At 67.5% G+C, this 55,732-nt stretch carries 52 protein-coding genes (2 of these 52 cut by a window edge); 36 read left to right on the forward strand and 16 right to left on the reverse strand.

The genetic code is table 11. From position 1 onward, the window contains the following. Positions 1–555, forward strand: partial view of a class I SAM-dependent methyltransferase gene (locus tag LGR64_RS23990; RefSeq protein ID WP_198820519.1) — the 3' portion only. 459 nt of this gene lie to the left of the window's left edge; the window shows 555 of its 1,014 coding nt (coding positions 460–1,014); its start codon lies off the left edge, out of view; it ends in the stop codon at positions 553–555. Positions 556–582: 27 nt separating this feature from the next. Here LGR64_RS23990 and LGR64_RS23995 read toward each other — a convergent pair whose 3' ends face one another. Continuing rightward, positions 583–1,479, reverse strand: a complete 897-nt coding sequence (locus tag LGR64_RS23995; protein ID WP_034398130.1) for a hypothetical protein — start codon at positions 1,477–1,479, stop codon at positions 583–585. A gap of 145 nt (positions 1,480–1,624) precedes the next feature. Here LGR64_RS23995 and LGR64_RS24000 point away from each other — a divergent pair, with 145 nt between their 5' ends. Both LGR64_RS24000 and trxC read left to right on the forward strand, forming a co-directional pair. Beyond that, the gene (locus LGR64_RS24000; protein WP_012203183.1) at positions 1,625–1,819 is read left to right on the forward strand and encodes a DUF2905 domain-containing protein; all 195 of its coding nucleotides are present in this window, start codon (positions 1,625–1,627) and stop codon (positions 1,817–1,819) included. Positions 1,820–1,893: 74 nt separating this feature from the next. Beyond that, positions 1,894–2,328, forward strand: coding sequence for a thioredoxin TrxC (gene trxC, locus LGR64_RS24005; RefSeq protein ID WP_012203184.1), 435 nt, complete (start codon positions 1,894–1,896; stop codon positions 2,326–2,328). A 41-nt stretch (positions 2,329–2,369) separates the two neighbouring features. On the opposite strand, the gene LGR64_RS24010 is transcribed toward trxC, so the two are convergent. Beyond that, the gene (locus LGR64_RS24010) at positions 2,370–3,053 is read right to left on the reverse strand and encodes a response regulator transcription factor (RefSeq protein ID WP_013804275.1); all 684 of its coding nucleotides are present in this window, start codon (positions 3,051–3,053) and stop codon (positions 2,370–2,372) included. A 68-nt stretch (positions 3,054–3,121) separates the two neighbouring features. Here LGR64_RS24010 and LGR64_RS24015 point away from each other — a divergent pair, with 68 nt between their 5' ends. Beyond that, positions 3,122–5,080 carry a sensor histidine kinase gene (locus tag LGR64_RS24015; RefSeq protein WP_230357169.1) on the forward strand — a complete coding sequence of 653 codons (1,959 nt, stop codon included), beginning with the start codon at positions 3,122–3,124 and terminating at the stop codon, positions 5,078–5,080. A 529-nt stretch (positions 5,081–5,609) separates the two neighbouring features. Further along, the gene (locus LGR64_RS28645; protein ID WP_161787014.1) at positions 5,610–6,494 is read left to right on the forward strand and encodes an IPTL-CTERM sorting domain-containing protein; all 885 of its coding nucleotides are present in this window, start codon (positions 5,610–5,612) and stop codon (positions 6,492–6,494) included. A 10-nt stretch (positions 6,495–6,504) separates the two neighbouring features. Here LGR64_RS28645 and LGR64_RS24025 read toward each other — a convergent pair whose 3' ends face one another. Next, the gene (locus LGR64_RS24025; RefSeq protein WP_230357171.1) at positions 6,505–7,755 is read right to left on the reverse strand and encodes a multifunctional CCA addition/repair protein; all 1,251 of its coding nucleotides are present in this window, start codon (positions 7,753–7,755) and stop codon (positions 6,505–6,507) included. A gap of 94 nt (positions 7,756–7,849) precedes the next feature. Here LGR64_RS24025 and LGR64_RS24030 point away from each other — a divergent pair, with 94 nt between their 5' ends. Beyond that, positions 7,850–9,391: a M20/M25/M40 family metallo-hydrolase gene (locus tag LGR64_RS24030; RefSeq protein WP_230357173.1), complete on the forward strand. Its 1,542-nt coding sequence runs from the start codon at positions 7,850–7,852 to the stop codon at positions 9,389–9,391. A 32-nt stretch (positions 9,392–9,423) separates the two neighbouring features. On the opposite strand, the gene LGR64_RS24035 is transcribed toward LGR64_RS24030, so the two are convergent. Then, the gene (locus LGR64_RS24035; protein WP_012203189.1) at positions 9,424–10,113 is read right to left on the reverse strand and encodes a glutathione S-transferase family protein; all 690 of its coding nucleotides are present in this window, start codon (positions 10,111–10,113) and stop codon (positions 9,424–9,426) included. A gap of 97 nt (positions 10,114–10,210) precedes the next feature. Between LGR64_RS24035 and queC the strand changes: the two genes are divergently transcribed. Continuing rightward, positions 10,211–10,960 (forward strand): 7-cyano-7-deazaguanine synthase QueC, encoded by a 750-nt coding sequence (queC, locus tag LGR64_RS24040; protein ID WP_230357175.1) that lies wholly within the window; start codon positions 10,211–10,213, stop codon positions 10,958–10,960. A gap of 158 nt (positions 10,961–11,118) precedes the next feature. On the opposite strand, the gene LGR64_RS24045 is transcribed toward queC, so the two are convergent. Further along, positions 11,119–11,691 (reverse strand): 5-formyltetrahydrofolate cyclo-ligase, encoded by a 573-nt coding sequence (locus tag LGR64_RS24045; protein ID WP_012203191.1) that lies wholly within the window; start codon positions 11,689–11,691, stop codon positions 11,119–11,121. Between the two features lie 15 nt (positions 11,692–11,706). Here LGR64_RS24045 and LGR64_RS24050 point away from each other — a divergent pair, with 15 nt between their 5' ends. Next, the gene (locus tag LGR64_RS24050; RefSeq protein WP_088166003.1) at positions 11,707–13,686 is read left to right on the forward strand and encodes a lytic transglycosylase domain-containing protein; all 1,980 of its coding nucleotides are present in this window, start codon (positions 11,707–11,709) and stop codon (positions 13,684–13,686) included. Between the two features lie 108 nt (positions 13,687–13,794). Next, positions 13,795–14,358 (forward strand): DUF4124 domain-containing protein, encoded by a 564-nt coding sequence (locus tag LGR64_RS24055; protein ID WP_141830438.1) that lies wholly within the window; start codon positions 13,795–13,797, stop codon positions 14,356–14,358. 14 nt (positions 14,359–14,372) lie between these two features. Here LGR64_RS24055 and LGR64_RS24060 read toward each other — a convergent pair whose 3' ends face one another. The 4 genes from LGR64_RS24060 to LGR64_RS24075 all read right to left on the reverse strand — a co-directional run bounded on the left by LGR64_RS24060 (position 14,373) and on the right by LGR64_RS24075 (position 20,427). Next, entirely contained in the window at positions 14,373–15,053 is a 681-nt protein-coding gene (locus tag LGR64_RS24060) for a Fe2+-dependent dioxygenase (RefSeq protein WP_034390215.1), read from the reverse strand. A gap of 79 nt (positions 15,054–15,132) precedes the next feature. After that, entirely contained in the window at positions 15,133–17,433 is a 2,301-nt protein-coding gene (locus LGR64_RS24065; RefSeq protein WP_141830436.1) for a catecholate siderophore receptor Fiu, read from the reverse strand. A 236-nt stretch (positions 17,434–17,669) separates the two neighbouring features. After that, positions 17,670–18,641 (reverse strand): MBL fold metallo-hydrolase, encoded by a 972-nt coding sequence (locus LGR64_RS24070; RefSeq protein WP_230357177.1) that lies wholly within the window; start codon positions 18,639–18,641, stop codon positions 17,670–17,672. An 85-nt stretch (positions 18,642–18,726) separates the two neighbouring features. Then, complete coding sequence (locus LGR64_RS24075; protein WP_034390222.1) at positions 18,727–20,427, reverse strand: AMP-binding protein; 1,701 nt, start codon at positions 20,425–20,427, stop codon at positions 18,727–18,729. 170 nt (positions 20,428–20,597) lie between these two features. Here LGR64_RS24075 and LGR64_RS24080 point away from each other — a divergent pair, with 170 nt between their 5' ends. After that, a complete protein-coding gene (locus LGR64_RS24080; protein ID WP_141830432.1) occupies positions 20,598–21,596 on the forward strand; it encodes an esterase/lipase family protein in 999 nt (332 codons plus the stop codon). Here LGR64_RS24080 and phhA read toward each other — a convergent pair. Beyond that, positions 21,545–22,441: a phenylalanine 4-monooxygenase gene (gene phhA / locus LGR64_RS24085; RefSeq protein ID WP_141830430.1), complete on the reverse strand. Its 897-nt coding sequence runs from the start codon at positions 22,439–22,441 to the stop codon at positions 21,545–21,547. The two genes, LGR64_RS24080 and phhA, sit on opposite strands and share 52 nt — an antisense overlap. Before the next feature lie 64 nt (positions 22,442–22,505). Continuing rightward, a complete protein-coding gene (locus tag LGR64_RS24090; RefSeq protein ID WP_081816118.1) occupies positions 22,506–23,588 on the reverse strand; it encodes a Bug family tripartite tricarboxylate transporter substrate binding protein in 1,083 nt (360 codons plus the stop codon). Positions 23,589–23,963: 375 nt separating this feature from the next. On the opposite strand from LGR64_RS24090, the gene LGR64_RS24095 reads away from it, so the two are divergent. The 10 genes from LGR64_RS24095 to rfbC all read left to right on the forward strand — a co-directional run bounded on the left by LGR64_RS24095 (position 23,964) and on the right by rfbC (position 33,545). Then, positions 23,964–24,446 (forward strand): Lrp/AsnC family transcriptional regulator, encoded by a 483-nt coding sequence (locus tag LGR64_RS24095; RefSeq protein WP_012203199.1) that lies wholly within the window; start codon positions 23,964–23,966, stop codon positions 24,444–24,446. A 137-nt stretch (positions 24,447–24,583) separates the two neighbouring features. Continuing rightward, the gene (locus LGR64_RS24100; protein ID WP_141830428.1) at positions 24,584–25,309 is read left to right on the forward strand and encodes a GNAT family N-acetyltransferase; all 726 of its coding nucleotides are present in this window, start codon (positions 24,584–24,586) and stop codon (positions 25,307–25,309) included. A 106-nt stretch (positions 25,310–25,415) separates the two neighbouring features. Next, positions 25,416–26,297: an HlyC/CorC family transporter gene (locus LGR64_RS24105; protein ID WP_013804259.1), complete on the forward strand. Its 882-nt coding sequence runs from the start codon at positions 25,416–25,418 to the stop codon at positions 26,295–26,297. A 74-nt stretch (positions 26,298–26,371) separates the two neighbouring features. Next, a complete protein-coding gene (gene lnt, locus LGR64_RS24110) occupies positions 26,372–28,012 on the forward strand; it encodes an apolipoprotein N-acyltransferase (RefSeq protein ID WP_141830426.1) in 1,641 nt (546 codons plus the stop codon). 178 nt (positions 28,013–28,190) lie between these two features. Next, complete coding sequence (gene fabA, locus LGR64_RS24115; RefSeq protein ID WP_012203203.1) at positions 28,191–28,715, forward strand: bifunctional 3-hydroxydecanoyl-ACP dehydratase/trans-2-decenoyl-ACP isomerase; 525 nt, start codon at positions 28,191–28,193, stop codon at positions 28,713–28,715. Beyond that, the gene (fabB, locus tag LGR64_RS24120; RefSeq protein ID WP_141830424.1) at positions 28,712–29,935 is read left to right on the forward strand and encodes a beta-ketoacyl-ACP synthase I; all 1,224 of its coding nucleotides are present in this window, start codon (positions 28,712–28,714) and stop codon (positions 29,933–29,935) included. Before fabA ends, fabB begins: the two co-directional genes overlap by 4 nt. Before the next feature lie 163 nt (positions 29,936–30,098). Further along, on the forward strand, positions 30,099–31,169 hold the full coding sequence (rfbB, locus tag LGR64_RS24125; protein WP_141830422.1) for a dTDP-glucose 4,6-dehydratase: 1,071 nt from the start codon (positions 30,099–30,101) through the stop codon (positions 31,167–31,169). Beyond that, positions 31,166–32,068 (forward strand): dTDP-4-dehydrorhamnose reductase, encoded by a 903-nt coding sequence (gene rfbD / locus LGR64_RS24130; protein WP_141830420.1) that lies wholly within the window; start codon positions 31,166–31,168, stop codon positions 32,066–32,068. Before rfbB ends, rfbD begins: the two co-directional genes overlap by 4 nt. 41 nt (positions 32,069–32,109) lie before the next feature. Beyond that, positions 32,110–33,000 carry a glucose-1-phosphate thymidylyltransferase RfbA gene (gene rfbA / locus LGR64_RS24135; protein ID WP_096914981.1) on the forward strand — a complete coding sequence of 297 codons (891 nt, stop codon included), beginning with the start codon at positions 32,110–32,112 and terminating at the stop codon, positions 32,998–33,000. Continuing rightward, complete coding sequence (rfbC, locus tag LGR64_RS24140; protein WP_096914984.1) at positions 32,997–33,545, forward strand: dTDP-4-dehydrorhamnose 3,5-epimerase; 549 nt, start codon at positions 32,997–32,999, stop codon at positions 33,543–33,545. Before rfbA ends, rfbC begins: the two co-directional genes overlap by 4 nt. A 6-nt stretch (positions 33,546–33,551) precedes the next feature. On the opposite strand, the gene LGR64_RS24145 is transcribed toward rfbC, so the two are convergent. Continuing rightward, positions 33,552–34,433, reverse strand: coding sequence for a LysR substrate-binding domain-containing protein (locus LGR64_RS24145; protein WP_096914986.1), 882 nt, complete (start codon positions 34,431–34,433; stop codon positions 33,552–33,554). A gap of 210 nt (positions 34,434–34,643) precedes the next feature. Here LGR64_RS24145 and LGR64_RS24150 point away from each other — a divergent pair, with 210 nt between their 5' ends. The 6 genes from LGR64_RS24150 to LGR64_RS24175 all read left to right on the forward strand — a co-directional run bounded on the left by LGR64_RS24150 (position 34,644) and on the right by LGR64_RS24175 (position 42,097). Next, entirely contained in the window at positions 34,644–36,095 is a 1,452-nt protein-coding gene (locus LGR64_RS24150) for an NCS1 family nucleobase:cation symporter-1 (protein WP_065345363.1), read from the forward strand. A gap of 10 nt (positions 36,096–36,105) precedes the next feature. Continuing rightward, positions 36,106–36,855 carry a GntR family transcriptional regulator gene (locus tag LGR64_RS24155; protein ID WP_141830418.1) on the forward strand — a complete coding sequence of 250 codons (750 nt, stop codon included), beginning with the start codon at positions 36,106–36,108 and terminating at the stop codon, positions 36,853–36,855. Positions 36,856–37,017: 162 nt separating this feature from the next. Beyond that, positions 37,018–38,061: a putative 2-aminoethylphosphonate ABC transporter substrate-binding protein gene (locus tag LGR64_RS24160; protein WP_230357180.1), complete on the forward strand. Its 1,044-nt coding sequence runs from the start codon at positions 37,018–37,020 to the stop codon at positions 38,059–38,061. 14 nt (positions 38,062–38,075) lie between these two features. Then, positions 38,076–39,149, forward strand: coding sequence for an ABC transporter ATP-binding protein (locus LGR64_RS24165; RefSeq protein WP_230357182.1), 1,074 nt, complete (start codon positions 38,076–38,078; stop codon positions 39,147–39,149). Next, the gene (locus LGR64_RS24170) at positions 39,146–40,948 is read left to right on the forward strand and encodes a putative 2-aminoethylphosphonate ABC transporter permease subunit (protein ID WP_230357184.1); all 1,803 of its coding nucleotides are present in this window, start codon (positions 39,146–39,148) and stop codon (positions 40,946–40,948) included. The genes LGR64_RS24165 and LGR64_RS24170 overlap by 4 nt, the downstream gene beginning before the upstream one ends. A gap of 33 nt (positions 40,949–40,981) precedes the next feature. Then, on the forward strand, positions 40,982–42,097 hold the full coding sequence (locus LGR64_RS24175; protein ID WP_230357186.1) for a TIGR03364 family FAD-dependent oxidoreductase: 1,116 nt from the start codon (positions 40,982–40,984) through the stop codon (positions 42,095–42,097). A gap of 12 nt (positions 42,098–42,109) precedes the next feature. On the opposite strand, the gene LGR64_RS24180 is transcribed toward LGR64_RS24175, so the two are convergent. Then, complete coding sequence (locus LGR64_RS24180; RefSeq protein WP_013804246.1) at positions 42,110–43,285, reverse strand: zinc ribbon domain-containing protein; 1,176 nt, start codon at positions 43,283–43,285, stop codon at positions 42,110–42,112. A gap of 73 nt (positions 43,286–43,358) precedes the next feature. Further along, the gene (locus tag LGR64_RS24185; protein WP_096916848.1) at positions 43,359–44,474 is read right to left on the reverse strand and encodes an SPFH and helix-turn-helix domain-containing protein; all 1,116 of its coding nucleotides are present in this window, start codon (positions 44,472–44,474) and stop codon (positions 43,359–43,361) included. A gap of 358 nt (positions 44,475–44,832) precedes the next feature. On the opposite strand from LGR64_RS24185, the gene glyQ reads away from it, so the two are divergent. The 6 genes from glyQ (at position 44,833) to LGR64_RS24215 (ending at position 50,928) form a co-directional block, all read left to right on the forward strand. Continuing rightward, complete coding sequence (gene glyQ, locus LGR64_RS24190; RefSeq protein WP_012203218.1) at positions 44,833–45,771, forward strand: glycine--tRNA ligase subunit alpha; 939 nt, start codon at positions 44,833–44,835, stop codon at positions 45,769–45,771. Between the two features lie 34 nt (positions 45,772–45,805). Continuing rightward, positions 45,806–47,920 (forward strand): glycine--tRNA ligase subunit beta, encoded by a 2,115-nt coding sequence (glyS, locus tag LGR64_RS24195; protein WP_141830406.1) that lies wholly within the window; start codon positions 45,806–45,808, stop codon positions 47,918–47,920. Between the two features lie 55 nt (positions 47,921–47,975). Further along, positions 47,976–48,545: a D-glycero-alpha-D-manno-heptose-1,7-bisphosphate 7-phosphatase gene (locus LGR64_RS24200; RefSeq protein ID WP_013804243.1), complete on the forward strand. Its 570-nt coding sequence runs from the start codon at positions 47,976–47,978 to the stop codon at positions 48,543–48,545. A gap of 150 nt (positions 48,546–48,695) precedes the next feature. Beyond that, positions 48,696–49,436, forward strand: coding sequence for a lysophospholipid acyltransferase family protein (locus tag LGR64_RS24205; RefSeq protein ID WP_013804242.1), 741 nt, complete (start codon positions 48,696–48,698; stop codon positions 49,434–49,436). A gap of 16 nt (positions 49,437–49,452) precedes the next feature. Then, positions 49,453–50,397 (forward strand): M48 family metallopeptidase, encoded by a 945-nt coding sequence (locus tag LGR64_RS24210; protein ID WP_141830404.1) that lies wholly within the window; start codon positions 49,453–49,455, stop codon positions 50,395–50,397. Between the two features lie 90 nt (positions 50,398–50,487). Further along, on the forward strand, positions 50,488–50,928 hold the full coding sequence (locus LGR64_RS24215; protein ID WP_141830402.1) for a rhodanese-like domain-containing protein: 441 nt from the start codon (positions 50,488–50,490) through the stop codon (positions 50,926–50,928). A 22-nt stretch (positions 50,929–50,950) separates the two neighbouring features. On the opposite strand, the gene LGR64_RS24220 is transcribed toward LGR64_RS24215, so the two are convergent. Next, complete coding sequence (locus tag LGR64_RS24220; RefSeq protein ID WP_141830400.1) at positions 50,951–51,886, reverse strand: LysR family transcriptional regulator; 936 nt, start codon at positions 51,884–51,886, stop codon at positions 50,951–50,953. A gap of 105 nt (positions 51,887–51,991) precedes the next feature. On the opposite strand from LGR64_RS24220, the gene LGR64_RS24225 reads away from it, so the two are divergent. Together LGR64_RS24225 and LGR64_RS24230 are read left to right on the forward strand one after the other, a co-directional pair. Continuing rightward, a complete protein-coding gene (locus tag LGR64_RS24225) occupies positions 51,992–52,966 on the forward strand; it encodes a Bug family tripartite tricarboxylate transporter substrate binding protein (protein WP_012203225.1) in 975 nt (324 codons plus the stop codon). A 1-nt stretch (position 52,967) separates the two neighbouring features. Next, entirely contained in the window at positions 52,968–53,726 is a 759-nt protein-coding gene (locus tag LGR64_RS24230) for a maleate cis-trans isomerase family protein (protein WP_012203226.1), read from the forward strand. A 60-nt stretch (positions 53,727–53,786) separates the two neighbouring features. Here the strand turns inward: LGR64_RS24230 and lysM are convergent, their stop codons facing one another. Next, positions 53,787–54,257 carry a peptidoglycan-binding protein LysM gene (lysM, locus tag LGR64_RS24235; RefSeq protein WP_013804236.1) on the reverse strand — a complete coding sequence of 157 codons (471 nt, stop codon included), beginning with the start codon at positions 54,255–54,257 and terminating at the stop codon, positions 53,787–53,789. A 185-nt stretch (positions 54,258–54,442) separates the two neighbouring features. Between lysM and LGR64_RS24240 the strand changes: the two genes are divergently transcribed. Together LGR64_RS24240 and gspE are read left to right on the forward strand one after the other, a co-directional pair. Next, complete coding sequence (locus LGR64_RS24240) at positions 54,443–55,255, forward strand: type III pantothenate kinase (RefSeq protein ID WP_034390266.1); 813 nt, start codon at positions 54,443–54,445, stop codon at positions 55,253–55,255. Between the two features lie 171 nt (positions 55,256–55,426). Continuing rightward, positions 55,427–55,732: the beginning of a type II secretion system ATPase GspE gene (gene gspE, locus LGR64_RS24245; RefSeq protein ID WP_230357261.1), read on the forward strand. It continues 1,401 nt past the right edge of the window; 306 of the gene's 1,707 nt are visible here — the first part of the coding sequence; it begins with the start codon at positions 55,427–55,429; the stop codon falls past the right edge of the window.

Here is a 55,732-nt window from a genome sequence, read left to right on the forward strand (position 1 = left end):
CTGCAGCCGGACGGCAGCCTGGGCTGGGAAGACCGGCCCACGCAGCTGCGCCCGCCCATGGAGATCGAGGGCGAGCACGACTACCTGACCGAGATCCATCTGCAGGGCGAGGCCTTCATCCGCACGCTGGGCGAGCGCATGGCGCGGGGCGCTGCCTTCTTCATCGACTACGGCTTCGGCGAGTCCGAGTACTTCCACCCGCAGCGCCACATGGGCACCCTGGTCTGCCACCGCCTGCACAAGGTGGACGACGACCCGCTGGCCGAGGTCGGCCTCAAGGACATCACGGCCCACGTGAACTTCACGGGCACGGCCGTGGCCGCGCAGGAGGCCGGCTTCGAGGTGCTGGGCTATACCTCGCAGGCCCATTTCCTCATCAACTGCGGCCTGGGACCCAAGCTCGACGCCCTGGCCCAGGGCCCGCGCGCCATGGCCACCAAGCTGATGATGGAGCACGAGATGGGTGAGCTGTTCAAGGTCATCGGCCTGGCCAAGGGCGTGGAGCCCTGGGACGCCATGGGCTTTGTGCGCGGCGACCGCACGCACCGCCTGTAGCCGCCGGCCAGAGCTCCGCCCCGGGCCTCAGCGCTGGACGCTGCGGCCGTTGCTCACCTCGTAGGCCGTCTGGTCCTTGAGGTTGATGCGGTAGATCTCGCGCGTGACGTTGCCCGAGAAACCCAGCTCCACGATGGACAGGTTCTCGAACGTGGTCGTGAAGCCGCCGGGCAGGATGCGGTTCAGGCGCGCGGCGGTCTCGCCCATGGCGCGCTCGATCTCGGGCGTGAAGGTGGCTTCGCTGTAGACCAGGGTGTTGTGCGGGTTGTGGCTGCGCACCTCCTTGCCGGCCTGCACCTGGTTGATGCCGCTGACGCCCACGCTTTGCACCATGGCCTTGGCCGAATCGTTCATGCGGGCATAGACGGGCCCCGTCACGCGCGGCAGCGGGCCGTCGCGCAGCGGTGCCATGGCGGCGGTGGCGCGGGTGTTGAAGTCCATCATGGCTTCGTAGGCCGGGCCGGACTTGACGATGCCCAGGTCCAGCCACCACGGCTTGCCGGCGCCCTTGGCGGCCTCGGTGGTGTAGAAATTCTTCAAGTGCACGTCCTGCAGCACGGGCGGCAATGCCGGCAGGGCGGCCAGCATCTTGCGCGGCGTGGTCGGGTCGGCGCTGTGGATATGCACCACGGTGACATGGGGCAGGTTGAAGGTGTTGGCCTCGGCCACCAGCTTCAGGCGCAGCAACTGCTCGTGCACCACGGGCGTGACCTGGCTGTCCATGATGGCCGTGGCATCGGCCGGCAGTCGGTAGACCAGGCCATAGGTGGCCTGGTGGGCGCGGAAATCGCTGCGCTGCAGGGCGCTGTTGTCGATGGCGCCCGACGCTGCGGCTGCCGTGGTGGGGGCCGGAGCGCTGGCGCAGGCCGCCAGCAGGGCGGCAGGCAGGATGGCGAGAAGAAGGCGCCTGGATGTGTGTTGCATGGTGGGGTTGTCTTGTTGCGGCATGGAGCCATGGAAGAAGGGGGCTTGTCGCGAATGGTCCCGAAGCCTCCCGCCACGGGACTTTCCCAATGTAGGACGCTCATGTGTCCCGCCCATGACGCGCCGCCGCCGTACACTCGGCGCCATGATCCGCTGGCTCCTCGTCATCTTCCTGGCCCTGCTGCTGTTCAATGGCCTGCACGCCTGGCTGGAGCGCATAGGCCTGGGCCGCCTGCCGGGCGACTTCCGTTTTCGCCTGTTCGGCCGCGTGATTTTTCTGCCCATTGCCAGCACCGTGTTGCTCAGCGTGATTGCCGCCCTGATCGCCAAGCTGGTCTGAGCATGGCTTGAAGCACGGGCGCGCCGCCCGTATATGCAGGCATTGCCCCATGACTTCCGAACAAGAGGCCGCCCATGTCCGACAAGCTGCATTTCGTCTGCCCCCATTGCCACACCACCAACCGCATTGCGGCCGACCAGCTCGGCAGCGCGCCTGACTGCGGCAGCTGCCACCAGCCGCTGGTCACCGGCCAGCCCGTGGCGCTGGATGCGCAAAGCTTTGCCAGGCATGTGGGGCGCAGCCAGGCGCCGGTGGTGGTCGACTTCTGGGCGCCCTGGTGCGGCCCCTGCCGCATGATGGCGCCGGCCTTCGAGCAGGCGGCGCAGGCGCTGGCGCCCGGGGTGCAGCTGGCCAAGCTCGATACCGAAGCCCATCCCCAGGCTGCCGCGCCCTGGAACATCCGCAGCATCCCGACCATGGTGGTGTTCAAGGAAGGGCGCGAGATCGCCCGTGTCTCCGGCGCCCTGCCAGCCGGCGAGATCGTGCGGTGGGTGCGTTCGGTCGTCTGATTTCTCTGCAGGCCCAAGGTCGGGTGCCTTCAGGCCCGTCCTCAGGCCTGCACTTCGCCCGCCTGGTAGAAGCAATAGCCGCTGTTGCGCAGCGTCTTGACGGGTAGTTGCTGGCCGCTGGCCTCCTCCACCTTGCGGCGCAACCGGCGCATCTGGGTGTCCAGGCGGCGCTGGTCGTAGACCAGGTAGTCGCCGCCCAGGGCTTGCACGATCTTTCGGCGGCTCACCTCGGTGCCTGCCTGACCCATGAGGCACTGCAGCACCAGCAGGTCCTGCTGTGAGAGCGCGACCGGCGGGGCCGATGGGGGCAGCAGGCGGCTCGGACCCAGCTGCAACAGCCAGCGCGCCTGGCGCTGCTGCAGGCCCAGGCGGCGCACCAGCGCGGCCAGCGTGGCCTCCAGCTCGTCCAGATCACAGCCTTTGCCCAGATAGTGGTCGGCTCCGTTTTCCAGGCCGTCGATTCGGTTGGCGCTGGTGTTGTGCGCGCTGAACACGATGATGCCCAGTTGCTGGCCCTGCTGGCGCAGGCGCTGGATCAGGGCCAGGCCGCTGCCATCGGGCAGGCCGATGTCGATGATGGCCAGGCGGTGGCGCCGGGCGTCGAAGTGGCGGTCGAACTCCTGCAGGCTGGCAACGCATTGCGGCGCGTAGCCCAGGCCCTCCAGGAATTCACCCAGTTCATGGCGCAGCACGGGCTCGTCTTCGAGCAGGATCACATCAAGCATGGGGGGAAGGGGCGGAGCGGCGAGGCCGGGAGGCTGGTGTACGCTGGCGGCCCTGTAGTGGACCTCCGATGCGATATTACCGTGCAACCCTCCTGCTGCTGGCCTGGCTGCTGTGTCCGCTGCTGACCCAGGCCCAGGCGCTCCTGCTGAACCCCGATGTGCCGATGCTGGAGACCGCCGGTCAGTGGCAGCGGCTCGATGACGCCGCTGGCCTGCTCGACTCCGGGCAGGCCGACGCCGCCCCCGGATGGCAGCCGCTGCCCGGGCACCTGAACGCCAGCTTCACGCAGGCGGCGGTCTGGCTGCGCATGCCGCTGCAGGTGGAGCAGCCCGGCAGCTGGATGCTGCTGCTGGGCAATGCCCTGCTGGACGAGGTGGAGGTTCACGTGCGCAGATCCGGTGGCCCCTGGCAGTTGCTGGGGCGCAGCGGCGAAGAAGTGCCGCGCCACGCCTGGCCGGTGGACTACCGCAGTCCGGCATTCCAGTTCGAGCCCCCTGCTGCCGGGTCTTACGAGTTGCTGGTGCGCCTGCGCGCGCGCAACGCGCTCGTCACCCGCATCGATCTGTGGCAGCGACTGGCGTTCGACAACCACACGCGGCGTGAGGCCCTGTCGTTCGGCCTGTATTTCGGGTTGTACCTGCTGTTGATCGGCGTGCAGCTGGTGTTCTGGCTGGGCACGCGGGCACCCTTGAGCGGCCTGTTCCTGGCCTATCTCAGCGTCTGCGTGCTCAATGAGGTGGTGTCGCTGGGACTGGTGCAGCAGTTGACGGGCCTGCCCGGGTTCTGGAGCGACCGCCTGCTGGGATGCGGCATTGCCGCCGCCCTGGCGATCTCCATGCAACTGGCCTGCAGGCAGCTGGACCTGGCGTCGCTGTACCCGCGGCTGGTGCGCCAGATCGTGCCGCTGCTGTGGCTGTTCAGCCTGTGCTGCATGCTGCTGGTGGTGTCGGGGCACTACTCGGCGGGCATGATCCCGGTGCAGACCATGACCCTGCCGCTGGCCCTGGGCTTTCTCGCGTTCGCCCTTTGGCTGTGGCGGCGCGGCCATGCCCCGGCACGGTTCTTCATGCTGGCGTTCGGCATCTTCTATGCCGGCGTGCTGATCTCTTTTCTGCGCAACCTGGGCTGGCTGCCCATGAACGCGCTGACCGCGCTGGTGTCCACGCATGCGTCCGCGCTGGGCACCATGGCGCACATGCTGCTGCTCAGCGGCTGGATCATCGGCGGATACGAGCACAGGCGCCGCGTTCGAGAGCGGGAGCAGGTGCTGCTGGAGGCCGAGCTTGTGCAGCGCCAGTTGCGCGAGAGTGAACTCAGCGAGGCACTGGTGCTGGAGCGCAGGGTCCGCCAGGAGCAGCGCGACTTTGTCGCCATGGTCTCGCACGAACTGCGCACACCGCTGGCCATCATCCTGACCAGTGCGCAGCAACTGGCGCGCAATCTGGCGGCACCGCCCGACAAGACGCTGGCACGCAGCCGCAACATCCGCGAAGCCGCACAGCGCCTGCTGGCTCTGGTGGACGACTGCCTGGCCGACGACCGCATGGCCGACCCCCAGCCCCATGCCGAGCCACGCCTGCAGCCCTGCGACCTGCATGCGCTGGTAGATGGCTTGTGCCTGGACTTTGCGCCCGGCCGCATCGTCTGCCACCTGGGCGGGGGCACGCAGCAACTGATCACCGATGCCGGCCTGCTGCGCATCGCGCTGCGCAATCTGCTGGCCAATGCAGACCGCCACACGCCCGAGGGCGAATCGGTCCGCCTGGACGTGACCAAGCAGGCTGAGGGTCTGGAGATCCAGGTCTCGAATCCCGCAGAGCGGATCGCGCAAGAGGACCAGGGCCAGCTGTTCGAACGCTACTACCGGGGGAAAAACGCCAGGCAGCGGCCGGGCGCAGGCCTCGGTCTGTATCTGGTACGGCGCATCGCCGAACGGCTGGGAGGCAGCGTGACGCTGGTGTCCTGCGGCGGGGAGGTGCCCGTGTGCCTGCGGATGGCATTGCCTGCGCAGGCATTCGGCGAGTAAGGATCGATGCTCAGATTCGCTCAGATTCGTCTGGGCGATGCTTGCTAAATTCAATGGCAATTGTTTCCAATAGTTTCCAATTGAATCAGGCATGAAAAATACCCCACGGAATCTGGCGGCACTGCTAGCGCTTGCCGCAGCGCATTGCTTGCCCGCCTCGGCGATTGCTGCCACGACCACCACCGCGAACGTCAACGGAGCATTGAGCTTCAACGTGGCGTCCAACCCATTGGGCGGGCTGGCCAACTGCAACATTATTGTCGGCTCGCACAACTATGGCACGGCAAGTTTTACCACCGGAAATGCTGCAACCTATTCCTTCACGGGCACGGCTCAGGTGGGAACCAGCGACTCGTTTCTGGCCTTGTACAAAAACAGCTTCAATCCTGCCAACCCCACAGCGAACTTGGTGGGCTGCGATGACGACAGCGCTGGTGGAAGGCTGCCTCAATTTGTTGCCAATCTGGATGCAACGACCACCTATGTCATGGTCGCGACCACGTTCCCTGCGCAAGCCTTTACTGGCAGCGTGACTTTCTCCGCAGGCGTGGTGCCCAATATCACCCTGGCACCGTTGAGCGTGTCCATCGTTGCAACAGGCCAGTCCATGGTGGCGACCAGCGACAGCCCCATGCCCATCAGCTATGTCAGCAGCAACCCGTCCGTGGCCACCATTGATCCCGCCACGGGTGCCGTGACCTTGCTTGCCGGAGGGTCCACGCTGATTACGGCATCGCAGTCCGCCCAGGCCGACCCACTGCCCTTTGCCGCAGGGAAGAAAACGGCCATGCTGACGGTGACACTGCTGCCGAACAACATGGCCCTGGCCCCGCAGAGCGCCCCCGTGGGCGCGACCGGCAAGTCCATGGTGGCGACCAGCGACAGTCCCGCGCCCATCAGCTATGCCAGCAGCAATCCTGCCGTGGCGACCATCGATCCTGCCACGGGCGCTTTGACGCTGCTTTCCGCCGGCACCACGACCATCACGGCCTCGCAGGCCGCACAGGCCGGCTTTGCCGCAGCGACGAAAACGGCGTTACTGACGGTGACGCGCCTGCCAGCCAACATCACCCTGGCCCCGGCAAGCGCCGCTGTGGGCGCGACCGGCAAGACCATGGTGGCAACCAGTGACAGTCCCGCCCCCATCAGCTATGCCAGCAGCAATCCGGCCGTGGCGACCATAGACCCCGCGACGGGAGCGTTGACGCTGCTTTCCGCCGGAACCACGACCATCACAGCGTCGCAGGCTGCCCAGGCCGGCTTTGACGCAGGCACACAAACGGCCTTGCTGACGGTCACGGCTGCACCTGTGCCCGTGCCCCAGCCGGTGCCCACGCTTTCCGAGTGGGCCATGATGTTGATGGCCTCGCTGCTGGCCATGGCCGGTGTGCGCAAGCTGCGTCGCCGCGCCTGATGCCGGCTCTTCAAGCCCTGGCCAGCCAATCGGCCACGGCCTGGGCGCGGGCTGCCTGCACGGCCTCGCCTATGGCCTTGCCCTGTTTGCCGCGCGCAGCGGCCTGGGCCGCGATGTCCGAGGTGGAGATGGACAGCGCGGCAGCCAGCGCATCGCGCAGGCGGGCGCTCTGGGGATAGGGCCGGTCCTCGAAACCCAGACGCCCCCGCGCGTCGCATTCACAGGCCGCAAGGGCCTGCTCGAAGCGCGCGGGCTTGCGGATGGCGTCGCAGCGCTCCAGCAGGCGCACGATGGCGGCGCCGTTGAGCTCGCCGCTGCGGTGGATGTTGCCGTGCTCGCGCGCCACCACGTCGCCCAGTTCGCGGCAGTCGGTGGGTACGCGCAGCCGCTCGCCCACCTTTTCGGCCAGGCGGGCGCTGCGGTGCTCGTGTCCTATGTGGCGCGGCAGCACATCGGCCGGGGTCGTGCCCTTGCCCAGGTCGTGCACCAGGCAGGCGTAGCGCACGGGCAGCGGGGTGTCCAGCTGCGCGGCCATGTCCAGCACCATCATGGCGTGCACGCCGGTATCGACCTCGGGGTGGTATTCGGCGCGCTGGGGAACGCCCCACAGGCGCTCCAGCTCGGGCAGCAGCACGGCCAGCGCACCGCATTCGCGCAGCAGCTCGAACATGCGCGAGGGCCGGCGCTCCATCAGGCCCCGGCTGATCTCCTGCCAGACGCGTTCGGGCACCAGGGCATCCACCTCGCCAGCGGCCACCATCTCTTGCATCAGGGCCATGGTTTCCGGTGCCACCGTGAATTCGTGGAACCGTGCCGCAAAGCGCGCCACGCGCAGGATGCGCACCGGGTCTTCGCGAAAGGCATCGGTCACATGGCGCAGCACCCGGGCCTGCAGGTCGGCCTGGCCGCCGTAGGGGTCGTCGATGGCGCCTTTGCCATCCCAATCCGCGGGGGCGGCCATGGCGTTGATGGTCAGGTCGCGCCGGGCCAGGTCCTGCTCCAGCGTGACGTCGGGCGCCGCCTGCACGACGAAGCCGCGGTAGCCCGGCCCGCTCTTGCGCTCGGTGCGCGCCAGGGCGTACTCCTCGTGGGTTTCGGGATGCAGGAAGACGGGGAAGTCCCGTCCCACGGGCATGAAGCCGCGCTCGGCCATCTGCTCGGGCGTGGCGCCGACCACGACCCAGTCGCGGTCATGCACGGCCCGCCCCAGAAGGCGGTCGCGCACCGCGCCGCCCACCATGTACACCTGAAATTCGCTCATCCCGCAATGGTACGGCCTGGGCGGTGACATGATGGCGGGCTGCGCCGGGCGCCGAGGGGCGCCGCATGCCGATTTTCCATTTGGAGACAAAACCATGGCTTGGTCCTTTAGACCGCGTGTTCCCGCCCTGATCCTGGGCCTGGCGGCTGCCGGCCTGCTGTCCGCAGCCAGCGCCGCACCGCTGGCCGACACCACCCGCCAGGCGGCCCGTGCCAGCCTGCATGAATGGGTCGAGGTGCTGGCCCTGCCCAACGATGCCAATGTGCCGGCCGACATCCAGAAGAACGTGGCCTGGTTTGCCAAGGCCTTCGAGCGGCGGGGCTTCGAGGTGCGGCAACTGCCCAATGGCGACAAGCCCATGCTCATGGCCACGCTGCCGTCGGCTGGGCCCGGGCGCAAGACCGTGCTTTTCTACGCCCACCTGGACGGCCAGGCCGTCAAGCCCGAGGAGTGGCAGCAGGCCAGCCCCTGGCAGGCCACGCTCAAGCAGCGCCAGCCGGATGGCCGCTGGGCCGCGCTGCCGCTGGAGCAGCTGTACGGCGAGCAGCCCGATCCGCAGTGGCGCGTGTTTGCGCGCTCGTCATCGGACGACAAGGCGCCCATCGTCATGCTGCTGGCGGCGCTGGATGCGCTCAAGGCCCAGGGCAAGCAGCCGGGCGTGGACATCAAGGTGCTGCTGGATTCCGAAGAGGAAAAGGGCTCTCCCACGCTGGGCCGCGTGATCGGCGAGAACCTGGGCGCGCTGAAGTCCGACGCCATGGTGGTGCTCGACGGCCCCATGCACGCCAGCAACCGGCCCACCCTGGTGTTCGGCAACCGGGGCATTGCCCAGGCCACGCTCACTGTCTATGGCGCCAGCCAGGAGCTGCACAGCGGCCACTACGGCAACTACGCGGCCAATCCGGCCCAGACCCTGGCGCGCCTGCTGGCCAGCATGAAGGGCGATGACGGCAAGGTGCTGATCCAGGGCTACTACGACGGCATCGAGTTCGATGCGCAGGCACGCGAGGTGATGCAGGCCGTGCCCGACGACGAGGCCGCCCTGCGCAAGCGCCTGGGCATTGCGAAGGCCGAGACCGTGGGACGCAACTACCAGGAGTCCATGCAGTACCCCTCGCTGAACGTGCGCGGCCTGCAAAGCGCCGAGGTGGGCAGCAAGGCGCGTACCGTGGTGCCCTCCGTGGCCGTGGCCGAGATCGACATGCGCACCGTGCCCGAGACGCCTCCCGAGCGGCTGGAGAAGCTGTTGCGCACCCATATCGAGGCGCAGGGCTTCCATCTGGTCGATGGCCCGCCCACGGCCGAGCAGCGTGCCAGCCACCCCAGGCTCGCCACCCTCAAGCTGGGCGGTGTATCAGCCTCCGGCTCTGCCGTTCGCACACCGCTGGACGCCCCTGTCGGCCAGTGGCTGCGCAAGGGCATGAACAAGGCCTGGGACAGCGACCCGGTGCAGATCCGCATGATGGGCGGCACCGTGCCCACGGGCGCGGCCGTGCAGGCGCTGAAGATTCCCTTCGTCATCGTGCCCCTGGTCAATGCCGACAACAACCAGCACAGCTTTGACGAGAACATGCGCCTGGGCAACTACTTCGATGGCGTGCACAGCCTGGTGCATCTGCTGGCCGAGCCGTTCTGACAGGCGGCAGACTGGCAGCAGACAGGAGGCACTCAGCCTGCTGCAGCCGTGCGGTACGGTTCCTCGAATGGCCGGAAATCATGCTCGGCCAGTGCGCCCTGCACCCAGTCCTGCACGCCCGGCAGGGCGCGCACGCGGCGCACATAGGCGTCGATGGCCGGTGCCACGGGCAGCTCATAGGTCGCCAGGCGCATGCACACGGGGGCGAAGAAGGCATCGACGATGCTGAACTGGTCGTACAGCATGGGGCCGCTGGCCGTGGACAGCAGCGGTTGCCACAGCTCGGACAGGTGCTGCACATCGTCGCGCAGTGCGACGTTCTCTGCCCATAGCCGCGCGCCGACCTCGGGCAGCTGGGCCTCGATGTTCATCGGGCACAGCGAGCGCAGGGCGCCGAAGCCGCTGTGCATCTCGGCGCAGAGGCTGCGCGCGCGGGCGCGGTTCAGCGCCAGCGTGGGCCACAGGTGCTTTTCAGGGAATTTCTCGGCCAGGTACTCGCAGATGGCCAGGCTGTCCCAGATGGCCATGCCTTCATCCATGAGCACAGGCACGCGGCCCGAGGGCGAGAGCGCGCGGGCGCGCTGCTTGAAGGCGGACTGCTCCTCGAAGCTGTCAAAGCGCAGCATGACCTCTTCGAAAGCAATGCCGGCCTGGCGCATCAGCACCCAGGGGCGCATGGACCAGGACGAATAATTCTTGTTGCCGATATAGAGCGTGAGCATGGCCGCAACCTCCGCGATAGGCCCTACAGCTTAGCAAGCATGGCAGGAAAACCCATGTAGGAGCCGGGCGCTGCCTGGGCGCGCTCTAATGCGTGCCATGCAAAACGATAGCTCTTCTCCCCAGGCGCCAGCGGCGCGCCACACGGCTGCGCTGGTCCTGTTTTCCGGCGGCCAGGATTCGACCACCTGCCTGGCGCAGGCGCTGTCGCTGTACGAGCGCGTCGAGACCCTGGGTTTTGACTATGGCCAGCGCCACAGCGTGGAAATGCAGGTGCGCCAGCAGGTGCGCGAGCGGCTGTCCAGGGACTTTCCCCAATGGGCTCCGCGCCTGGGCGATGACCATGTCCTCTCGCTGGACGTGCTGCAACAGATCGGCGGCTCCTCCCTGACCGAGGACGTGGCCTTCGCCATGCAGGCCGACGGCCTGCCCAACACCTTCGTGCCCGGCCGCAACCTGCTGTTCCTGACCCTGGCCGGCGCGCTGGCCTACCGGCGCGGCCTGTCGGTGATCGTCACCGGCGTCTGCGAGACCGACTACTCCGGCTACCCCGACTGCCGAGACGACACCATGAAGGCCATGCAGCTCGCCCTGAACCTGGGCCTGGAGCGGCGCCTGCGCATCGAAACGCCCCTGATGTGGATAGACAAGGCCCAGACCTGGCAAATGGCCCACGACCTGGGCGGCGACACCCTGGTGGACCTCATCCAGCGCGACACCCACACCTGCTACCAGGGCACGCGCGAGACGCTGCACGACTGGGGCTACGGCTGCGGCACCTGCCCCGCCTGCGACCTGCGCTCGCGCGGCTGGAAGCAGTGGCAGGTACAGCGCGCACAGGCCAGCTAGGCGCCGGCAAAGAGCCATCTGGCGCAGCGCGCAAAACCGGCGCGGCCCAAGGCGAGGGACACCGAGCAAGGGCCGCCCCGCAGCGAGGGTGTCGTCCCCCTCCCTTGCGAAGCAAGTAGAGAGGGGGAAGGCGTGCAGCGCCTCAGGGGGTGCTTTTTCTACACCGGCCAGACGACCCCATGGTCATTCAGGATGGCATCCAGCGGCAGGTCATGCGGCTCGGGCTCGAACTCGTCCACATAGCCGCAGCCGTAGCCCAGGCCCACGGTGAAGGGCTTGGGCTGCAGTTCGGCCAGGGTGCGGTCGTAGAACCCCCCGCCATAGCCCAGGCGGTAGCCGCCGGCCGCGTAGCCCACGCAGGGCACGAACAGCAGGGTGGGGGTCAGGGTCTCGGTGTCCTTGGGCTTGGGAATGCCGTAGGCATCCTCTTCCATGGGACAGCCCGGGTACCAGGCGTGAAAGCTGAGTGTCTTACGCTGCTTGTCAATCACCGGCAGTCCGATTCGGCGCCTTTGTGGGGTACCCTGTAGCTCGCCATCTTCCTTCCAGCGGTGAAGCGCGGGCAGCGGATCGAACTCTCCCTTGATCGGCCAATAGGCGCCGATCACGGTGTCGGGCCGCTGTATCAGCCAAAAGCGCATGACCTGTTGCAGTGCGTCGGCGCGCTGCAGTCGGTCGGGAAGATTGAGGCGCTGGTCTATCAAGCTGCGGCGCAGGGCTGCTTTGTCCATCAGATAATTTCCTCCATGCACTGGCTGAAGATTTTGACACCGCTTTTGGCGGCTTCCCTCTGGACCACCGCAGCCACGCCTGCGCTGGCGCAAAACCGTGGCGACGATGTCTTGCTGGAAATGCAGCAGGCCTTCCGCAAAGGCGACAAGGCCAAGCTCACGCAGCTGCTGCCTTCTGCGCGTGGCCATGTGCTCGAACCTTGGGCCGCGTACTGGGAACTCAAGGCCCGGCTGGATGAAGCCAGTGCCGATGAGATTCTGGGGTTTTTCAAGCGCTGGCCCGGCACCTACCAGGAAGACCGGCTGCGCAACGACTGGCTGCTGCTGCTGGGGCAGCGCCGCGACTGGGGCATGTTCGACCAGGTGCATGGTGCATTTCGCATGCGCGATGACCGCTCCGTCAGCTGCTACGCCCTGCTGATCGACAGCATCAAGGGCCAGCCTGCTGCCAACCTGGGCCAGCAGGTGCGCGACCTGTGGTGGGCCCAGCGCGACGCCGACGACGGCTGCACCTACGCCGCCGGCGAGCTGTACGCGGCCAAGCAGATCAGCGAACCCGAAGTCTGGCGCAAGGCGCGCCAGGCGGCCGAGGCCAATCGCCAGAAGGCCACGCGCGATGCGGTGGCCATCGTCGCTCCCGAGGCCTTGCCCCAGGTGGCGCAGGTCTTTGCCTCGCCCGCCAAGTACCTGGCCGGACAGACGCGCGTGCGCGGTGCCGTGCCCAAGGAGCTGGCGCTGCTGGCGTTGATCCGCATGGCCTCCAGCGACCCGGCGGCGGCGGCCACCCAGCTCGAAGGCGGCTGGGGTGCCCGGCTGACGGCCGAGGAGAACAACTGGGCCTGGGGCGTGATCGGCAAGCAGGCAGCACTCAAGCTGCAGCCCGAGGCGGCGACCTATTTCGGCAAGGTGCGCAAGGACGGCGACCTCAGCGATGAACTGCTGGGCTGGAAGGTGCGTTCCGCGCTGCGCGCCGGCGACTGGCGCACGGTGCGCCGCGCCATCGACGCCATGGGTGCCGAGCGTACCGATCCCACCTGGACCTACTGGAAGGCGCGTGCCCTGCTGTCAGGCCGCCCCAGCGAGCAGGAGCGCTCCGAGGCGCGCCAACTGCTGGAGGACATGGCCGGCCCCGGCAGTTTCTACGAGCAGCTGGCGCTGGAGGATATCGGCCAGCGCGTGGCGGCGCCACCTCCGCCTGCGCCGCCCACGGCACAGGAGAAGGCCGCCGCCCGCGCCAACCCCAGCCTGGTGCGCGGCCTCTACGCCATCCAGAACGGCCTGCGCAGCGAAGGCGTGCGCGAATGGAACTACGCCACCAACCTGCACCAGGCCGGCGGCATGAGCGACCGCGAACTGCTGGCCGCCGCCGATCTGGCCTGCCAGCAGCAGGTCTGGGACCGCTGCATCAACACCAGCGAGCGCACCCGCAGCTTTGCCGACTGGAACCAGCGCTTTCCCATGCCTTTCCACGACACGGTGCTGGCGCGCTCGCGCTCCATCGGCCTGGACCCGGCCTACGTCTATGGCCTGATCCGCCAGGAAAGCCGCTTCATCATGGACGCCCGCTCGGGCGTGGGCGCCTCGGGCCTGATGCAGGTCATGCCGGCCACGGCCCGCTGGACGGCGCGCAAGATCGGCATGACGGACTTTTCCCCGTCCATGATCAATGACCGCGAGGTGAACATCACCATCGGCACCGCCTATCTGAAGCTAGCGCTGGACGATTTCGACGGTTCCATGGCGCTGGCTGCGGCCGGCTACAACGCCGGTCCCGGCCGCCCGCGCAACTGGCGCAACGGCCCGGTGCTCGACGCCGCCATCTGGGCCGAGAACGTTCCCTTCACCGAGACGCGCGACTACGTGAAGAAGGTGCTGTCCAACACCACCAACTACGCGGCGCTCATCACGGGCCAGCCCCAGTCGCTCAAGAGCCGCCTGGGCACCATCGGCCCCCGCGATGCAGCCACGCCCGACCCCAGCAAGGACCTGCCCTGAGCCGCACTTGACATTCCTGCGGGGTGCAGCGTCGCCTGGCGTTGCTACACTTGGTTACCGACAGGCGGGCCGCATGCCGCGGCCCCGGATACCGCAGGGGTTTCAACAATGACAACAACATGGAGCCGCGCGGCCTGGGCCGCGCTGGGTCTTGCATGGGCGTGTACGGCGGCAGCGCAGCCGGTCTACAAATGGGTGGACGCGGAGGGGCGCACGCATTACGGATCGCAGCTGCCCACCGACCAGGCTGATGCCGGCCAGATCAAGGTGTCGCCCAATGGCAGCTCGGGCGCAGGCTCGGGCCGGTTTGGCGAAGAGCGCAATCCCGACGGCACGAAGAAGCTGCCCAAGCAGGTGCGCGAGCTGGCGGACGGCGTGGCCAAGGGCCTGAGCAAGGTCGACTCCAAGGAGGTGCCGCTGAACTGCGCCGCCGCCGTGGACAACATCCGCAGCCAGGTGGACACCATGGTCGAGAACGGGCAGAAGAACGTCAAGGGCGGCTACATCACCCAGGCGCAGTTCGATGCAACTGCGGGCAAGTTCCGCGAGGCGCGCACCCATGCCACGGTGGCCGACTGCCAGGCCGCCACGGGCCGCTCCAAGGCCATGTACCAGTGCATGTCCAGCAGCTACAACCACCTGATCGGTTGTGCCGAGAAGCACAAGCCCTGAAGCGATCCGATCCCTCAGGTCTGCGCCCACATGCGCAGCAGGTTGTGATAGTGGCCCGCGAGGCTGAGGGTTTCATCGGTCTCGCCCAGTTTTTCGCGCAGGCGCTGGATGGTCTGGTCCATCTCGAACAGCATGGCCCGGCGTGTGTCGTCACGCACCATGCTTTGCGCCCAGAAGAAGGCGCATACGCGCTCGCCCCGGGTGACGGGCTCCACGCGGTGCAGGCTGGTGGAGGGATAGAGGATCAGGTCGCCGGCCGGCAGCTTGACCTCGTGCGTGCCGTAGGTGTCCACCACGACCAGCTCGCCGCCGTCGTAGTCCTCGGGATCGCAGAGGAAGAGGGTGCAGGACACATCGGTGCGCATCCACTGCTGCGCGCCTGGCAGGCGCCGCGCCGCACCGTCCACGTGCAGGCCATAGGTTTCACTGTCCGCATAGCGGTTGAACAGCGGCGACATGGTGCGCGCGGGCAAGGCGGCACTGAAGTACAGCGCATTGGCCGCCAGCGCCTGCTCGATGATGCGGCCCTGCTCCAGTGCCACGGGCAAGTCTTCGGGCAACTGGCGGTTGCGCTTGACCCGGGCGCCCTGGCTGCCTGCCGTGGCACGGCCATCCACCCAGTCGGCGGCATCGATGGCCGAGCGGATGGCGGCAACCTGCTCGCGCGTGAGCACATGGGGAATGTGCAGCATCATGGTGTATGTCCTTGCATCGGGAAGCCCCGGCGGGGAGAGGGGCTGACGGGGGCGATGGCCGGGTGCCCGGCCCTTGCATTCAGAACTTCAGCGTCGCGACCAGTCTGGCCGAGCGTGCCGTACCCGGGATGTAGCGCGCGCCGCCGTTGTTGAGGCTGGCCACGTATTTCTTGTCGGCCAGGTTGTAGATATTGAGCTGAAGGCGCAGGTTCTTGCTGACCTCGTAGGCCATGAAGGCGTCATACACCCAGTAGGCCTGGGCGCTGGGCATATTGGTGGTGGCCTGCACGGCGGAGTTGCTGACCAGGCGTGCCATCCTGTCCATGTAGCGGGCTCCTCCGCCCAGGGTCAGTCCGTTGCCGAAGCGGTAGGTGCTCCAGCTGGTGAAGCTCAGCCTGGGCGACCAGTTCAGGTGCGCGCCGGTCTGGGAGGACGTGCCCTGCGCTATGTTGGTGTTCATGCGCGCCAGGCCGGCCGTGATGTTCCAGGCCGGTGTCATCTGGCCGACGGCGCCCAGCTCAATGCCCTTGACCTGCTTCTTGCCGTACTGGGTGACCACGCCGGTGACGCTGTCCCGGGTGCCCAGGTCATTGCGCACCGTGGTCTGGAACAGCGCGGCCGTCAGCAGCAGTCGCCTGTCCAGGATGTCCCACTTGGTGCCCATTTCCAGGTTGGTGGCCTTGGAGGGGTCCATGGCGGAGTGGTTGATGTTGCCCTCGGTGGCGCTGAGCGCGAAGTTGCTGCCGCCCGGCGGCTGCTGCGACGTCGAAATGCCGGCGTAGATGCTGCCGTACTCCACGGGCTTGAAGACCAGTCCCAGCTTGGCACTGAGCAGGCTGCCGCTGCTGCCCAACTGGGTGGTGGTCTGCGCACCCGTGCTGGCATTGGGCGCCGTGGTGTTGTCATTGGCGCTGCGGTAGCGGTCCCAGCGCAGGCCACCGTTGAGCTGCCACTGCGGGCTGAACTCGATGCTGTCGAAGGCGTACAGCGCAAGGGTCTTGGTATCGCCTTCGTTGAGCTGGCCGGTATAGCGGATGTCCTGGCCCGTGATCGCATCGCTGACGCTGGGATCGTATAGATTGGCGGGCGCCATGGCGCCTGCGCCCGTGCGCCCCCGGGAGGTCTGCTTCTCGTAGATCAGCTCCAGGCCCGCGCTCAGCGCATGCTGCAGCCCGCCGCTCCTGAAGTTCGATGAAAGGCTGGTCTGGTTGGTGAACAACTGGTTGGATTGCCAGCGCAACTGGCGCGAGCGTGAGGCGGTCCAGGTGGCGGGGTCCGGGCGACCCACGGCGCTCGCGCCGCTTCCGTCGCTGACGATGCCCGAGGTGCCCGTGAGCAGCTGGTCGATCTTGCTGCGCCCCACGCGCGTGATGTTGCGCACCGTGGTGCCGGCCGACAGGTCGTGCTCGAAGCGCACGGTTGCCTGGTTCAGCTCGGTCTTGCTGAAGTCGCCCAGGCTGCCGTAGAAGTTGGACGGGTCCACGGGGCGGACGTCCCCGAGGCCCAGTGCGGACAGTGCGCCGTTGTAGAAGCCCGGCAGTCCCACGGTGGGCACGCCGCCATCGGGCCGGTTGTCGTATTGCAGCAGTTGCATGTCGGCAAGCAAGCGTGTGGGCGTGCCCAGACCCAGGGCCAGCGATGGCGCCATGCCCATGCCCTGGTTGCGCACGAAGTCGCGGCCTGCGACACCACTGCTCTGGACCATGGCGTTCAGACGCAGGGCGGCGGTGTCGCCGAGCTGCCGGTTCAGGTCTGCAGTGGTGCGGTTGGTGTCGGCGGTGCCGGTGCCAAGGCGTATCTGCGACAGATCGCCCAGCATCGGCAGCTTGGTGCGCATGTTGATGCTGCCGGAAGGCGCGCCGCGCCCGTACTCGGAACCCGAGGCGCCCTTGACGATCTCGATGTCCTCGATGTTGAAGGTGTCGCGCACCGAACTGCCCAGGTTGCGCACGCCGTCGATGAAGATGCTGCCCGTGGTGTCGAAGCCGCGCATGAAGATGTTGTCCTTGCTGTTGGAGTTGCCGCCTTCTCCCAGCAACAGGGTCACGCCGGGCGTGTTGCGCAAGGCTTCCTGCAAGGTGGTCGCTTCCTGTTCCTCCATGACTTCACGGCGTATCACCGACAGGGTCTGGGGCGTGTCCACCAGTGGGCGGGTGAACTTTGGGGATGCTGCCTTTTGCGCCTTGTAGCCGCCGTCATGGCGGTCGCGGACCTGGACTTCCCTGAGTGTCAGGTCCAGCGGAGCTGGCATGGTGGGCTGCGCCTGGATCTGCATCGGCAGGCTCAGTGCCATCAGCGTGGCGGCGATGCCCACGGCATGCGGCCGTGTCGCAGCCGCGCAGTGCTTGCGGCCGGTGATGTGATTGGTGTGGTGAGCCATGCCCGCCTCCCTCGCTGTGCAAGATTGAATGCTGGCTGGCGGGGGGGCGGCTGGACGCGGAGCGTCGCTTGGCAGACCTGGAGCTTGCTCCTGATCAGCGTGGGCGAGAAGCCTGCAGGGGTGGCCGTGGATGGCCGGATGCCTTTGCTGATACACAAATGCTAGTCATTGTGATTTGCAAAAACTATAGGAAAGGTCTTAATTTTCTTTTTGTCTATTGGGCGGTTGGGCGACATTCAGGCATTGAGGATCCATTCCTCCTCACGCCGCGCCGCGCCGGAATGCACGAGTGCGTCCACCAGCGCACGGCCCCAATCGTCAGGGGGCTGGTCAGAGAAATACCGCGCATGCAGCATGCCGAAGTAGGGCGTGGCGGCCAGCCAGGCCAGCAGATCGGTGGTGCGTATGCGCTGCCAGTCCAGCAGCCGGTACTTGAGCAGCACCTTGGCCGCGTAGAGCGCGTGGCGCTCGGGGGCGCGCACAAAGCCGTCCAGGCGGCGGCGCGCCGTGTCCAGCGCGGCGGCCACGCCCGTGAAAACGCTGCCGTGGCCGGGGACGATGGTGAGCGGTGCCACGCCTTCGATCACGTCGAGCGTGGCGGCCACCTCGTCGAAGGCGCTCAGGCCCTCGATCTCGGGGAAGACCACGCCGAAGCCGTTTTCCCAGAGCGCGTCGGCCGAGATCAGGGTGCGGCTGGCGGGCTCGAACAGGATGATGGAGTGCGGATCGTGCCCGGGCGCGGCATGGATCTGCCAGTCGCGCCCCGACAGCCGCACGCTGGTGCCGGGCTGCAGCACGCCGGTCAGCGCAAATTGCGGGCATTCCTGGCCGGTGGGCGTGTAGCTCAGTGCAGCGGGGTTCCAGTCGCGCACGAAGGCGGCCTGGCCCGGTGCGGCGTAGGTTCTGGCCTGCGGCCAGTGCGCCTGCAAGGCAGCATTGCCGCCGCAGTGATCGCTGTGCAGATGGGTGTTGAGGATGCGTGCCAGCGGTTGGCCGGCCAGCGTCTGCTCGACCAGCAGCACGGTCTGCCCGGCATGGCTGACGTAGCCGGTATCGACCACGGCAGCGCCGTCGTCCTGCGGGTCGTCTACAGGGGCATCGGAATCGGCGGCGAAGACGATGTTGTTGGCCGACAGCCAGCCGCGCTCCAGCACGGTCATGCCGGGGGGCAGCGCGGCGCTGTCGCTGGTTGGGGCGGAGGTTGTCATGAGGAGGTGGGCGGTTTTGGCCCGAGGCTAACAGCCGCAGGCAGCCACGGCTGACGCGTGGGCTACAGCTGCGGCCGTGCGGGTTTCAGGCGGGATCGCGCAGGGCGCGCCTGAGGATCTTGCCTACGTTGGTCTTGGGCAGTTCGTCGCGGAACTCCACCGTGCGCGGGCGCTTGTAGCCGGTGAGCTGGTCATGGCAAAAGCGCATCACCTGATCCTCAGTCAGTGCCGGGTCGCTGCGCACCACGTAGACCTTGATGGCCTCGCCCTGGCGCTCGTCGGCCACGCCCACGGCTGCGCATTCGAGCACGCCGGGGCACATGGAGATCACGTTCTCCAGCTCGTTCGGATAGACGTTGAAGCCGCTGACCACCATCATGTCCTTCTTGCGGTCGATGATGCGGGTGAAGCCCTCCTGGTCCATCACGCCGATGTCGCCGGTGCGCATGTAGCCGTCGGCCGTGAAGGCCTTGGCGGTCTCGTCGGGCTGGTTGTAGTAGCCGCGCATGACGTTGGGGCCCTTGATGCACAGCTCGCCGGCCTCTCCCATGGGCAGGTCGCGGCCTTCGTCGTCCTTGATGGCGATAGAGATGCCCGGCAGCGGCAGGCCGATGGTGCCGCTGAAGGAGGTGGTGATGACGGGGTTGTTGGTGCCGATGGCGCAGGTCTCGCTCATGCCCCAGCCTTCGATCATCACGCTGCCCGTGACCTGTTGCCACTGGCGCGCCGTGCCCTCGCTGGCGGCCATGCCCCCGGCCTGCGACACGCGCAGTTGCGAGAAGTCCAGCTCGCGGAACTGGGCGTTGTTGAGCAGGGCGTTGAACAGGGTGTTGACGGCCGGCAGGATGTGGAAGGGCCGTTTTTGCAGCACCTTGACGAACTTGGGGATGTCGCGCGGATTGGGGATCAGGCTCAGGCTGGCGCCCATGCGCATGGCAAACAGGCTCACCGTGAGCGCGAAGATGTGATATAGCGGCAGCGCCGCGATGATGTGCGTGTCCTGGGCCTTCACGCGGCCATGCAGCGCGGGCGTGAACCAGGCATGGGCCTGCAGCGTGGCGGCCACGATGCAGCGGTGGGTGAGCACGGCGCCCTTGGACAGGCCCGTGGTGCCGCCCGTGTACTGCAGAAAGGCCACCGAATCCAGCCCCGCCTGGCTGGGCCGCAGCTCTTTCTGGGCGCCGCGCGCCAGCGCCTGGGAAAAGGTCGTGACCTCGCGCACTGTGCCGCCCGCCCCGTCCAGCGGCAGGCTGTAGGCCGGCACCATCTTGGCCAGGTGGCGCACGGCGAAGGTGATCCAGCTGCCGTACATGCCGCCCAGCAGATCGCCCATGGCCGTGACGCAGACATGGCGTATGGCGCTGCGCTCGATCACGTCGGCCAGGGTGTGGGCGAAGTTCTCCAGGATGATGATGGCCGTGGCGCCCGAGTCCTTGAGCTGGTGCTCCAGCTCGCGCGGGGTGTACAGCGGATTGACGTTGACGCAGGTGTAGCCGGCGCGCAGCACGGCCGCCATGCTCACGGCGAACTGCGGCACATTGGGCAGCATGATGGCCACGCGCGCATCGGGCTCCAGGCCCAGTCCCTGCAGCCAGGCGCCCAGGCGGGTGGACAGCTGGTCCAGCTCGCGGTAGCTCATCCAGCGGTCCATGCAGACCGAGAAGGGCAGGTCCGCATGCTGGGTGAAGGCCTCCTCCAGCAGGTGTGTGAGCGAGCGGTATTGCTCGGGATGCACCTCGTGAGGCACATCGGCGGGATAGTTCTTGAGCCAGGGCGCAGCGTCCATGCAGGGTACCTTGGGTTGCTGGGAAGACAGGGGGACAGCGAAGTTGCAGGCGCCGGTCGGCCGGCCACCGCTGCGGCCGATTCTGGTCAGGCGGGTGCTTTGCGGTCTACACGGGGTTGTCCTAGGGCTTGTGCTACGTTGGCTTCTTTTTTCATTGGGGACGGGCTGCCGTGAACGCACGCATTCTGCAAATGGTGGCGCTGGGCACGCTGGCGGGCGCCGCGGCCTGGCTGGCATGGTGGTGGCCGCGTTCACCCGGGCTGGCGCTGGCGGGGGCGCTGCTGGGCCTGTGCTGGCCGGGCCTGCACCTGGGCCTGCAGATGGTGTTGATGCGCCGCGTGGTGCGCAAGGCGGGCGCGCCCGTGCCGTCATGGCGCACGGTGGCGGCAGCCTGGTTGGCCGAGTGGCGGTTGGCCGTGCAGGTGTTTGGCTGGCGACTGCCGTTTCGCGCCCGTGCCGAGGCCGATGGCTGGCCTGAGGGCGGCACCACCGGCCAAGTGGGTGTGATGGGCCAGGTGGGCGTGGTGCTGGTCCACGGATTCTTCTGCAACCGCGCGGTCTGGGCGCCCTGGCTGCGGCGGCTCAAGAAAGGCGGCATTGCCTGCGCGGCCATGACGCTGGAGCCGGCGCATGGCGCATCCATCGACGCCATGGTGGCCGACCTTGACGCCTGCGCGCGCCGCATGACCCAGGCCACGGGGCGCGCTCCGCTGATCGTGGCGCACAGCATGGGCGGCCTGGTGGTGCGGGCCTGGCTGGGGCAACTGTCGGCGCAGGAGCGCCCGCAACTGGCGGCCCATGTGGTGACGCTGGCCACCCCGCACCGTGGCACCTGGATGGCGCGCTTCGCCCATGGCCTGCCGGCGCTGCAGATGCGCACGGACAGCCCCTGGTTGCAGCGCCTGGGGCCGCCGCCCTCGGACGTGCCCTTCAGCTGCTGGTGGAGCTGCTGCGACAACATCGTCTTTCCATTCCCCGTGGCCACGCTGCCGGGGCAGGATGCGCACCGCCTGGACGATGTGGCCCACGTGCAGCTGGTGTTCGACGAGCGCGTCTGGCGCTTTTGCCTGGCGCTGCGCGAGCGGCTTCAGGCTGCAGATTCCTGCAGCGCCGATTCCTACAGAGCGACCTCGCCCGGCAGCAGCGCATCTGCCGCGACGGTGGGCTGATCGCGCAGCTGGCGGTACAGCGGCTCGAAATCGGCGGCCGTGAGGTCGAACAGCTGCTGCAGGTCGTCGATCACGAAGTAGGTGTGCTGGTAGCTGTCGATCTTGTAGAGCGTGCGCATGGCGCGCTCCAGCGACAGCGGCAGGCGCTGCGGCTCGGGGCTGCGCACCGAGTAGTTGAGTTCGCCCGATGAACTGAGAATGCCCGCGCCATAGGCGCGCAGGCCGCCCTGCTCGCGGATCAGGCCGAATTCGATGGTGTACCAGTACAGGCGCGACAGCATCTCGCAGGCGCCCAGCTCGGCCGCCTTGAGCCCGCCCTGGCCGTAGGCCTGGATGTAGTCGGCGATGACGGGGTTGAACAGCAGCGGCACATGGCCGAAGAGGTCGTGGAAGACATCGGGCTCGACGATGTACTCGAACTCCTCGGGCTTGCGGATCCAGTCCGTGACCGGGAATTTGCGGTTGGCCAGCAGCGAGAAGAAGGGCACCTCGGGAATCAGCCCAGGCACGCCGACGATCTCCCAGCCCGTGGCGCGGCGCAGGCGCTCGTTGACTTCCTCGAAGCGCGGAATGCGGTCCTTGGCGCCCAGCGAGGGCAGGGCGTCGATGAAGTGCTGGCTTGCCAGGCCCGGCAGCAGGGCGGACTGGCGCTCGTACAGGCGCCGGTAGGTGTCGTGGTCGGCCTCGGTGTAGGCGTCGTAGTCCTGCGCGCAGGTGTAGTCGCCGCTGGCGCGGCTGTAGTCGCCGCGCGGGGGGCGGTCGGCTTGGCCGTAGACCACGGGTGCCACACCGGGGGCGTGGGCGGGGGCGTGGGACGAGGTGGGGGTCGCTGCGGTGCTCATCATGGTGCTCTCCAAGGATCTTGTCATTGCCGCCCCGGGCCGGGGGCAGGCAAGGCACCTGCGCGGCTCAGAGCTGGCGGATTCGGGCGGCCTGTACCAGCAGGCCGTATTTGCTGTGCTCGGAACGCACAAAGCGCGCGAACTCCTGCAGTTGCAGTTCTTCGGGCAGCACGCCCATGGCGGACAGGGTGTCCTGCACCGGGCGGCTGCGCATGGCCTGCGAGAACGCGGCGGCATGGCGCTGCGCCTGTTCCGCGGGCCAGCTGGCCGGCGCAAACAGGCCGAACCAGTTGGCCATGTTGAAGCCCTGCACCGTGTCGTTGAGGCTGGGTACCTCGGGCAGCAGGGGCGCGCGCTCCAGCGTGGTCACGGCCAGGGCCTGCAGCCGCCCTGCGCGGATATGCGGCAGCGAAGACGCCAGGCTGTCGAACAGCAGGTCGGCCGATCCGTCGAGCAGGGCCGACAGTGCCGGCTGCGTGCCGCCGAAGGGCAGGTGCAGCAGCGGCAGCCGCGTGAGCATCTGGTACATCTCGCCCGACAGGTGGCCGCTGCTGCCCGGCCCGCCCGAGGCATAGCGCAGCGGCTGGCGGTGCTTGGCAAGAAAGCGCTGCAGGTCCAGCGGCGTGCGTATGCGCCACTGGCGTGCCAGATCGCTGCGCATGACCAGCACATTGGGCATGCGCGCCACCAGCACCAGCGGCTGGAAGTCGCGCAGCGGGTCGTAGCCCAGCTGGGGCTGCAGCCAGGGCAGCACGGCATGGGTGGCGGCCGCGCCCATCAGCAGCAAGCGGTCCTGGGCGGTGGCCTGGGCCACCATGTTGGAGCCCTTGGCGCCGCCGTCGCCCGGCACATAGAGGATTTGGATGGCTCCCAGCTTCGCGGTGCTGGCCTCGACCAGCGGCCGTGCCGTGCGGTCCAGCGGGCCGCCGGCCGCGTAGGGAACGATCAGGGTCAGGGAGTCGGACTTCGCATCGCGCGTCTGGGCGGCGGAGGGCTGCTGGGCCTGCGCCGCCGCAGGCAGCCAGGGCAGGGCGGCCAGTGCTGCCAGCAGGCTGCGCCGCGCCAACCGGGCCGACGGCTGCGGGCCGGCTGGCGCAGGCGCTCGGGCATGGCGTGACATGGCGCGGTTGGCGTCGTGGCGGGGCGTCATGGCGTGAAGCGAAATGGAGGCGATCCCCGCAGTATAGGCAGCGTGGGCAGGCCGGAAGGCGTGGACGATGCATGTCCCGTTGGCGCTTGACTGTTTGCGCGCAGGCCTGGGCGGCAGCCTGGTTCAGCGGGGCATTCATGGGGATCTCCGGCCAGTTCAGTGCAGGACAGTCGGACGGGCGCCATGGCCGGCGCCTGCGTCTTCTCGATCGGTGCTGTCACTGTAGGCGGGAGGGGCTTCAGCTTTTTGCCGTTTGCCCGTGGAGGGAAAATGCGAAATGCATGAAAATTGCGGAATTCTTTCGTTTATCGCAATTTAACTGGTTAATTCGGGTTAACCCTGAAGAAATCCGTACTTATTTACGAGTCCACCGCCATGAGCGCCACGCACAACATCGACAAACTGGATCGGGCCATTTTGCGCCGCCTGCAGGCCAACGGCCGGGAAACCTATGACGTCATCGGGGAGCAGGTCGGCCTGTCTCCCAGCGCCGTGCTCCGCCGGGTCAAGCGCCTGGAAGACGGCGGTGTGATCGATCGCTACGTGGCCCTGGTCCAGCCCGAGACGGTGGGCCTGGGGCTGACCGCCTATCTCAACGTGCGCCTGGAAAAGTACACCGAGACCAGCAAGCGCAACCCCATGGACGTGTTCCGCGCCAGCGTGCAGACTTGGCCCGAGGTGGTGGAATGCGTGTCACTGACCGGCGAAATGGACTACCTGATGCGCGTGGTCGTGGCCGATATGCAGCACTACACGCGCTTCGTCATGGACACCTTGCTCAAGCACCCCAGCGTGCAGGACTGCAAGACCAGCTTCGTGATGGACCGGGTGAAGGTGACCACGGCGGTGCCTCTGTAGCCACGAAGGCTCGGACAGGGGCCTGGCCGTCGAGAGGTGTAGGGAGGGAAAATTGGTTTGCATGCCAAAACCTTACGGTTTTGTTGCATTGCAATATCTCCGTTGCTCGACATCGGGTTTTTACCTATATTTGAGCCATGAATGCATCCAAAGACTGGTTGAAGGCGTCCTGGCAGGCCGGCCGGGACATGTTGCGTGCGAGCGCAGGCCAGCCGCACCGTCCCGATGGGCGCTCCGCGTCCATGGTGCCCATTCGCTCGCTGGGCCCGTCTCACCGCGAGCGCGTGGTGGCGCATTTGCTCAAGCTCGATGAAGGCGACCGCTACCTGCGCTTCGGCTATGCCGCCAGCGACGAGCAGGTCCGCCGCTATGCCATGCAGCTCGACTTCGAGCGCGATGACATCTTCGGCATCTACAACCGCCGTCTCGAACTGATCGCCATGGCGCACCTGGCCTTTGCCTCGCATCCCGAGCACAAGAGCTGCGCCGAATTCGGCGTCTCCGTGCTCAAGCAGGCACGTGGCCGTGGCTATGGCGGGCGCCTGTTCAACCGCGCCGTGATCCATGCACGCACCAAGGGCGTGTCCATGATGTTCATCCACGCGCTGTCGGAGAACACGGCCATGCTCAGGATTGCGCGCAAGGCCGGCGCCACCATCGAGCGCGATGGTTCCGAATCCGAGGCCTACCTGCAACTGCCGCCCGCGGGCATCGACACGCACATGGCGTCTCTGATGACCGAGCACATCGGCGAGGTGGACTACCAGTTCAAGAAGCAGGCCAAGCAGTTCTGGGATTTCCTGGCCGACGTGCAGGAAATCCGCCGTGGCGTGCAGGATGGCCGCCACCAGGCCGGCGAATAAGCGCAAAACGCCGCAAGGGGATTTGGCGCAGCGCATGCAGGGGTGACGGAGCAATCCGCTATCCTTGCAGCTTGTTTCACTACCGCACGTCCTGCACTCCAAGACAGTGTCCGACCCCCATCCTGCGCGCTCTTCCGAGAAGGAAAGCAAGCGAAGCTTCCTGCAAAAGGTGGCCGAGTTCATTCACCCGGCCCCCGACTCTCCCGACGAGCTGATCGAGACCCTGGCCGACGCCGAGGACAATCAGGTCATCGGCCCCGAGTCGCGCGTCATGCTCGAACGCGTGATCCGCATGGCCGACATGACGGCCGGCGACGTCATGGTCGCAGCCCCTCGCATGGACCTGGTCAACATCGACGCGCCGTTCGATGAATTGCTGCACCAGGTCATTACCACGGCCCATTCGCGCTTTCCGGTCTACCAGGGCGAGCGCGAGAACATCATCGGCATCCTGCTGGCCAAGGATCTGCTCAAGCTGCAGCGTTCGCCGGACCTGAACATCCGCGCCCTGCTGCGCCCCGCCGCCTTCGTGCCGGAGAGCAAGGGCCTGAACGATCTGCTGCGCGAATTCCGGGGCAACCGCAACCACCTCGCCGTGGTCATCGACGAGTTCGGCCGCGTGGCGGGCCTGGTGACCATCGAGGACGTGCTGGAGGAAATCGTCGGCGAGATCGAGGACGAGTTCGACATTCCCGAGGACGAGGGCGACATCTTCGCCCTGGCCGACAACAGCTACCGCGTGGCGGGCGACACCACCATCGAGCATGTGAACGAGACCTTCGAGGTCGCCCTGCATGCCCGCGATCCCGACGATGAGTTCGACACCATCGGCGGCCTGATCGCCCACGAAATGGGCCATGTGCCCAAGCGCGGCGAGCAGATCCATCTGGCGGGCCTGGAATTCACCGTGCTGCACACCAAGGGCGGCGCCGTGCGCTGGTTCAAGGTGGTGCGTGATCCCGCTGCCGACAGCCTGCTGCGCAGCTGAGCGCTGCGCCTGAACCTGCCCTTGGCTGGACCTCTCTCACCCGAGACCTACCTCTTTTTGCGCACAACCGGCCGATGCCCCTGTCCAGTTCTTCCGCTTTCTCGCAAGACGGCCGGCGCATGGGCCGGTTCGCCCATGGCGTGCTGCTGCTTGTCGCGGGTGCGGCACAGGCCCTGTCGCTGGCCTGGCCCTGGGCGCGCGGGCAAGGTGACGGGCCGCTGAGCCTCATCGGCGGCTATGGCCGCCCGCTGTGGTGGCTGCAAATTCTGTCGCTGGCCGTGCTGGCGCGCGCCCTGCAGACGGCGCAGCGTCCGGCCCAGGCGGCAGGGCGTGCCATGCTGTTCGCCACGGCCTGGCTGGTGGCCACCTTCTGGTGGCTGTTCATCTCCATGCATGTCTATGGCGGCCTGCCTGCGCCGCTGGCCGTTGCCGCCGTGCTGGCGCTTGCGGCGTTTCTGGGCAGCTACTACGCGGTGGCCGCCTGGGGCTGGCAAAGGCTGCGCCCTGCTGGTGCGGCGGGTGGCGCACTGCTGTTTTCCGCCGTCTGGCTGCTGGCCGAGCTGGCGCGTGGCTGGCTGTGGACCGGCTTTCCCTGGGGCGCGGGCGGTTATGCCCATGTGGAAGGCCCCTTGTCCGTGCTGCCGCGCTGGATTGGCGTCTATGGCACGGGCGCCGTGGCGGCCTGGCTGGCATATGGGCTGGCTGCCTTGCTGGACAGACAGCGTCTCCGGCCCGTCCGCCTGGTGGCCACTGCAGCGGCGCTGGTCCTGGCCTGGGGCGGGCTGTGGTGGCTTCGCGATGCCGCCATCAATGCACCGTCGGCCGAACGGCCGGCGCTGAGCGTGGCCTTGCTGCAGGGCAATATCCCGCAGGATGAGAAATTCGAGGCCGGCAGCGGCATTCCGCTGGCGCTGGGCTGGTACGGGCGCGAGCTGCGCGCGGCCACCGCGCAACTGGTCGTGGCGCCTGAGACGGCCGTTCCCCTGCTGCCCCAGCAACTGCCCGAGGAATACCTGGACCTGCTGCGCGAACCGTATCTGAAGAAGGACGGCCGGCAGGCTGCGCTGCTGGGCATCCCCCTGGGGTCGGAAGAGGCCGGCTACACGAACTCGGTCGTGGGCTGGCAGCCCGGCCAGATCCAGGACTACCAATACGACAAGCACCATCTGGTGCCCTTCGGGGAGTTCATCCCGCCGCTGTTCCGCTGGTTCACGCAGATGATGAACATACCGCTGGGCGACTTCAACCGCGGCGCGCTGGGCCAGCCCTCCATGGCCTGGGCCGGCGAGCGCCTGTCGCCTAACATCTGCTACGAGGATTTGTTTGGCGAGGAGCTGGGTGCGCATTTCGGCAACGCGGCGACGGCGCCGACGGTGCTGGTGAATTTCAGCAACATCGGATGGTTTGGCGACAGCGTGGCCATCGACCAGCATCTGGCCATCAGCCGCATGCGCGCGCTGGAATTCGAGCGCCCCATGCTGCGCGCCACCAACACCGGCGCCACGGTTGCCATCGACCACCGGGGTGTGGTCACGCAGGCGCTGGTGCCTTACGAGCGCGCCGTGCTGCAGGCCAGCGTGCAGGGGCGCGAGGCCTTGACGCCATTCGCACGCTGGGTACACGCGGCAGGTCTGGTGCCGCTGTGCCTGGCTGCCTTGGCGGTGCTGGCGGTGGCGTGGATCAGGCGCCGCAAGCGGCCGGTCCAGGGCCTGTAGCCAAGGCCCGCGACCTGGGTCGGCGTGGCTTTTGTGGCAGAGTTTTGATGCGGCCTCGGGGTTTTGTTGCAGTCTGGCAACGTTCAACCCCGATAATGCGCGGCTGCATGGTCCGCTGCGGGCCGCACCCATTCAGAGATAGAGGTGGCGTCAGTGCCGCCGTGGAGCAAGTTAGACAATGGCCGATTCTTTTTCGTATGAGCAACTGATCGCTTCGGGCGAAGGCAAGCTGTTTTCCGCAGACAGCGGACGTCTTCCCCTGCCTCCCATGTTGATGTTCGACCGCATCACGCACATCGACACCGATGGTGGCGCCCACGGCCTGGGCAAGATCGTCGCCGAACTCGACATCAAGCCTGATCTCTGGTTCTTCGATTGCCATTTCCGGGGCGATCCCGTCATGCCCGGCTGCCTGGGCCTGGACGCCATGTGGCAGTTGATCGGCTTTTACCTGACCTGGCTGCGCCTTCCCGGCCGCGGCCGCGCCCTGGGCGCCGGCGAGGTCAAGTTCACGGGCGAAGTGGGTCCTGACGTCAAGCTGGTGACCTACGAAATCAACATCAAGCGCGTGATCAAGCGCAAGCTCAACATGGCCATCGGCGATGCACGCCTGCTGGCCGATGGCAAGGAAATCTACGTGGCCAATGACCTGCGCGTGGGTCTGTTCCTGCGCGAGGGTGAAGGCCAGGGAACGGCAGCATGACCAAACGTCGCGTAGTCATCACCGGCGCGGGCATTGTCTCGTGCATCGGCAACGACCTCGATACCGTGGAGACCTCGCTGCGCGAGGGCCGCACGGGCATCAAGGCCATGCCGAAGTTCACCGAACTGGGCATGCGCAGCCAGGTGGCCGGTGTGCCGGAGATCGACGTCGAGGCACGGATCGATCGCAAGCAGCTGCGCTTCATGGGCGATGCGGCAGCCTATGCGCAGATCGCGCTGGAAGATGCCATCGCCCAGGCCGGCCTCACGCCCGAGCAGGTCAGCCATCCGCGCACGGGCCTGATCATGGGCTCGGGCGGCGGCTCGCCGGCCAACCAGATCGAGGCGGCTGACACATTGCGCGAGAAGGGCATTCGCCGCGTCGGTCCCTACCAGGTCACGCGCTGCATGAGCTCCACGGTGTCGGCCTGCCTGGCGACCAATTTCAAGGTCAAGGGCATCAACTACTCCATCACCTCGGCCTGCTCCACCTCGGCGCACTGCATCGGTGCTGCGGCACAGCAGATTGCCTGGGGCATGCAGGACGTTATGTTTGCCGGTGGCGGCGAAGAGCTGTCCTGGGGCATGGCCCTGCTGTTCGACGGCATGGGCGCCATGTCCAGCAAGCACAACGACCAGCCCGAAAAGGCTTCGCGCGCCTATGATGCCAACCGCGACGGTTTCGTGATCGCAGGCGGCGGCGGTGCCGTGGTGCTGGAAAGCCTGGAGCACGCCCAGGCCCGGGGTGCGAACATCCTGGCCGAAGTCGTGGGCTTTGGCGCCACCAGCGATGGCGAGGACATGGTCGCGCCCTCGGGCGACGGAGCCATCGCCTGCATGCAGCAGGCCCTTGAAGGCATCGAAGGCGGCGTGGACTACATCAACACCCACGGCACCTCCACGCCTGTGGGCGACATGCAGGAAGTGCGCGCCATGCGCGCGCTGTTCGGCGACCAGGTGCCGCCGTTCTCCTCCACCAAGTCGCTGACCGGCCACTCGCTGGGCGCGACGGGCGTGCAGGAAGCCATCTACTGCATGATCATGATGAACAAGGGCTTCATCGCAGGCTCGGTCAACGTGGACACGCCCGATCCGGCACTGGGCGACATGCCCCTGGTCACCCGCACGCGCGATGCCCGACTGAACACCGTGCTGTCCAACAGCTTCGGCTTTGGCGGCACGAACGCCTCGCTGGTGCTGCGCCGCTGGCAGGGCCAGTGAACACGCCCTGGTGTGTAAAAGGCGTGTCCTGAAGGAAAAAGCCCGCCTCCTGCGGGCTTTTTGCTGGCGAGCGCCGACAATGCGCAGGCCGGGCGGGAGGCTGCACCCCATGCTGCTGCCGGATCCCCGCCCCAAGAACAATGAAATTTTGCAAGGTTGAACCATGATTCTTGTCACAGGCGGCGCCGGCTTCATCGGCGCCAATTTCGTGCTGGACTGGCTGGCTGCCGGCGATGAGCCGGTGCTCAACGTGGACAAGCTCACCTACGCCGGCAACCTCAAAAGCCTGGAGAGCCTGCAAGGCGATGCGCGCCATGTGTTCGTGCAGGCCGACATCGGCGACGGCCAGACCCTGGCCCGTCTGCTGGCCGAGCACAGGCCGCGCGCCGTGGTCAACTTCGCGGCCGAGAGCCATGTGGACCGCTCCATCCATGGCCCCGAGGACTTCATCCAGACCAACGTGGTCGGCACCTTCCGCCTGCTCGAAGCCGTGCGTGGCTACTGGAGCGCGCTGGATGCCGAGGCCAGGACGGCCTTCCGTTTCCTGCATGTGTCCACTGACGAGGTCTACGGCAGCCTGGCGCCTGCGGCACCGGCCTTCACCGAAGACCACCTTTACGAGCCCAACAGCCCGTACTCGGCCAGCAAGGCCGCCAGCGACCATCTGGTGCGTGCCTGGCATCACACCTACGGCCTGCCCGTGCTGACCACCAACTGCAGCAACAACTACGGCCCGCTGCATTTCCCCGAGAAGCTGATCCCGCTGATGATCGTCAACGCCCTGGCCGGCAAGCCTTTGCCCATCTATGGCGACGGCATGCAGGTACGCGACTGGCTCTATGTGCGCGACCACTGCAGCGCCATCCGCCGCGTGCTGGAGGCCGGCAGGCTGGGCGACACCTACAACGTGGGCGGCTGGAACGAGAAGCCCAACGTCGAGATCGTGAACACCGTCTGCGCGCTGCTCGACGAGCTGCGCCCCAAGGCCGATGGCACCAGCTACAGCGCACAGATCACCTATGTGAAGGACCGCCCCGGTCATGACCGGCGCTATGCCATCGACGCGCGCAAGCTCGAGCGCGAACTGGGCTGGAAGCCCGCCGAGACCTTCGAGACCGGCATCCGCAAGACCGTGCAGTGGTACCTGGACAACCCCGAATGGGTGGCCGATGTGCAGTCCGGCGCCTACCGCGAATGGGTCAGCCGCCAGTACACCGACGGAGCCGGCGCATGAAGCTGCTGCTGCTGGGCCGCAATGGCCAGGTGGGCTGGGAGCTGCAGCGCAGCCTGGCGCCGCTGGGCGAACTGATTGCGCTGGACCGCCAGGGCGATGCCGGTGGCCAGGGCCTGTGCGGCGATCTCTCGCGCCTCGATGAACTTGCACGCACCGTGCGCGCTCTGCGCCCCGATGTCATCGTCAATGCCGCGGCCCACACGGCCGTGGACAAGGCCGAAAGCGAGCCTGACCAGGCGCGGCTGCTCAACGCGCTGGCACCCCAGGTGCTGGCGCGCGAGGCGGCGCAGATCGGTGCGCTGCTGGTGCACTACAGCACGGACTACGTCTTCGACGGCAGCGGCAGCGCCGCGCGCACGGAGACCGAGGCCACGGCGCCGCTGTCCGTCTATGGCAGCAGCAAGCTCGAAGGCGAGCAACTGATCCAGGCTTCGGGCTGCCGCCACCTGATCTTTCGCACCAGCTGGGTCTATGCGGCGCGCGGCGGCAACTTCGCCAAGACCATGCTGCGCCTGGCCCAGGAGCGTGAGGCACTGAGCGTGATCGACGACCAATGGGGGGCACCGACGGGCGCGGACCTCATCGCCGACGTCACGGCCCATGCCATTCGCCAGCTGCAGCGCCAACCCGGCGACCAGGGTCTGTATCACCTGGTGGCCGGTGGCGAGACCACCTGGCATGCCTATGCCAGCCACGTGATCGCCCGCGCCCGCGAACTCGCGCCCGACCGGCCCTGGAAGGTGCAGCGCATAGCTGCCGTGCCCACCAGCGCCTTTCCAACCCCGGCGCAGCGTCCGCACAATTCCCGGCTGAACACCCACCGGCTGCAGCAGACCTTCGGCCTGCGCCTGCCGCACTGGCAGGCCGGCGTGGACCGCATGCTGCAGGAAATCATCTGAGCGCGGCTGCGCGCTCCAGTAAGAACCCCAGGATTCAGGACATGAACCAGACACGCAAAGGCATCATCCTCGCGGGCGGCTCCGGCACCCGTCTGCACCCGGCCACGCTGGCCATCAGCAAGCAACTGCTGCCGGTCTACGACAAGCCGATGATCTACTACCCGCTGAGCGCCCTCATGCTCGCGGGCATCCGCGAGATCCTCGTGATCAGCACGCCGCAGGACACGCCGCGCTTCGAGCAGTTGCTGGGCGATGGTTCGCAGTGGGGCCTGAAGCTCGAATATGCAGTCCAGCCCAGCCCGGACGGCCTGGCACAGGCCTTTCTGATTGCCGAGGATTTCCTGGCAGGTGCACCCAGCGCCCTGGTGCTGGGCGACAACATCTACTACGGTCACGACTTTGCCAAGCTGCTCGAGCGTGCCGACCAGCGTAGCGAAGGCGCCACGGTGTTTGCCTACCACGTGCAGGATCCCGAGCGCTATGGCGTGGCCGAGTTCGATGCCCAGGGCAGGGTCCTTTCCCTGGAGGAAAAGCCCAAGCAGCCCAGGAGCAACTACGCGGTCACGGGCCTGTATTTCTACGACAGCCAGGTCGTTGAGCTGGCCAAGTCCATCAAGCCCTCGGCGCGCGGCGAGCTGGAAATCACCGACCTCAACCGCCTGTACCTGGACAAGGGCCAGCTCAATGTGGAGCTCATGGGCCGTGGCTATGCCTGGCTGGACACGGGCACGCATGACAGCCTGCTGGAAGCAGGGCAGTTCATTGCCACCCTGCAGCAGCGCCAGGGCCTGAAGGTGTCATGCCCCGAGGAGATCGCCTTCCGCCAGGGCTGGATAGATCGCGCCCAGCTCGAGACGCTGGGCCAGGCCCTGGCCAAGAATGGCTACGGCCAGTACCTGCTGCAGATCCTCAAGGAAAAGGCGCACGCATGAAGGCAACACCCCTGGCCATCCCCGAGGTGATGCTGATCGAGCCCAAGGTGTTTGGCGACGATCGCGGCTTTTTCCTCGAAAGCTTCAACCAGCAGGCCTTCAACCAGGCCACGGGCACGGACCACCAGTTCGTGCAGGACAACCACAGCCGCAGCAAGAAAGGCGTGCTGCGCGGCCTGCACTACCAGCTGCCGCCCCATGCCCAGGGCAAGCTCGTGCGCGTGGTGCGCGGGGCCGTGTTCGACGTGGCCGTGGACATCCGCAAGGGCTCGCCGACCTTCGGCCAATGGGTGGGAGCCGAACTGACGGAAGACAACCACCGCCAGCTGTGGGTGCCACCAGGCTTCGCCCACGGCTTCATGGTGCTCAGCGACAGCGCCGACTTCCTCTACAAGGCCACGGCCTTCTACGCGCCCCAGGCCGATCGCGGCATTGCCTGGGATGACCCTGCCATCGGCGTGCAATGGCCGCAACTGGATGTGGAGCTGTCGCTGTCGGACAAGGACCTCAAGCAGCCGCTGCTGGCGGATGCCGAGCTGGCCTGAGCCGGTTCACATCTGGTCCGGCAGCACCCCGCCCGGCACGGCTTCCTCCAGAAAGCCGGCGATCAGCCGGGTCTGGCGGCGTTCGCGCAGGCAGTACAGGTATTCGGGCAGGCACGGCACGGGGCCTGCGAAGGGCAGGACGACGATGTCGGGGTGGGCCGAGGCTTCATGCCGGGCGAAGACGCTGATGCCCATGCCGCGGATCACTGCCTCGCGGATGGCTTCGCGGCTGGCGATTTCCATGATGTGGCGCGGTGCCAGGCCGGCGGCGGCCAGCATCTGTTCGGTGAGCTGGCGCGTCATGGAGCCGCGCTCGCGCAGGATCAGCGTGTCGTGCACCAGATCGGACGCCTGCACCATGGTGCGCTGCGCCAGCCGGTGGCTGCGGTGCACCAGCAGGGCCAACGGGTCCTGGCCCAGCTCCACGCGCAGCAGGCGCGGATCGCTCTCCAGGTGTGACGAGGTCGCCAGGTCCACCTGGTAGTCCACCAGCGCCTGCACCATCTGGCGCGAGTTGCCGCCCACGATGGCCACTTCCACCCGCTCGAAGCGCCGCTGGTAGCGCTTGACGATGTCCAGCACGTAGTAGGGCGCCGTCGCGCCTATCCGCAGCTGGCCCTGGCTGGCATCGCCCGAATGGCGCAGCGCCGACTCCAGCTGGATGGTCTGAAGCAGCAATTGCTCGACCTGGGGCAGCAGGCGCAAGCCGGCATCGGTGATGGACAGCCGTCCGCCCTGGCGATGGAACAGCTCCACGCCGTAGTGCTCTTCCAGCGCGCGGATCTGGGTGGTCACGGTGGGCTGGCTCAGTGCGAGCTGGCGCGCGGCTTGCGTGATGCTGCCAAGGCGGGCGACCCAGAAAAAGGACTTGAGCTGCGTGACGAACATGGCGGGGTTGGAGGCAGGGGGGCGGCTCCATATTTCACCATGTCGCCGCAGCCTGAAGGCCTGCGGTGGCCGGGTATGTCCCGGGAAAAAACTCCTGCGCCCAAAGGCACACTTCTTGCATACCAGTTTGCGTGCCAGTTTGTGTGCCAGCTGATCATGGTTTTCGGCTGGTCTTGTGTCAGTGATTACTCGTGGTCAAGGAGCGCATCAATGGACATCCGCAACCCCTCGCCAGGTCTCTACAACGAAGATCTGGCGCCCACCAGGGACCGCCGCTGGGGCGCCTTCAGCATCTTCAACGTCTGGACTTCGGACGTGCACAGCCTCTGGGGCTACTACCTGGCGGCCAGCCTGTTTCTGCTGTGCGGCAGCTTCGTCAATTTTCTGATCGCCATCGGCATCAGTTCCCTGGTCATCTTTTTTCTGATGAACCTGGTGGGCTATGCGGGCGAGAAGACCGGCGTGCCCTATCCGGTGCTGGCGCGCGCCTCGTTCGGGGTCTGGGGCGCGAATCTGGCCGCGCTTGTGCGCGCCGTCGTGGCCTGCTTCTGGTACGGCGCGCAGACGGCGGCGGCCTCGGGCGCCATGGTGGCGCTGCTGGTGCGCAATGACGCCCTGCTGTCCTTCCACCAGACCACGCACTGGCTGGGCCATTCGGGGCTGGAGGTGATCTGCTACGTGGTCATCTGGGCCTTGCAGCTGCTAATCATCCAAAGGGGCATGGAGACCGTGCGGCGATTCCAGGACTGGGCCGGGCCTGCGGTGTGGATCGCCATGCTGGTGCTGGCCATCGGCCTGTGCGTGAAGGCCGGCGGCTTCAGCTTCGACCACGGCATTCCCATGGATGTGCTGCTGGACAAGACCAAGGATGCGGGGGTGAGCGGCGCGCCGGGCAGCTTCTGGGCGCTGATGGCCGTGGGCGCGACCTGGATCACCTACTTTGCGGCGCTGTACCTGAACTTCTGCGACTTCTCGCGCTATGCGAAGAACAAGGAGGCGGTCGCCAAGGGCAACCTCTGGGGCCTGCCCGTGAACCTGATCGCGTTCTCGCTGGTGGCCGGCATCACCACGATTGCGGCCTTCAAGGTCTATGGCGAGGTGCTGCTGCACCCCGAGCAGATCTCGGCCAAGTTCGACAGCTGGGTGCTGGCCCTGCTGGCCGCCGTCACCTTTGCCGTGGCCACGCTGGGCATCAACGTGGTGGCCAACTTCGTCTCGGCGGCGTTCGATATTTCCAACGTGTTTCCCAAGCGCATCGACTTCAAGCGCGGCGGATACATCGCCGCACTGATTGCCTTGGCTCTCTATCCCTTTGCACCATGGGAGGGCGGCGCTGCCCACTTCGTGAACGCCATCGGCGCCACCATGGGGCCGCTGCTGGGCATCATTCTGGTGGACTACTACCTGGTGGCCAAGGGCAACATCAACGTGGCCGCGCTGTATGACGAACATGGCGAATACCGCTACGAGGGCGGCTGGAACGTCAACGCGCTGATCGCCACCGGCATCGGCAGCGTGTTCTCCACCATCCTGCCCAACTTCACCAGCCTGCTGCCGGTCTGGTGGGGCACCTACGGCTGGTTCTTCGGCGTACTGATCGGCGGCAGCGTGTACTGGGTGATGGCCACGCTGCGCCCGCGCCGCATTCCGGCCGCGGCCTGAGGAGGCCGCCATGTCCGAGCCGCAGGATGCGCCGGCCACCGGGCCGGCCTTGATCGCCGAGCGTGTCATGCGCTCCATCGTCGAGCGCAAGCTGCGCCCTGGCGAACGCCTGGGCGAAAAGGAACTGGCCGAGGTCTTCGGCGTGAGCCGCACCATGGTGCGCGAGGCGCTGATGCAGCTGCAGGCGCGCGGCTTCGTCGAGGTGCGCTCGCGCCAGGGCTGGTACGTGGTCGAGCCCTCGTTCGAGGAAGCCCAGGAAACCTATGCCGCGCGCCGCGTGCTGGAGTCCGGCATGCTGCGCGACGCGGGCCGGCCGCTGCAGGCGGCCATACGCACGCTGCGCGAGCATGTGGCGCAGGAGCGCGGCGCCATCGCCGAGGCCGACAACGCCGGCCAGCGCAGCGTGCTGCTGGCCGACTTCCACGTCTGCCTGGCCGAGCAGATGGGCAACCGCTTTCTCACGGCCATGATGGCCGACCTGTCGGCGCGCACCACCCTGGTGTCTGCGCTGTACCAGTCGCAGACCGAGGCACAGCACTCCAATGCCGACCACGAGGCCATCGTCGATGCGCTGGCGGCCGGCGACATGGCGCGCGCCGAGCAACTGATGCGCGAGCACATCGACGCGCTGGCCGCGCGGCTGGATGAGAACCTTGCCCACCGCGCGCGCCTGCAGGACCGGCTGCTGGATGCGCTGCAGCCCCAGGCGGCCCAGGTGGCCCAGGCAACGCGCACAGGCAGGGGCAAGCCGCGCGGCTGACGAGACGGGGTGGGCGATGGGTGGGGCACCCAAATCCGCCAATACCCGCTTCGCCAAATTTCCGTTGTGTGACACGGGCGTTTCACCTGCGCTTCCTAAAGTGGGTGTCAGAGGTGGTGAACCTGCCACCTGTCCACGAACCCACAACGGAACTGCCACGCCATGCGCCACACCCTTGCCTCCCTGGGCCGCCGCCTCGCCATTGCCTCTGCGGCGCTGACCGTCGCCTCCTTCGCCACCCTTGTCCACGCGGCCAAGACAGAGCTGCTGGTCTACAGCGCGCTGGAGGCCGACCAGATCAAGGCCTACAAGAGCGGCTTCGAGAAGACCCATCCCGAGATCGAGCTCAAGTTCGTGCGTGACAGCACGGGCATCATCACGGCCCGCCTGCTGGCCGAAAAGGCCAATCCCCAGGCCGACGTGATCTGGGGCGTGGCCGCCACCTCGCTGATGCTGCTGGACAAGCAGGGCATGCTCCAGCCCTACGCGCCCAAGGGCCTGGACAAGGTGCGCGCCAACATGCGCGATCCGCGCGCCCAGCCGACCTGGGTGGGCATGGACCTGTGGTCCTCGGCCATCTGCTTCAACACCGTGGAGGCCGGCAAGCGCAAGCTGCCCGTGCCCGCCAGCTGGGCCGACCTGGTCAGGCCCGAGTTCAAGGGCACGATCACCATGCCCCACCCGGCCTCCAGCGGCACGGGCTACCTGATGGTCGCGGCCTGGCTGCAGATCATGGGCGAGGAAAAGGGCTGGGCCTACATGGACGGCCTGCACCAGAACATGGGCGTGTACACGCACAGCGGCTCCAAGCCCTGCCGCCAGGCGGGGGCCGGCGAGTTTCCCGTGGGCCTGAGCTTCGAGTACCGCGCCAGCAAGACCAAGAAGGACGGCGCGCCCATCGACATCGTCTTCCCGCAGGAAGGCCTGGGCTGGGACGTGGAGGCCACGGCCATCCTCAAGACCAGCAAAAAGCAGGAAGCCGCCAAGGCGCTGGCCGACTGGGCCGTCACGCCAGAGGCCAACAAGCTGTACGCCGCCAACTTCGCCGTGCTGGCCTTGCCCGAGGCGCAGGAGAAGCTGGAGTTCATTCCCGCCGATCTGGAAAAGCGGTTGGCGAAGAACGATTTCAACTGGGCCGCCGATAACCGCGACCGCATCCTGGCCGAGTGGAGCCGCCGCTACGAAGCCAAGGCAGAGAAAAAGTAAGCCGGAGCCACGCCATGCTGCGCATAGACCATATCGCCAAGCGCTACCGCGATCAGCAGGTGCTGCGCGGCATTGACCTGAACGTGGAGGCGGGCGAGTTCGTCAGCCTGCTCGGCCCTTCGGGCTGCGGCAAGACCACGTTGCTGCGCATCGTCTGCGGCATCGACATGCCTGACGAGGGCAGGGTGCTGTTCCAGGGCGATGACATCACGCGCTGGCCGGCCGCACGCCGTGGCTTTGGCGTGGTGTTCCAGAGCTATGCGCTGTTTCCCAATCTCACGGCCGCACAGAACGTGGCCTTCGGGCTGAACGGGCAGCCTGCGGCGCAGGCGCGCGAGCGTGTGGCCGAGATGCTGTCCCTGGTGGGCCTGGGCGCGCAGGCCCAGCGCTACCCGGCCCAGCTGTCGGGCGGCCAGCAGCAGCGCGTGGCCCTGGCCCGTGCGCTGGCGCCCCGGCCGCGCCTGCTGCTGCTCGACGAGCCGCTGTCCGCGCTCGATGCCCAGGTGCGCACCGAGTTGCGCAGCGAGATCCGCCAGCTGCAGCGCCAGCTGGGCATTGCTTCCATCATGGTCACGCACGACCAGGAAGAGGCCTTGTCCATGGCCGACCGCGTGGTGCTCATGCACCAGGGCCGCATCGAGCAGCAGGGCTCGCCCGAGCAGCTCTATGCCCGGCCCGTGAGCCAGTTCGCGGCCGGCTTCGTGGGCCGCATGAACCTGCTGCCGGCCACGGCCCAATCGGCGGACCAGGTGCGCATTGGCGAGGCCAGCCTGCGCTGCGCGCTGGCCGGTTTCGAGCCTGGCGCTGCCCTGCTGGTGGGCGTGCGGCCCGAGAGCGTGGTGCTGCACCCGGCCCAGCCCACGGCATTGGCCAACCTGTTCCGCGCCCGTGTGGTGGAGACCTCCTTCCTCGGATCGATGGCCCTGGTGCGCCTGTTCAGCCCCACGCTGCAATGCCAGGTTGACGCCCAGTGGCCCCTGCGCCACGACGTGGGCCTGCCCGACTGGCTGCAGGGCGAGGTGCTGATGGAGCTGCCCGCCGCTGCGCTGCAGCCGTTGGCGGCGCCAGACGTGAGGAAGGCCGCATGAGCGCGCATCCCATGGACACGGCCATTTCCGTGCCTGTGCCCGTGCCCGTCCCCGTGCCCGTGCCCGTGCCCGTGCCGGTGGACCGCTCCGTTCCCGCCCGCCGCAGCGCGCCTGCAGGGCCCGCGCGTCCGCGGGGGCGCAGCGCAGGCTGGGAGCGCTGGTGGCTGGGCGCCCTGGTGCTGGGCGCACTGGCCTGGCTGCTGGCCACCATCGCCCTGCCGGTCGCCAGCCTGCTGGGCAGGAGTTTCTGGGACGACACGGGCCGCTTCACGGGCCTGGCCCAGTTCATCACCTATGCGCGCATGCCGGGCGTGGCGCAATCGCTGTTCAACAGCCTGTGGCTGTCGGCCGTGAGCAGCACGGTCTGCGTGCTGCTGGCCTATGTCTACGCCTATGGCGTGGTGCGCAGCTGCATGCCGCTGGCGCGCTGGTTCCGGGGCCTGGCCCTGGTGCCGCTGCTGGCCCCCTCGCTGCTCATGGCCATCAGCCTGATCTACCTGTTCGGCAGCCAGGGCCTGCTCAAGGGCTGGCTGCAGGGGGGCTCGGCCTACGGGCCCTTCGGCATCATCGTGGGCTCGGTGCTCTGGACTTTTCCGCATGCGCTGATGATTCTGTGCACCACGCTGGCCTCGGGCGATGCGCGCCTGTACGAGGCGGCCGCCACGCTGGGCGCCAGCCGCTGGCGCAGCTTCCGCCAGGTCACGCTGCCGGCCAGCCGCTACGGGCTGATGATTTCCTGGATCGTGGTCTTCGTGCTCGTGGTGACCGACTTCGGCGTGCCCAAGGTCATTGGCGGCAACACGGCCATGCTGGCCACCGATATCTACAAGCAGGTCATAGGCCAGCAAAAGTTGTCCATGGGTGCCGTGGTGGCCATGCTGCTGCTGGTGCCTGCGGGCCTGGCCTTTGCGGCAGAGCGCCATTTGCGTGCGCGGCAGGCGGCGACCATGGGCGTGCGCTCCGTGCCGCTCGTGCCCCAGCCCCATGCGCCGCTGGACCGCGCGTTGCTTGCGTACTGCGCGCTGGTGGCGCTGGCGCTGCTGGCCGTCATGGGCACGGCCGTGCTGGCCTCCCTGGTCAGCTACTGGCCCTACAACCTCACGCTGACGTTCAAGAACTACCGCTTCGACATGATGGACGGCGGCGGCTGGGCCAGCTATGGCAACTCGCTGTCCATGGCGCTGGCCACGGCGGTGGTGGGGGCGGTGCTGAGTTTTGTGACCGCCTACCTGGTGGCCAAGCCACAGCGCTGGGCACGCACGCGCCAGTGGCTGCATGCCGTGGCCACGCTGCCCATGGCCGTGCCAGGGCTGGCGCTGGGCCTGGGCTACATCCTGTTCTTCAATGCCCAGGGCAATCCGCTGCATTTTCTGTACGGCAGCATGGCCATGCTGGTGCTGTGTTCGGTGGCGCATTTCTTCTCGGTGGCGCACATCACGCAACTGGCCGCGCTGCAACAGCTCGATGCCGAATACGAGCGCGTGGCCGATTCCCTGGGCGTGGCCTTCTGGACGCTGCTGTGGCGCGTGCACCTGCCGGTGTGCATGCCCGTAGTGATGCAGGTGGCCGGTTACTTCTTCGTCAACGCCATGACCACGGTATCGGCCGTGGTGTTCCTCTACTCGCCCGAGACCACGCTGGCCTCGGTGGCCGTGCTGGCCATGGACGACGCGGGCGACACCGCGCCCGCCGCCGCCATGGCCACGCTGATCTTTGCCACCGCCGCCACGGGCCGGCTGCTGATCGCGGCGCTGGATGCCTGGGTGCAGCGGCGCACGCAGCGCTGGCGCCAGCGCTGATCCCTTCTCTCTTCCTCCCTCCGTTTTTTTCCTATGAAGAACTACGACCTGATCGTGGTGGGGGCCGGCATTGTCGGCCTGGCCCACGCCTATGCGGCTGCGCGCCGTGGCCGCAGCGTGCTTGTCATCGAGCGCGACGCGGCCTGCATCTCCGCCTCCATCCGCAACTTCGGCTTTGTGACCGTCACGGGCCAGCAGGCCGGTGCCCACTGGCGGCGTGCCATGCGCTCGCGCGACACCTGGGCCGAGATCGCGCCGCAGGCCGGCATCGAGGTCGTGCACCGCGGCCTGTGGCTGACGGCGCGCCGCCCCAGCGCCGAGGCCGTGCTCCATGCTTTCCTGAGCACGGCGATGGGCGAGCGCTGCGAGCTGCTCACGCCGGCCCAGGCCGCCGAGCGCCATCCTGCACTGCGTACCGAAGATCTCAGCGCCGTGCTCTACAGCCCGCATGAACTGCGCGTGGAGTCGCGCACGGCCATTGCCCGGCTGGCGCGGTGGCTGGAGCAGGCCATGGGCGTGGATTTCCGCTTTGGCGAGGCCGTGCTTGACGTGGCCGCGCCCCGGGTGCGCAGCGCCCGCGCCAGCTACCACGGCGAACGCGTGGTGGTCTGCAACAACGCCGACCCGGGCGGCCTGTTCGCCGGCCTGTGGACGCCCCACCGCATCCAGCTGTGCCAGCTGCAGATGCTGCGCGTGCGGCCGCAGCCGGGCTTTCGGCTCAAGGGCTCGGTCATGGGTGACCTGAGCATGGTCAGATACGAGGGCTACAGCGCCCTGCCCGAAGCCGCCGCGCTGCGCGCCGAACTGGAGCGGGAGGAGGGCGAGAGCCTGGCCCACGGCATCCACCTGATCGCCGTGCAAAGCGCCGACGGCAGCCTGGTGGTGGGCGACTCCCACCACTACGGCGCAGCGCCCCAGCCCTTTGCCAGCGAAGCCGTGGACCGGCTGATGCTGCGCCACATGAACGAGGCCCTGCACCTGCGCGATGCGCAGGTGGTGGAGCGCTGGGTGGGCGTCTACCCGAGTGCGCAGGACGCGCCCTGCGTGGTGCATGCGCCCGACGATGCCACGCGCGTGGTGGCGGTCACCGGAGGTTCCGGCGCGAGCACCGCCTTCGGGCTTGCCGAAGAGGTCTGGAGCGCGTGGTGAGCGGCAGCCGGCCTACTTGCCGAACATCACCCACAGCAGCGCCAGCACCATGATCGTGGCCAGCACGGCCAGCGTGATCTTGAGGGCGCTGTAGGGGCGCTCGCCCGCGATCTGGCCGGTGTAGCCGTTGGCGATGATCTGGAAGGTCTTGCTGCCGTAGGTGTAGCCCACCAGCCAGACCGGCACGAGGATATGTTTGAAGGTGCGGCCCTGGTACTCGCGCTGCATCTGCAGGTTGCGGTAGGTGTCGCCGGGCACCTGGCGCGCGCACAGGGCGCGCAGCTGCTCGTCCATGTCCTGCACGTTGACCTGGGCGGCCTTGCCCAGGTCGATCTGGTAGCGCTCCACCGTCCAGCCGCGCACGAATTCCGGCGTGTAGGGCTTGAGGTCGGTGGTGGTGGGAAAGGGTTCCACCTGGCGCAGCAGGTTGGCGTGCACGCCCACGGTGCCGGGCACCAGCTCGTCGTCGAAGAAATGGGCGAGGCTGCCCGAGGCCGGCTCCCAGCGTACGTGGCGCACCTGGCGCGTCTGCACGTTGCCGTTGCTGTCGCGGTAGGACTCGGTGGTGTAGTAGTAGAAGCCCGCCTCGGCCTGCCAGTCGGCGCTGGCGTGGGCGTCGAAGGTCCAGTAGGGCAGGTAGACGCCGTGCAGCGTGTCGGTCAGCGCGGCGGATTTCAGGCGGTTGGGCGCGAACCAGCGGCTGCCGTACCACTGGCGGATGCGGTCGCGGATCTGGCCGTCGCTGATCTTGAAGGGCAGGATGCTCTGCGGCGTGATGGCATCGCCCTGGTCCTCGTGGGCGACGATGGAGGGCGAGCCGCAGAAGTCGCAGCGCTGGGCCACGGTGCGGTTCACGAAGACCGAGATGGCACGGCAGTTCTGGCACTGGACCTCGTAGCGGTCCTCCGTGCCCCAGCCCCGGCCGGACTTTGGGTTGCGCAGCGCCTCGGCCAGGTCCTGCTCGACCACATCGCGGCCCAGTTCCTCGCGCGTTTCCTCGCTCCAGGGCACCGTGGTGCCGCAGTACGGGCACTTGAGCGCCTGGGCCTGGGCATTCCATTCGAGGTTGGCGCCGCATTCGGGGCAGGGGTGCTTGCGCACCATGGCGGGCGCGGCGGCTGCGGCCTCCCAGGAACCGGAGGCGGGGGAAGTCGAGGTGCTGGAGGAACTGGAGGAGGGCGCGCTCACGGCATCGGTCCTGGAAAACGGGACGCGGCGCCAGGCAGGGCCTGGCGCCGCAAAGGGTCAAACCACGGAAATGTCAGCCGCGCAGGAAGTCATCGAGTGCGGCTTGCGCAATGCGCCACTGGCTGCCGATCTGGCGCGCCTTGAGGTTGCCGGCCTGGATCTCGGCCAGCACATCGGCCTCGCTCACACCCAGCACCTGGGCCGCCTGTGCCGGGGTCAGCACCTGCAGTCCACCGGCGGCGGGCGCTGCGGGGGCCTGGGCCGCCTGTGCGGCAGCGGGCGAGAACGGATCGGACGCCTGGCCCTGGCCGGCCGGTGCGCCACCGCCACCGCCGTTTTGCATGCTCTTCATCATCTCCTGCGCCATGCCGAAGCCCATGGCCATGGTGGCGGGCAGGGTGGCTGCGGCAGCGCCTTCGCCGCCCGTGGTCATGGCCTGACCCATCTGGTATTTGACGTAGTCGTTGAGGTTGCCGATGGCCGTCATGCTGGAGCGCTTGTCGATGGCCTGCTCCACCTCGGGCGGCACGGACACGTTCTCCAGCACGAAGCTGGTGATCTCCAGGCCGTACTTGTCCGTCATGGCCGGGTTGATCAGCGGCAGCAGCGCATCACCCAGCTCGCCATAGCGCTGGGCCACATCCAGCACGGGCACCTGGGCCTTGGCCAGCGACTCGGTGAACACGCTGATGATGCGCGAGCGCATGGTATCGGCGAACTCGTCGATGCGGAAGTTCTGGTCCGTGCCCGCCACTTCCTTGAGGAACTTGGCCGGCTCGACGATGCGGAAGTCGTAGGTGCCGAAGGCGCGCAGGCGCACGGCGCCGAAGTCCTTGTCGCGCACCATCACGGGGTTGGAGGTGCCCCACTTGTTGCCCGTGAACAGGCGCGTGTTGATGAAGTAGACATCGCACTTGAACGGCGAGTTGAAGCCGTACTTCCAGCCCTGGATGGTGGACAGGATGGGAATGTTCTGCGTGGTCAGCGTGTGCTTGCCGGGGCTGAACAGGTCGGCGTACTGGCCGGCCGAGACGAACTGCACCTGCTGCGACTCGCGCACGATGAGCTGGGCGCCGTTCTTGATTTCCTTGTCGTCATCGGGCCAGCGGTAGGAGAGCGTGTCGCGCGAGTCATCGGTCCACTCGATGATCTCTATCAGTTGCTTGGTGATGATGTTCATCAGGTTCATGGCAGGCTCCGGGGCGGTGGTGGTCCACGACAAAAAAGGTCAGTGGGCCATTCTAGGGGGCGTGCATGGCGGCGTGGCGAACGGTCACCGGCCGCTGCCCTGGTGAATTGTCAAAAAATGATCCTGCCGGGCCTTGCAAGGCCTGTTTCCAGGCAGTCACGCGCCATGGCCTTTGCCTGTATGCACTGCGTGCTCCGTTTTTTGATACAGATCGCGTGGCGGCGCTGCCGGCGTGGGGCCGCAGGCCGGCAGCACGGCGCACGGCCGGGCGGCGCCTTAAAATCGTCGTTTGCGCGGCGCGAGCCGCCTCTCATTCACCGGCGCGGCCCCGGCCTGCGTGCGACGCCTGAAACAAGTCATGCTCACTTTCCAACAAATCATCCTCAAGCTGCAGTCCTACTGGGCCGACCAGGGCTGCGCGCTGCTCCAGCCCTATGACATGGAAGTGGGCGCGGGCACCTCGCACACCGCCACCTTCCTGCGCGCCCTGGGCCCCGAGCCCTGGAAGGCCGCCTACGTGCAGCCCAGCCGCCGCCCCAAGGACGGCCGCTATGGCGACAACCCCAACCGCCTGCAGCACTACTACCAGTTCCAGGTGGTGCTCAAGCCCGCGCCCGACAACATCCTGGAGCTGTACCTGGGCTCGCTCGAAGCCCTGGGGTTCGACCTGAAGAAGAACGACATCCGCTTCGTCGAGGACGACTGGGAGAACCCCACGCTGGGCGCCTGGGGCCTGGGCTGGGAAGTCTGGCTCAACGGCATGGAGGTGACGCAGTTCACCTACTTCCAGCAGGTCGGCGGCATCGACTGCAAGCCCGCCACGGGCGAGATCACCTACGGCCTGGAGCGCCTGGCCATGTACCTGCAGGGCGTGGACAACGTCTACAACCTGACCTGGACCGACGGCCTGAGCTACGGCGACGTCTACCACCAAAACGAGGTGGAGCAGTCCACCTACAACTTCGAGCATTCGGACGCCGACTTCCTGTTCACCGCCTTCGGCGCCTACGAAAAGCAGGCCAACCACCTGATCGGCGAACAGCTGGCGCTGCCGGCCTACGAGCAGGTGCTCAAGGCCGCCCACACCTTCAACCTGCTCGATGCGCGCGGCGCCATCAGCGTGACGGAGCGTGCCGCCTACATCGGCCGCATCCGCAACCTGGCCCGCGCCGTGGCCAAGGCCTATATGGACAGCCGTGCACGCCTGGGCTTCCCCATGGCGCCCAAGGCCCATGCCGACGAAGTGCTGGCCGAGCTGGCCAAGGCCGCCGAACAACAGGGCAAGAAGGCCGCCTGAGGCGGACACCGCTGCACCGAGAGAACACCAGACCATGAACGCATCGAATCTTCTTGTTGAACTGTTTGTCGAAGAGCTGCCCCCGAAGGCGCTGCAAAAGCTGGGCGACGCCTTTGCCGGCGTGCTGTTCGAGCAGCTCAAGGCCCAGGGCCTGCTGGCCTCCAGCGAAGCGCGCCTGACGGCCTATGCCTCGCCGCGCCGCCTGGCCGCCCACATCACCGAAGTCCTGCCCCAGGCCGAGGACAAGGCCGTGTCGCAAAAGCTCATGCCTGTCTCCGTGGGCCTGGACGCCGACGGCAAGCCCACGCCCGCCCTGATCAAGAAGCTGGCCGCCCTGGGTGCCGGCGAAGAAGCCGTTGCCGGCCTGACTCGCCAGGGCGAAGGCAAGGCCGAGGCCCTGTTCCACGCCTCCACCGTGCGCGGCGTGATGCTGGCCGACGGCGTGCAAAAGGCGCTGGACGAAGCCATTGCCAAGCTGCCCATCCCCAAGGTCATGCGCTACCAACTGGCCGACGGCTGGAGCAGTGTCCATTTCGTGCGCCCGGCCCACGGCCTGGTGGTGCTGCACGGCACCGAGGTGCTGATCGGCGTCAAGGCCCTGGGCCTGACGGCCGGCACGGCCACGCATGGCCACCGCTTCGAGGCGGCGGTCGATCCCGTGGTCATCCGCTCCGCCGATGACTACGCCGCGCAGCTGCGCGAGGAAGGTGCCGTCATCGCCAGCTTCGCCGAGCGCCGTGCCGAGATCGCGCGCCAGTTGCAGGCCGCTGCCGAGCGCGTGGGCGGCGGTGTCCGTCCCATCGAGGACGAGGCCCTGCTGGACGAAGTCACGGCCCTGGTCGAGCGTCCCAATGTGCTGGTCTGCGAGTTCGAGAAGGAATTCCTCGACGTGCCGCAGGAATGCCTGATCCTCACCATGAAGGCCAACCAGAAGTACTTCCCGCTGCTGGACGCCGCCGGCAAGCTGACCCACCAGTTCCTGGTGGTCAGCAACATCAGCCCCCAGGATGCCAGCGCCGTCATCGGCGGCAACGAACGCGTGGTGCGCCCGCGCCTGGCCGACGCCAAGTTCTTCTTCGACCAGGACCGCAAGAAGACCCTGGCCTCGCGCGTGGACGGGCTGGGCAAGGTGGTCTATCACAACAAGCTCGGCACCCAGGGCGAGCGCGTGGAGCGCGTGCGCTCCATCGCCAAGAGCATTGCCCGCCAGCTGGGCGACACGGGCCTGGCCCAGCAGGCCGACCTGGCCGCGCAACTGGCCAAGACCGACCTCGTGACCGACATGGTGGGCGAGTTCCCCGAGCTGCAGGGCACCATGGGCCGTTACTACGCGCTCAACGACGGCCTGGACGTGGCCGTGGCCGATGCCATCGAGGACCACTACAAGCCCCGCTTTGCGGGCGACGAACTGCCGCGCGGCAACGCCGGCGTGGTCGTGGCCCTGGCAGACAAGCTGGAAACCCTGGTCGGCATGTTCGGCATCGGCAACCTGCCCACGGGCGACCGCGACCCGTTCGCGCTGCGCCGCCATGCGCTGGGCGTGATCCGCATGCTGGTCGAGAAGGAACTGGCACTGGACCTGGAAACCCTGCTGGTCAGCGTGCTGCCTGCCTTCGGCGACAAGATCGAGGACGCCACGCCCCAGCTGGCCGACTTCATCTACGACCGCCTGGCCGGCAACCTGCGCGAGCAGGGCTTCTCGGCCCAGGAAGTGGACTCCGTGCTGGCCCTGCGCCCGCAGCGCCTGTCCGACGTGCAAAAGCGCCTGGAAGCCGTGCGCGCCTTCGGCGAGCTGCCCGAGGCACCGGCCCTGGCCGCCGCCAACAAGCGCGTGGGCAACATCCTCAAGAAGGCCGACCAGGCCGTGCAGGCCCAGGTCAATGCGGCCGTGCTGGCCGAGGTGGCAGAGAAGGACCTGTACGCAGCCCTGCAATCGGTGGCGCCCAAGGCGCAGCAGCAGTTTGCTGCCGGCGACTACACGGCCAGCCTGCAGACCCTGGCCGCGCTGCGCGCCCCGGTCGATGCCTTCTTCGAGCATGTGATGGTCAACGCCGAAGACCCGGCGCTCAAGGCCAACCGCCTGGGCCTGCTGGCCACGTTGCACGAAGCCATGAACCGCGTGGCGGACCTTTCGCGACTGGCCTCCTGATCCCGTGGCGGCATCTGCCGCCCGGGCCCTGCGTCTTCCACCCTGGGACCCGACCATGAAAATTGCGATCCTGGACCGTGACGGAACCCTCAACCAGATCGGTGAGGAGGGCTTCATCGGCTCTGCCGAGGCCTGGAAGGCCCAGCGCGGGGCGCTGGAAGCCGTGGCGCGCCTGAACCGGGCGGGCTGGCATGTGGTGGTCGCCACCAACCAGCCGGGCCTGGGCCGGGGCCTGTTCGACGTGACCGAGCTCAATGCCGTGCACGCGCGCATGCACCGCGAAATGGCGGCGGCAGGCGCGCGCGTCGATGCGGTTTTCTACTGTCCCCATGCGCCGGACGAGGAATGCCATTGCCGCAAGCCCGGCACGGCGCTGTTCGAGCAGATTGCCGAGCGCTTCGGCGTCGAGGGGCACCAGCTGTGGGTGGTCGGCTCCTGCGTGGCCCACCTGCAGGCCGGCGCCGCCATGGGCGCGCGCCTGCACCTGGTCTGCACGGGCGCCAGTGCCGGAGTGTCTCTGGACGGGGCGCTGCCGCCCGGACTGCCGCCCGGCACCCAGCGCCATGCCAGCCTGGCCGCGCTGGCCGATGCGCTGGTTCCGGCAGATGCCGCACCGGCTCCCTGAACGCCTGAACGCCCGAACGGCAATTTGCCCATGCGCCGCTGGCCTGCCGTCCTGCGCACAATGCTATCTTTGTGAATTCCGATTCCTGAGGGCGCAAGGCCCGGGCCTGCCGCCCGGCCCCTGCGCCGCTTTCTGCACAACACTGCCGCCATGTCCCTGATCCGCTCCACCCTCCACATGCTCTGGATGGGCATCACCGTGATCCCCTACACCCTGGCCGTGCTGCTCACGCGCTGGCTGGGCGGCGGGCCGCGCCGCGTCTATGCCGTGGCGCGCGCCTGGCTCAAGCTGTCGGTGGACAGCGCCCGCGTCATCATGGGCGTGCGCCACCGCGTGCAGGGCATGGAGAACCTGCCCACCGACCCCAAGCAGGGCGTGGTGCTGCTGGTCAAGCACCAGTCCACCTACGAGACCTTCCTCATGCCGGCGATCATGCCGCGCCCGTTGGCCTATGTGTTCAAGAAGGAGCTGCTCATGGTGCCCTTCTTCGGCTGGTCCATCGGCAGCATGGACATGATCCACATCGACCGCAAGCACGGCTCGCGCGCCTTCCACAAGGTGGTCGAGCAGGGCAAGCGCCTGTTGGGCCAGGGCACCTGGGTGATCATGTTTCCCGAAGGCACGCGCATCCCGCGCGGCCAAAGGGGCGAGTACAAGACCGGCGCCACGCGCCTGGCCATCATGACCGGCGTGCCGGTCGTGCCCGTGGCCGTCACCTCGGCCAAGTGCTGGCCGCGCAAGGCCTTCATCAAGACGCCGGGCGTGGTGGATGTCTCCATCGGCAAGCCCATTCCTTCCGTGGGCCGCAAGCACGAGGAGCTGATGGTGGAAGTCGAAAACTGGATCGAGGCCGAAATGCAGCGCCTCGACCCCGAGGCCTACCGCGCCTGAGGCGCCGGAGACCGGCATGGCGGACCCGGCACAGCGCAGTTGGGATTGGCTGCTGCCACCTGCCGTGCAAACGCAGGACGGCGGGCTGAAGTCGCGCCGTGACAGGGCCACTCCCCCCGCCCAGCCTTCGTCCGCGCCTCTTCCTCCATCTCCTCCATCTCCTCCATCTCTCCCATCTCCATCCACCATCCCCGAGCCCAGTCCCCGCGTCCACCCGGAGGCCAACCAGCAGGCGGTCCTCCAGGGGCAGGTGCTGCATTACCGGCTGCAGCGCTCGCGCCGGCGCACCATAGGGTTCACCATCGGCGCGCAGGGGCTGGTGGTCAGCGCGCCTGCCTGGGTCAACATGGCTGCCATCGCGCAGGCGCTGGAGGCGAAATCGGGCTGGATATTGCGCAAGCTGCACGAGGCCGGCCAGCGCCAGCAAGCCCAGCATGCAGCACGCATCCGCTGGGAGCACGGCGCAGAGATCGGCTATCTGGGCCGCCCCTTGCAGCTGTGCCTGACCGGTGGCGAAACCCAGCCGCTGCGCACGCGCCAGGTACACCGTGAACAGGCGGCCGACGGCAGCCAGTCCCTGCACCTGCCGCTGGCGCCCGGGGCATCGGCCGCCGAGGTGCGCGCCTGCGTGCAGGCCTGGATGCTGCGCGAGGCGCGCTCCTGGTTCACGGCCAGCCTGCAGCGCCACGCGCCGCTCCTGGGCGTGCAGTGGACCAGCCTGAGACTGACCAGCGCAAGCACGCGCTGGGGCAGTGCCAACTCGGCGGGCGCCATACGGCTGAACTGGCGGCTCATGCAGCACGCGCCCGAGGTCATCGACTACGTGGTCGTGCACGAGCTGTCCCACCTGCGGTACATGGACCACAGCCCGCGCTTCTGGGCCACGGTGGCCAGCGTGATGCCGGGCTGGGAGGCGCAGCGCCAGGTGCTGCGTGACAGGCTGCTGCCTCCCTGGGAATAGGCGATTCGGGCACCGGCGAGCCGGCGCCAGTCGGGCTGGACGGTTATTCTTGCCGGGCACACAACCGCGTCCTATCAAGAAAGCCAATCCATGTCCGCAAGCGCTCCCGTTCCCGCAGCCATTCCCCTGACCGTCCAGCCCGCACAGGGCTATGCCGGCGACATTCCTCCCGAACTTGCCTGGCAATGGCAGCAATCCGGCGAAGCCGTGCTCGTCGATGTGCGCACCGATGCAGAGCGCGACTGGGTGGGCCGCGTACCGGGTGCCGTGGCCGTGGCCTGGAAGCAGTGGCCGTCCATGGCGATGAACCCCGATTTCGACAGCCAGCTGCGCGCCGCCGTGCCTGAAGGCAGCAAGGTGGTCCTGCTGTGCCGCAGCGGAGTGCGCTCGGTGGCCGCTGCCCAGCGCGCGGCGCAACTGGGCATCGAGGCCTACAACATCCTCGAAGGTTTTGAGGGCGATGTGGACGCCAACGGCCAGCGCGGCCATGTCGGCGGCTGGCGCCTGCGCGGCCTGCCCTGGCGCCAGTAAGCCGGGGCCGACCTGGCGTCGTTCAGAGCTGCGGCTCCGCGAATCCCAACGCCACCGCCCGGGCGGCCACCATGTCCACCAGGGCCTGGGCCGGTCCCGACAGCGTGGCCTGCGAGCGCATGGCCAGCAGCAGCCGGCGCCGGGTGTTGAGCGCCCCCAGCGGGCGCAGCCGCAGTGCCCGCGCGGTCAGGTGCGGCGCGGTGGCCGCGCGCGGCAGGATGGCCAGGCCCAGACCCACCGAGACCATGTGGCACATGGCGTCGAAGCTGCGCACCTGGATGCGGATCCGCACGGGCCGGTTGATGGATTCGGCCTCGGCCGCAATGCGCCGCATCAGCGAGGTGGAGCGGGCCAGGCTCACGAAGTCGTGGTCCAGCACGGTGGCCAGGGGCACGGGGGAGTCGTCGCCCGTGTCCAGCGCATGGCCGCGCGGCATGACCAGCACCAGCTCGTCCACATCGCAGACCTGGGTGCTCAGCCCTTCCAGGGGCGTGTTCTCCCCGATGATGGCCAGCTCGGCCACGCCGCTGAGCACGGCGCGCACGGACTCCTCGCTCAGCGCGTCTTCCAGGTCCACCGATACGCCTGGGTGGGCGGCCATGAAGTCGGCCAGCAGCCGGGGCAGAAAGCCTGCAAATGCGGAGTTGTTGGCCCACAGGCGCAACTGGCCCGTGGCGCCGCTGCGAAAGTCGTCCATGGCCAGGGCCAGGTGCTCCAGCCGGGCCACCACGTCCACGGCATGGTGGTACATGCTCTGACCGGCGGGCGTGGGCGTGACGCCGCGCTTGCTGCGCACCAGCAGGGTCACGCCGCAGTGCTGCTCCAGCTCGGCCACGCGCTTGCTGGCGGCCGCCAGCGACAGCCCCAGCGTGCGCGAGCCGGCCGTCAGGCTGCCGGCATCGACCACGGCCACATACAGGCGCAGCGTCAGCAGATCGAATCGGTGCAGGTTGATCATTCCCATCCTCCACCGCGGACGAAGGATGGATCAACGAGATACGGCTGTTCGGCCGCGCGCAGGCCCGCAAGAATGCGCCGGTACAAAGAGAACATGGAGACAAGCATGAATCGACGCATTGTGCTGCAGGCCGCCGGCCTGGCAGCGGCCGCCCTGCTGGGCGCAGGAACCGTCCAGGCCCAGGCCTTTCCAACCAAGTCCATCACCCTTGTGGTCCCCAATCCGCCCGGCGGCGTGGTGGACACGGCGGCACGTTTGGCGTCCGACCCGCTGTCGCGCCTGCTGGGGCAGTCGGTGGTGGTGGACAACCGGGGCGGCGCCAGCGGCAACATCGCCTACCAGATGGTGGCCCGGTCGCCCAAGGACGGCTACACGCTGCTGGCCTCGTATTCGGCCTACCACGTGGGCAATCCGGCGCTGTTCCCCAAGCTGCCCTGGGCCCAGTCCGAGCTGGCGCCCGTGGGGCTGATCGTGGCCGCCACCAATGTGATCGCCGTTCATCCTTCCGTTCCGGCGAACAATCTGCAGGAGTTCATTGCCTATCTGCGCAAGAACCCGGGCAAGGTCAATTACGCGTCGCAGGGCAATGGCTCGCTGTCCCATGTGGGCACGGCCGTGTTCGCCCAGGTGACGCAGACCCAGATCACGCATGTGCCCTACAAGGGGTCCGGCCCTGCCATCCAGGACGTGCTGGGCGGCCAGGTGCAGATGTTCATCACCACGCCGCCTTCAGTGCTGGGCCACGTGCAGACGGGCAAGCTCAGGGCCCTGGCCGTGACCAGCAAGACGCGCCATCCCATGCTGCCCGATGTGCCCACCACGGCCGAAGCAGGACTGCCGGGTTTCGAGCTGGAAGCCTGGGTCGGCCTGTTCGCACCTGCGGGCACGCCGCCCGAGGCCATCGCCAGGCTGTCGGACGCGCTCAAGACCTCCCTGGAGTCGCCCGACGTGCAAAAGCGCGCGGCCCTGCAGGGCGTGGAGCCGCGATTCCTTGGCCCGCAAGCGCTGGCCGCCCTGGTCCAGCGCGAGACGGACCACTGGGGCAAGGTCATCAAGGCCAACCACATCACGATGGATTGACATGACAGCCAAAACCCATTTCCGCATCGGGCAGATCGTGCCCAGCTCCAACACCACGATGGAGACCGAGATCCCCGCCATCCTGCGCGCCCGCGAGGCGCTGGCGCCCGAGCGTTTCACCTTTCACTCCAGCCGCATGCGCATGAAGCACGTGACCAAGGAGGAACTGGCCGCCATGGACGGCGACAGCGACCGCTGCGCGCTGGAACTGTCGGATGCGCGTGTCGATGTGCTCGGCTATGCCTGCCTGGTGGCCATCATGAGCATGGGGCGCGGCTACCACCGTGTCTCGGAAGCGCGCCTGCACCAGCGCACCGTGGACAACGGCGGCCCCGCACCCGTGGTCACCAGCGCCGGCGCCCTGGTCGATGGCCTGCATGCCATCGGCGCGAAGAAGGTGGCGCTGCTGGCGCCCTACATGAAGCCGCTGACGCAACTGGTCATCGACTACATAGAGAACGAAGGCATCGAAGTGGTGGACAGCATCTCGCTGGAGATTGCCGACAACCTGCAGGTGGGCGCCCAGGATGCGCGCGCACCCATCGAGATCACGCGGCGCCTGAACACGGCCAACGCCGACGCGGTCATCGCCTCGGCCTGCGTGCAGATGCCCTCGCTGGCCTCGGTGCAGCCCATCGAGGACCGCGTGGGCCTGCCGGTACTGTCTTCCTCGGTGGCCACGACGTTCATGATGCTCAAACGCCTGGGCCTGCCGACAGCCGTTCCGGGATTCGGTGCGCTGTTGAGCGGTAAATACTGACTACTGACTGAGCCCACGAAAAAACCGCCCGAAGGCGGTTTTTTCACGGAGGCAAAGAGATCACAGCGCCGGAATGCGCAGCTTCTGGCCGGGGTAGATCTTGTCGGGGTGGCTCAGCATGGGCTTGTTGGCCTCGAAGATCACCGGATACTTGTTGGCATCGCCATAGAACTTCTTGGCAATGGCCGACAGCGTGTCGCCGCGCACCACGTCGTGGTACTGGGCCTCGGGCTCGGGGTTGGTCACCGTCATCTGGTTGTCCACCGACTGCACGCTGGAAACGTTGCCGCAGCACAGCGTCACCTTTTCCTTGACCGCCTGGGTGGGGGCCGTGCCCAGCACAGTTACCTTGCCCTGCGAGCCGTCGAACTGCACCTTCACGTCGCTGACGCCCAGGTTCTGCGTGCCGATATAGGTCTCGATGGCCTTGGCGGCCTTGGCATTCAGGTCTTGCGCAGGCTCGGCTGCCTGTGCGGCGCTGCCGCCGAACAGCTTTTCGCCGGCTTCCTTGATGAAACTGAAAAGTCCCATGGGTGACTCCTGTTGGTGGGTGGAAAAACGGAAAGACCAATGTAACGCCTAACAGTGGCAGCGCGCGCTGCCGGGCAGGAGCGCTCCCGGATTTTTGACATTTGCGCCATTCTTGCGTTCACGTCCTCACTCAGTTGTCGTCCATGGCTGACGCTATCCTCCGGAAAACTCCGATAATCGCGCCCATGACTTTTTTGGCCATAGACATCGGCAACACCCGCTTGAAATGGGCGATGTACGACGCGCATCGGCCTGGCGCCGCATTGCTGGCGCACGGCGCGGAGTTCCTGGAGCACATCGAGCACCTGGCCGAAGGGCCGTGGAGCGACCTGCCCACGCCTACGCGCATGCTGGGCTGCGTGGTGGCCGGCGACACGGCGCGCCGGCGCGTGCACGACCAGATCGACATGATGCTGGGCTGGGATTTCGAGCCGCAGTGGGCCGTGCCCGGCGCGGCCGAGGCCGGAGTCACCAACGGCTACGATTTCCCCTCGCGCCTGGGGGCGGACCGCTGGGTGGCCATGATCGGCGCGCGCCAGCACATCCTGCAGCGCGGGCCAGAGCGGCCCCTGATCGTGGTCATGATCGGCACCGCCGTCACCGTGGATGCGCTGGACCAGCACGGCCACTTCATGGGCGGCCTGATCCTGCCGGGGCACGGCATCATGCTGCGCGCCCTGGAAAGCGGCACGGCCGGCCTGCACGTGCCCACGGGTGCGGTCACGCCATTCCCCACCAACACCAGCGACGCGCTGACCAGTGGCGGCACCTACGCCATCGCCGGGGCCGTGGAGCGCATGTACCAGCATCTGTACATGCATTGCAGCATGGAGCCCGCCTGCGTCATGGCCGGCGGTGCAGGCTGGAAGATGGTGCCCAGCATGACGCGGCCCTTCGAGCTGGTGGACAACCTCATCTTCGAAGGCCTGCTGGTCATGGCGCAGCGCCGCTGGGGCGATGCCAGCGGCCTGCCTGCCGACGCGGTCAAAGCGGCCTGAAGCCACTTCGATCGTGCGGCGCAGCATCGCGCCGTTATATCCGTTGCGTAACAGTTGATGACAGCGCTGGTGCCGGGTGCAGGGGCGGCCGTGGACCCCGCATCCGGAGCCTTTCGCGGGGGATGCGGCGACAGTGGATAATCCGCGGCAATGTCTTCCACCAATCACGTCATGGAACCGATTGCCGGTGTCGAAGCCCCGATCAAGGGGCGGCTGGGCGAACGCCTGCTTTCCGCCGGCAAGCTGAACGAGCGCGATCTGCAAAACGCCCTGCAGGCGCAGCAGGAGCTGGGCGGCTATTTGGGCCAGGTGCTGGTCCAGCTGGGCGTGGTGGCGGAAACCGACGTGGCCCAGGCGCTGTCCGAGCAGCTGCACATGCGCTGGCTGCGCGCGGAAGAGTTTCCCGACCTGCTGCCCGATGTGCCGGGCCTGCTGGCCAGCTTTCTGGATGCGCAGTGCGTCTGCCCCATTTCGCTG

The sequence above is a fragment of the Delftia sp. Lp-1 genome, assembly GCF_020523835.1.
Lineage (GTDB): Bacteria > Pseudomonadota > Gammaproteobacteria > Burkholderiales > Burkholderiaceae_C > Comamonas > Comamonas acidovorans.

Coding starts and splice junctions, on each gene's coding strand:
- LGR64_RS23995 (WP_034398130.1), bottom strand. CDS start 1,479: ATGCAACACACATCCAGGCGCCTTCTTCTCGCCATCCTGCCTGCCGCC.
- LGR64_RS24000 (WP_012203183.1), top strand. CDS start 1,625: ATGATCCGCTGGCTCCTCGTCATCTTCCTGGCCCTGCTGCTGTTCAAT.
- trxC (WP_012203184.1), top strand. CDS start 1,894: ATGTCCGACAAGCTGCATTTCGTCTGCCCCCATTGCCACACCACCAAC.
- LGR64_RS24010 (WP_013804275.1), bottom strand. CDS start 3,053: ATGCTTGATGTGATCCTGCTCGAAGACGAGCCCGTGCTGCGCCATGAA.
- LGR64_RS24015 (WP_230357169.1), top strand. CDS start 3,122: ATGCGATATTACCGTGCAACCCTCCTGCTGCTGGCCTGGCTGCTGTGT.
- LGR64_RS24025 (WP_230357171.1), bottom strand. CDS start 7,755: ATGAGCGAATTTCAGGTGTACATGGTGGGCGGCGCGGTGCGCGACCGC.
- LGR64_RS24030 (WP_230357173.1), top strand. CDS start 7,850: ATGGCTTGGTCCTTTAGACCGCGTGTTCCCGCCCTGATCCTGGGCCTG.
- LGR64_RS24035 (WP_012203189.1), bottom strand. CDS start 10,113: ATGCTCACGCTCTATATCGGCAACAAGAATTATTCGTCCTGGTCCATG.
- queC (WP_230357175.1), top strand. CDS start 10,211: ATGCAAAACGATAGCTCTTCTCCCCAGGCGCCAGCGGCGCGCCACACG.
- LGR64_RS24045 (WP_012203191.1), bottom strand. CDS start 11,691: ATGGACAAAGCAGCCCTGCGCCGCAGCTTGATAGACCAGCGCCTCAAT.
- LGR64_RS24050 (WP_088166003.1), top strand. CDS start 11,707: ATGCACTGGCTGAAGATTTTGACACCGCTTTTGGCGGCTTCCCTCTGG.
- LGR64_RS24055 (WP_141830438.1), top strand. CDS start 13,795: ATGACAACAACATGGAGCCGCGCGGCCTGGGCCGCGCTGGGTCTTGCA.
- LGR64_RS24060 (WP_034390215.1), bottom strand. CDS start 15,053: ATGATGCTGCACATTCCCCATGTGCTCACGCGCGAGCAGGTTGCCGCC.
- LGR64_RS24065 (WP_141830436.1), bottom strand. CDS start 17,433: ATGGCTCACCACACCAATCACATCACCGGCCGCAAGCACTGCGCGGCT.
- LGR64_RS24070 (WP_230357177.1), bottom strand. CDS start 18,641: ATGACAACCTCCGCCCCAACCAGCGACAGCGCCGCGCTGCCCCCCGGC.
- LGR64_RS24075 (WP_034390222.1), bottom strand. CDS start 20,427: ATGGACGCTGCGCCCTGGCTCAAGAACTATCCCGCCGATGTGCCTCAC.
- phhA (WP_141830430.1), bottom strand. CDS start 22,441: ATGATGAGCACCGCAGCGACCCCCACCTCGTCCCACGCCCCCGCCCAC.
- LGR64_RS24090 (WP_081816118.1), bottom strand. CDS start 23,588: ATGACGCCCCGCCACGACGCCAACCGCGCCATGTCACGCCATGCCCGA.
- LGR64_RS24095 (WP_012203199.1), top strand. CDS start 23,964: ATGAGCGCCACGCACAACATCGACAAACTGGATCGGGCCATTTTGCGC.
- LGR64_RS24100 (WP_141830428.1), top strand. CDS start 24,584: ATGAATGCATCCAAAGACTGGTTGAAGGCGTCCTGGCAGGCCGGCCGG.
- lnt (WP_141830426.1), top strand. CDS start 26,372: ATGCCCCTGTCCAGTTCTTCCGCTTTCTCGCAAGACGGCCGGCGCATG.
- fabA (WP_012203203.1), top strand. CDS start 28,191: ATGGCCGATTCTTTTTCGTATGAGCAACTGATCGCTTCGGGCGAAGGC.
- fabB (WP_141830424.1), top strand. CDS start 28,712: ATGACCAAACGTCGCGTAGTCATCACCGGCGCGGGCATTGTCTCGTGC.
- rfbB (WP_141830422.1), top strand. CDS start 30,099: ATGATTCTTGTCACAGGCGGCGCCGGCTTCATCGGCGCCAATTTCGTG.
- rfbD (WP_141830420.1), top strand. CDS start 31,166: ATGAAGCTGCTGCTGCTGGGCCGCAATGGCCAGGTGGGCTGGGAGCTG.
- rfbA (WP_096914981.1), top strand. CDS start 32,110: ATGAACCAGACACGCAAAGGCATCATCCTCGCGGGCGGCTCCGGCACC.
- rfbC (WP_096914984.1), top strand. CDS start 32,997: ATGAAGGCAACACCCCTGGCCATCCCCGAGGTGATGCTGATCGAGCCC.
- LGR64_RS24145 (WP_096914986.1), bottom strand. CDS start 34,433: ATGTTCGTCACGCAGCTCAAGTCCTTTTTCTGGGTCGCCCGCCTTGGC.
- LGR64_RS24150 (WP_065345363.1), top strand. CDS start 34,644: ATGGACATCCGCAACCCCTCGCCAGGTCTCTACAACGAAGATCTGGCG.
- LGR64_RS24155 (WP_141830418.1), top strand. CDS start 36,106: ATGTCCGAGCCGCAGGATGCGCCGGCCACCGGGCCGGCCTTGATCGCC.
- LGR64_RS24160 (WP_230357180.1), top strand. CDS start 37,018: ATGCGCCACACCCTTGCCTCCCTGGGCCGCCGCCTCGCCATTGCCTCT.
- LGR64_RS24165 (WP_230357182.1), top strand. CDS start 38,076: ATGCTGCGCATAGACCATATCGCCAAGCGCTACCGCGATCAGCAGGTG.
- LGR64_RS24170 (WP_230357184.1), top strand. CDS start 39,146: ATGAGCGCGCATCCCATGGACACGGCCATTTCCGTGCCTGTGCCCGTG.
- LGR64_RS24175 (WP_230357186.1), top strand. CDS start 40,982: ATGAAGAACTACGACCTGATCGTGGTGGGGGCCGGCATTGTCGGCCTG.
- LGR64_RS24185 (WP_096916848.1), bottom strand. CDS start 44,474: ATGAACCTGATGAACATCATCACCAAGCAACTGATAGAGATCATCGAG.
- glyQ (WP_012203218.1), top strand. CDS start 44,833: ATGCTCACTTTCCAACAAATCATCCTCAAGCTGCAGTCCTACTGGGCC.
- glyS (WP_141830406.1), top strand. CDS start 45,806: ATGAACGCATCGAATCTTCTTGTTGAACTGTTTGTCGAAGAGCTGCCC.
- LGR64_RS24200 (WP_013804243.1), top strand. CDS start 47,976: ATGAAAATTGCGATCCTGGACCGTGACGGAACCCTCAACCAGATCGGT.
- LGR64_RS24205 (WP_013804242.1), top strand. CDS start 48,696: ATGTCCCTGATCCGCTCCACCCTCCACATGCTCTGGATGGGCATCACC.
- LGR64_RS24210 (WP_141830404.1), top strand. CDS start 49,453: ATGGCGGACCCGGCACAGCGCAGTTGGGATTGGCTGCTGCCACCTGCC.
- LGR64_RS24215 (WP_141830402.1), top strand. CDS start 50,488: ATGTCCGCAAGCGCTCCCGTTCCCGCAGCCATTCCCCTGACCGTCCAG.
- LGR64_RS24220 (WP_141830400.1), bottom strand. CDS start 51,886: ATGATCAACCTGCACCGATTCGATCTGCTGACGCTGCGCCTGTATGTG.
- LGR64_RS24225 (WP_012203225.1), top strand. CDS start 51,992: ATGAATCGACGCATTGTGCTGCAGGCCGCCGGCCTGGCAGCGGCCGCC.
- LGR64_RS24230 (WP_012203226.1), top strand. CDS start 52,968: ATGACAGCCAAAACCCATTTCCGCATCGGGCAGATCGTGCCCAGCTCC.
- lysM (WP_013804236.1), bottom strand. CDS start 54,257: ATGGGACTTTTCAGTTTCATCAAGGAAGCCGGCGAAAAGCTGTTCGGC.
- LGR64_RS24240 (WP_034390266.1), top strand. CDS start 54,443: ATGACTTTTTTGGCCATAGACATCGGCAACACCCGCTTGAAATGGGCG.